Annotated in this window: 49 protein-coding genes, 2 pseudogenes and 1 riboswitch (1 of these 52 running past the window's edge); of the genes and pseudogenes, 30 read left to right on the top strand and 21 right to left on the bottom strand. The window is 73.0% G+C overall.

What is annotated here, in order from left to right; translation table 11 throughout:
- On the top strand, positions 1–303 hold the 3' portion of the coding sequence (locus KBX37_RS08385) for a GNAT family N-acetyltransferase (protein ID WP_210775340.1). It extends 213 nt beyond the left edge of the window; only the last 303 of its 516 coding nucleotides appear in the window; its start codon lies off the left edge, out of view; the stop codon is at positions 301–303.
- Between the two features lie 225 nt (positions 304–528).
- A complete protein-coding gene (locus KBX37_RS08380; protein WP_210775339.1) occupies positions 529–1,458 on the top strand; it encodes an NAD-dependent epimerase/dehydratase family protein in 930 nt (309 codons plus the stop codon).
- 282 nt (positions 1,459–1,740) lie between these two features.
- Here KBX37_RS08380 and KBX37_RS08375 read toward each other — a convergent pair whose 3' ends face one another.
- Together KBX37_RS08375 and KBX37_RS08370 are read right to left on the bottom strand one after the other, a co-directional pair.
- Positions 1,741–2,274 carry a DUF1062 domain-containing protein gene (locus KBX37_RS08375; RefSeq protein WP_247657430.1) on the bottom strand — a complete coding sequence of 178 codons (534 nt, stop codon included), beginning with the start codon at positions 2,272–2,274 and terminating at the stop codon, positions 1,741–1,743.
- Between the two features lie 396 nt (positions 2,275–2,670).
- The gene (locus tag KBX37_RS08370) at positions 2,671–3,198 is read right to left on the bottom strand and encodes a GNAT family N-acetyltransferase (protein WP_210775337.1); all 528 of its coding nucleotides are present in this window, start codon (positions 3,196–3,198) and stop codon (positions 2,671–2,673) included.
- Positions 3,199–3,418: 220 nt separating this feature from the next.
- Between KBX37_RS08370 and KBX37_RS08365 the strand changes: the two genes are divergently transcribed.
- Positions 3,419–3,769: a hypothetical protein gene (locus KBX37_RS08365; RefSeq protein ID WP_210775336.1), complete on the top strand. Its 351-nt coding sequence runs from the start codon at positions 3,419–3,421 to the stop codon at positions 3,767–3,769.
- 27 nt (positions 3,770–3,796) lie between these two features.
- Positions 3,797–3,958 (top strand): hypothetical protein, encoded by a 162-nt coding sequence (locus tag KBX37_RS08360; protein WP_210775335.1) that lies wholly within the window; start codon positions 3,797–3,799, stop codon positions 3,956–3,958.
- A 16-nt stretch (positions 3,959–3,974) separates the two neighbouring features.
- On the opposite strand, the gene KBX37_RS08355 is transcribed toward KBX37_RS08360, so the two are convergent.
- Positions 3,975–4,448 (bottom strand): nucleotidyltransferase domain-containing protein, encoded by a 474-nt coding sequence (locus KBX37_RS08355; protein WP_210775334.1) that lies wholly within the window; start codon positions 4,446–4,448, stop codon positions 3,975–3,977.
- Positions 4,430–5,827, bottom strand: coding sequence for a BTAD domain-containing putative transcriptional regulator (locus KBX37_RS08350; protein WP_210775333.1), 1,398 nt, complete (start codon positions 5,825–5,827; stop codon positions 4,430–4,432). Before KBX37_RS08350 ends, KBX37_RS08355 begins: the two co-directional genes overlap by 19 nt.
- 121 nt (positions 5,828–5,948) lie before the next feature.
- On the opposite strand from KBX37_RS08350, the gene KBX37_RS08345 reads away from it, so the two are divergent.
- A complete protein-coding gene (locus tag KBX37_RS08345) occupies positions 5,949–6,473 on the top strand; it encodes a hypothetical protein (protein WP_210775332.1) in 525 nt (174 codons plus the stop codon).
- A 41-nt stretch (positions 6,474–6,514) separates the two neighbouring features.
- On the opposite strand, the gene KBX37_RS08340 is transcribed toward KBX37_RS08345, so the two are convergent.
- The 3 genes and pseudogenes from KBX37_RS08340 to KBX37_RS35910 form a co-directional block, all read right to left on the bottom strand.
- A complete protein-coding gene (locus KBX37_RS08340) occupies positions 6,515–6,979 on the bottom strand; it encodes a hypothetical protein (protein ID WP_210775331.1) in 465 nt (154 codons plus the stop codon).
- Between the two features lie 57 nt (positions 6,980–7,036).
- Positions 7,037–15,463, bottom strand: coding sequence for a polymorphic toxin-type HINT domain-containing protein (locus tag KBX37_RS35190; protein ID WP_307848998.1), 8,427 nt, complete (start codon positions 15,461–15,463; stop codon positions 7,037–7,039).
- Between the two features lie 58 nt (positions 15,464–15,521).
- Positions 15,522–15,773: pseudogene (locus KBX37_RS35910) on the bottom strand (SpvB/TcaC N-terminal domain-containing protein); the annotation flags it as partial.
- Here KBX37_RS35910 and KBX37_RS08330 point away from each other — a divergent pair.
- Entirely contained in the window at positions 15,700–15,882 is a 183-nt protein-coding gene (locus KBX37_RS08330) for a hypothetical protein (RefSeq protein WP_210775369.1), read from the top strand. The pseudogene KBX37_RS35910 and the gene KBX37_RS08330 overlap by 74 nt on opposite strands.
- Positions 15,883–15,999: 117 nt before the next feature.
- The gene (locus KBX37_RS08325) at positions 16,000–16,167 is read left to right on the top strand and encodes a hypothetical protein (RefSeq protein WP_210775368.1); all 168 of its coding nucleotides are present in this window, start codon (positions 16,000–16,002) and stop codon (positions 16,165–16,167) included.
- 348 nt (positions 16,168–16,515) lie between these two features.
- Here KBX37_RS08325 and KBX37_RS08320 read toward each other — a convergent pair whose 3' ends face one another.
- Positions 16,516–17,790 (bottom strand): MFS transporter, encoded by a 1,275-nt coding sequence (locus tag KBX37_RS08320; RefSeq protein ID WP_210775329.1) that lies wholly within the window; start codon positions 17,788–17,790, stop codon positions 16,516–16,518.
- Positions 17,787–19,346: a class I adenylate-forming enzyme family protein gene (locus KBX37_RS08315; protein ID WP_210775328.1), complete on the bottom strand. Its 1,560-nt coding sequence runs from the start codon at positions 19,344–19,346 to the stop codon at positions 17,787–17,789. Before KBX37_RS08315 ends, KBX37_RS08320 begins: the two co-directional genes overlap by 4 nt.
- A 359-nt stretch (positions 19,347–19,705) precedes the next feature.
- Between KBX37_RS08315 and KBX37_RS08310 the strand changes: the two genes are divergently transcribed.
- The 7 genes from KBX37_RS08310 (at position 19,706) to araB (ending at position 27,732) form a co-directional block, all read left to right on the top strand.
- Complete coding sequence (locus KBX37_RS08310; RefSeq protein WP_210775364.1) at positions 19,706–20,989, top strand: SGNH/GDSL hydrolase family protein; 1,284 nt, start codon at positions 19,706–19,708, stop codon at positions 20,987–20,989.
- A gap of 62 nt (positions 20,990–21,051) precedes the next feature.
- Positions 21,052–22,269 carry a cytochrome P450 gene (locus KBX37_RS08305; protein WP_210775327.1) on the top strand — a complete coding sequence of 406 codons (1,218 nt, stop codon included), beginning with the start codon at positions 21,052–21,054 and terminating at the stop codon, positions 22,267–22,269.
- 8 nt (positions 22,270–22,277) lie between these two features.
- Positions 22,278–23,225 (top strand): alpha/beta hydrolase, encoded by a 948-nt coding sequence (locus KBX37_RS08300; protein ID WP_210775326.1) that lies wholly within the window; start codon positions 22,278–22,280, stop codon positions 23,223–23,225.
- Positions 23,218–24,366 carry an alpha-hydroxy acid oxidase gene (locus KBX37_RS08295; RefSeq protein ID WP_210775325.1) on the top strand — a complete coding sequence of 383 codons (1,149 nt, stop codon included), beginning with the start codon at positions 23,218–23,220 and terminating at the stop codon, positions 24,364–24,366. Before KBX37_RS08300 ends, KBX37_RS08295 begins: the two co-directional genes overlap by 8 nt.
- A gap of 3 nt (positions 24,367–24,369) precedes the next feature.
- Positions 24,370–25,689: a PLP-dependent aminotransferase family protein gene (locus KBX37_RS08290; RefSeq protein WP_307848997.1), complete on the top strand. Its 1,320-nt coding sequence runs from the start codon at positions 24,370–24,372 to the stop codon at positions 25,687–25,689.
- Positions 25,690–25,750: 61 nt separating this feature from the next.
- The gene (locus KBX37_RS08285) at positions 25,751–26,011 is read left to right on the top strand and encodes a hypothetical protein (RefSeq protein ID WP_210775324.1); all 261 of its coding nucleotides are present in this window, start codon (positions 25,751–25,753) and stop codon (positions 26,009–26,011) included.
- 68 nt (positions 26,012–26,079) lie between these two features.
- Complete coding sequence (gene araB / locus KBX37_RS08280; RefSeq protein ID WP_210775323.1) at positions 26,080–27,732, top strand: ribulokinase; 1,653 nt, start codon at positions 26,080–26,082, stop codon at positions 27,730–27,732.
- Positions 27,733–27,911: 179 nt separating this feature from the next.
- On the opposite strand, the pseudogene KBX37_RS08275 reads toward araB, so the two are convergent.
- A pseudogene (locus tag KBX37_RS08275) lies at positions 27,912–29,342 on the bottom strand (glycine hydroxymethyltransferase); the annotation flags it as partial.
- A gap of 18 nt (positions 29,343–29,360) precedes the next feature.
- Positions 29,361–29,450: riboswitch (ZMP/ZTP riboswitch) on the bottom strand.
- Between the two features lie 135 nt (positions 29,451–29,585).
- Here KBX37_RS08275 and KBX37_RS08270 point away from each other — a divergent pair.
- Together KBX37_RS08270 and KBX37_RS08265 are read left to right on the top strand one after the other, a co-directional pair.
- Complete coding sequence (locus KBX37_RS08270) at positions 29,586–30,203, top strand: SDR family oxidoreductase (RefSeq protein ID WP_210775322.1); 618 nt, start codon at positions 29,586–29,588, stop codon at positions 30,201–30,203.
- A gap of 56 nt (positions 30,204–30,259) precedes the next feature.
- Entirely contained in the window at positions 30,260–31,129 is an 870-nt protein-coding gene (locus KBX37_RS08265) for a metallophosphoesterase (protein WP_210775321.1), read from the top strand.
- 48 nt (positions 31,130–31,177) lie between these two features.
- Here KBX37_RS08265 and KBX37_RS08260 read toward each other — a convergent pair whose 3' ends face one another.
- The 4 genes from KBX37_RS08260 to KBX37_RS08245 all read right to left on the bottom strand — a co-directional run bounded on the left by KBX37_RS08260 (position 31,178) and on the right by KBX37_RS08245 (position 35,025).
- The gene (locus KBX37_RS08260) at positions 31,178–31,678 is read right to left on the bottom strand and encodes a hemerythrin domain-containing protein (RefSeq protein ID WP_210775320.1); all 501 of its coding nucleotides are present in this window, start codon (positions 31,676–31,678) and stop codon (positions 31,178–31,180) included.
- Between the two features lie 117 nt (positions 31,679–31,795).
- The gene (locus tag KBX37_RS08255) at positions 31,796–33,295 is read right to left on the bottom strand and encodes a S8 family serine peptidase (protein ID WP_210775319.1); all 1,500 of its coding nucleotides are present in this window, start codon (positions 33,293–33,295) and stop codon (positions 31,796–31,798) included.
- Between the two features lie 145 nt (positions 33,296–33,440).
- On the bottom strand, positions 33,441–34,310 hold the full coding sequence (locus KBX37_RS08250) for an NAD(P)H-hydrate dehydratase (protein ID WP_210775318.1): 870 nt from the start codon (positions 34,308–34,310) through the stop codon (positions 33,441–33,443).
- Positions 34,294–35,025, bottom strand: a complete 732-nt coding sequence (locus tag KBX37_RS08245; protein WP_210775317.1) for a histidine phosphatase family protein — start codon at positions 35,023–35,025, stop codon at positions 34,294–34,296. Before KBX37_RS08245 ends, KBX37_RS08250 begins: the two co-directional genes overlap by 17 nt.
- A 147-nt stretch (positions 35,026–35,172) precedes the next feature.
- Between KBX37_RS08245 and KBX37_RS08240 the strand changes: the two genes are divergently transcribed.
- Positions 35,173–35,403: a hypothetical protein gene (locus tag KBX37_RS08240; protein ID WP_210775362.1), complete on the top strand. Its 231-nt coding sequence runs from the start codon at positions 35,173–35,175 to the stop codon at positions 35,401–35,403.
- Positions 35,404–35,466: 63 nt separating this feature from the next.
- Here the strand turns inward: KBX37_RS08240 and KBX37_RS08235 are convergent, their stop codons facing one another.
- Positions 35,467–37,716 carry an exo-alpha-sialidase gene (locus KBX37_RS08235; RefSeq protein ID WP_210775316.1) on the bottom strand — a complete coding sequence of 750 codons (2,250 nt, stop codon included), beginning with the start codon at positions 37,714–37,716 and terminating at the stop codon, positions 35,467–35,469.
- A 179-nt stretch (positions 37,717–37,895) separates the two neighbouring features.
- On the opposite strand from KBX37_RS08235, the gene KBX37_RS08230 reads away from it, so the two are divergent.
- The 3 genes from KBX37_RS08230 (at position 37,896) to KBX37_RS08220 (ending at position 40,950) form a co-directional block, all read left to right on the top strand.
- The gene (locus KBX37_RS08230) at positions 37,896–39,857 is read left to right on the top strand and encodes a Xaa-Pro dipeptidyl-peptidase (protein ID WP_210775315.1); all 1,962 of its coding nucleotides are present in this window, start codon (positions 37,896–37,898) and stop codon (positions 39,855–39,857) included.
- A 100-nt stretch (positions 39,858–39,957) separates the two neighbouring features.
- Positions 39,958–40,284, top strand: a complete 327-nt coding sequence (locus KBX37_RS08225; protein WP_210775314.1) for a hypothetical protein — start codon at positions 39,958–39,960, stop codon at positions 40,282–40,284.
- Between the two features lie 120 nt (positions 40,285–40,404).
- Positions 40,405–40,950, top strand: coding sequence for a hypothetical protein (locus KBX37_RS08220; RefSeq protein ID WP_210775313.1), 546 nt, complete (start codon positions 40,405–40,407; stop codon positions 40,948–40,950).
- A gap of 36 nt (positions 40,951–40,986) precedes the next feature.
- On the opposite strand, the gene KBX37_RS08215 is transcribed toward KBX37_RS08220, so the two are convergent.
- Positions 40,987–41,607, bottom strand: a complete 621-nt coding sequence (locus KBX37_RS08215; protein ID WP_210775312.1) for an L-threonylcarbamoyladenylate synthase — start codon at positions 41,605–41,607, stop codon at positions 40,987–40,989.
- Between the two features lie 133 nt (positions 41,608–41,740).
- Here KBX37_RS08215 and KBX37_RS08210 point away from each other — a divergent pair, with 133 nt between their 5' ends.
- Complete coding sequence (locus tag KBX37_RS08210) at positions 41,741–42,712, top strand: DNA polymerase domain-containing protein (RefSeq protein ID WP_210775311.1); 972 nt, start codon at positions 41,741–41,743, stop codon at positions 42,710–42,712.
- Positions 42,713–42,738: 26 nt separating this feature from the next.
- Here KBX37_RS08210 and KBX37_RS08205 read toward each other — a convergent pair whose 3' ends face one another.
- On the bottom strand, positions 42,739–43,245 hold the full coding sequence (locus KBX37_RS08205; protein WP_374103697.1) for an Lrp/AsnC family transcriptional regulator: 507 nt from the start codon (positions 43,243–43,245) through the stop codon (positions 42,739–42,741).
- 72 nt (positions 43,246–43,317) lie between these two features.
- Between KBX37_RS08205 and pdhA the strand changes: the two genes are divergently transcribed.
- The 4 genes from pdhA to KBX37_RS08185 all read left to right on the top strand — a co-directional run bounded on the left by pdhA (position 43,318) and on the right by KBX37_RS08185 (position 48,611).
- Positions 43,318–44,523, top strand: a complete 1,206-nt coding sequence (gene pdhA / locus KBX37_RS08200; RefSeq protein ID WP_210775360.1) for a pyruvate dehydrogenase (acetyl-transferring) E1 component subunit alpha — start codon at positions 43,318–43,320, stop codon at positions 44,521–44,523.
- The gene (locus tag KBX37_RS08195; RefSeq protein ID WP_210775310.1) at positions 44,523–45,539 is read left to right on the top strand and encodes an alpha-ketoacid dehydrogenase subunit beta; all 1,017 of its coding nucleotides are present in this window, start codon (positions 44,523–44,525) and stop codon (positions 45,537–45,539) included. Before pdhA ends, KBX37_RS08195 begins: the two co-directional genes overlap by 1 nt.
- Positions 45,536–46,921, top strand: a complete 1,386-nt coding sequence (locus KBX37_RS08190; RefSeq protein ID WP_210775309.1) for a dihydrolipoamide acetyltransferase family protein — start codon at positions 45,536–45,538, stop codon at positions 46,919–46,921. Before KBX37_RS08195 ends, KBX37_RS08190 begins: the two co-directional genes overlap by 4 nt.
- Before the next feature lie 418 nt (positions 46,922–47,339).
- A complete protein-coding gene (locus KBX37_RS08185; protein ID WP_210775308.1) occupies positions 47,340–48,611 on the top strand; it encodes an Ig-like domain-containing protein in 1,272 nt (423 codons plus the stop codon).
- A gap of 283 nt (positions 48,612–48,894) precedes the next feature.
- On the opposite strand, the gene KBX37_RS08180 is transcribed toward KBX37_RS08185, so the two are convergent.
- Positions 48,895–49,920, bottom strand: a complete 1,026-nt coding sequence (locus KBX37_RS08180; RefSeq protein ID WP_210775307.1) for an SMP-30/gluconolactonase/LRE family protein — start codon at positions 49,918–49,920, stop codon at positions 48,895–48,897.
- A gap of 172 nt (positions 49,921–50,092) precedes the next feature.
- Between KBX37_RS08180 and KBX37_RS08175 the strand changes: the two genes are divergently transcribed.
- On the top strand, positions 50,093–50,461 hold the full coding sequence (locus tag KBX37_RS08175) for an STAS domain-containing protein (protein ID WP_210775306.1): 369 nt from the start codon (positions 50,093–50,095) through the stop codon (positions 50,459–50,461).
- A gap of 165 nt (positions 50,462–50,626) precedes the next feature.
- On the opposite strand, the gene KBX37_RS08170 is transcribed toward KBX37_RS08175, so the two are convergent.
- Together KBX37_RS08170 and KBX37_RS08165 are read right to left on the bottom strand one after the other, a co-directional pair.
- Positions 50,627–51,004: an FKBP-type peptidyl-prolyl cis-trans isomerase gene (locus tag KBX37_RS08170; RefSeq protein ID WP_210775359.1), complete on the bottom strand. Its 378-nt coding sequence runs from the start codon at positions 51,002–51,004 to the stop codon at positions 50,627–50,629.
- 181 nt (positions 51,005–51,185) lie between these two features.
- On the bottom strand, positions 51,186–51,737 hold the full coding sequence (locus KBX37_RS08165; protein WP_210775305.1) for a DoxX family membrane protein: 552 nt from the start codon (positions 51,735–51,737) through the stop codon (positions 51,186–51,188).
- Positions 51,738–51,970: 233 nt separating this feature from the next.
- On the opposite strand from KBX37_RS08165, the gene KBX37_RS08160 reads away from it, so the two are divergent.
- Complete coding sequence (locus KBX37_RS08160; protein WP_210775304.1) at positions 51,971–52,669, top strand: CBS domain-containing protein; 699 nt, start codon at positions 51,971–51,973, stop codon at positions 52,667–52,669.
- A 27-nt stretch (positions 52,670–52,696) separates the two neighbouring features.
- On the opposite strand, the gene KBX37_RS08155 is transcribed toward KBX37_RS08160, so the two are convergent.
- A complete protein-coding gene (locus tag KBX37_RS08155; RefSeq protein WP_210775303.1) occupies positions 52,697–53,428 on the bottom strand; it encodes a helical backbone metal receptor in 732 nt (243 codons plus the stop codon).
- Between the two features lie 139 nt (positions 53,429–53,567).
- Between KBX37_RS08155 and KBX37_RS08150 the strand changes: the two genes are divergently transcribed.
- The 3 genes from KBX37_RS08150 to KBX37_RS08140 all read left to right on the top strand — a co-directional run bounded on the left by KBX37_RS08150 (position 53,568) and on the right by KBX37_RS08140 (position 57,009).
- Complete coding sequence (locus tag KBX37_RS08150; protein ID WP_210775302.1) at positions 53,568–54,407, top strand: phytanoyl-CoA dioxygenase family protein; 840 nt, start codon at positions 53,568–53,570, stop codon at positions 54,405–54,407.
- A gap of 120 nt (positions 54,408–54,527) precedes the next feature.
- Positions 54,528–55,406, top strand: a complete 879-nt coding sequence (locus tag KBX37_RS08145) for a hypothetical protein (protein WP_210775301.1) — start codon at positions 54,528–54,530, stop codon at positions 55,404–55,406.
- A gap of 313 nt (positions 55,407–55,719) precedes the next feature.
- Positions 55,720–57,009 carry a hypothetical protein gene (locus tag KBX37_RS08140; RefSeq protein WP_210775300.1) on the top strand — a complete coding sequence of 430 codons (1,290 nt, stop codon included), beginning with the start codon at positions 55,720–55,722 and terminating at the stop codon, positions 57,007–57,009.
- The last annotated feature ends 38 nt before the right edge of the window (positions 57,010–57,047 follow it).

Below are 57,047 nucleotides of genomic sequence, written 5' to 3'. Positions count from 1 at the left end.
GACGGGAAGGCCATCGGTGGGATCGGTTTCAAGGGTCAGCCGGACGACGGATGTGTCGGGGTCGGCTACGGCCTCGCCCCATCAGCCCGTGGTCACGGCTATGCAGCGGAGGCACTCGTCGCCCTGCTGAACGTCGCGGCCGATCACGGATTGTCCCGAGTTGTCGCCGACACCACCGGGGACAACGTCGCTTCCCAGCGGACCCTCGAACGTGCCGGGTTCCGCCAAACAGGCACCAACGGTGACCTCTACCTATACGAGGTACTCCTCGACGCCCCTTCGCGGCCGGCGCAGACGCAGTAGCCCGATCGCCCGTTGGGGCAGCCCGTAGCTCCCGCGCGAACGGTGATCCTTCGGAACCGTCTATCGCTCATCGGCAAACCCCCGAGCGGCTGGCTATGTCTCGGAGGCCAGGTACGCGGCCAGGATGTAGTTGGGGTGCCGGTCGAGTTCTTGCGGGCCCGGTCGTAGCGCATGGTGGTTAGGGCTGACCGTGGGCACGGCGCCCGCCATTTTCAAGGAGTCACCATGCAGGTGATGGTGCTGGGCGGTACCCAGTTCATCGGCCGCGCCATCGTGACTGCGCTGCTCGACGACCACGAGGTCACCGTCCTTAACCGGGGTTCCAGGCCGCTGTGGGATCCGCGGATACGGCAGCTCGTCGCGGACCGCAACGATGCCGCCCAGCTGAAGGAACTAGGCCTGGAGGGCTTCGACGCGGTCGTCGACGTCTCGGGCACAGAACCGCACCACGTCACCAATGTGCTCGCGGCGTTGCCGGATCCTCAGGAGCTGCGCTACGTCTTCATCAGCTCGGCCGCCGTCTACAACCGGTCGGTGGCGTCCCCGCCGTTCCGAGAGGACGACCAGGCCGACGGCGACGCCATCTGGGGCGGTTACGGCGCGGCGAAGGCGGAGTGCGAGGCCGTGCTGCGCCGTGGGTGCCACACCGGTCTGACCGTCTTCCGGCCGCCGTACGTTTACGGTCCGCACAACCCGGACCCGCGCGAGCAGTTTCTGTGGGCTCGCATCCTGGCTGGCCAGCCGGTCTTCGTCCCCGGAGATGGCGACACCCGCATCCAGTTCTGCCATGCCCAAGTGCTCGCTCAGGTGGTGGCCGCCGCGTGCGCGGGCCAGCTGGCCGCGGGAACGTTCAATGTGGGCGAGCCGGCCAGCTACACCCTCCGCGAGTATCTCGCCATTCTCGGGGAGGTCGCCGGAGTGCCGCCGACGGTGGTCCCCGCCCCCGACCCCACCGTCCGTGCGCGTGACTATTTCCCGTTCCGCGACGCGGAACTGGTGCTCGACGTGACCCGGCTCGCCACGCACGGGGTGGCAAACCACGACGACCTAGCCAACGGTCTAGCCAAGACGCTGACCTGGTTCCGCAAGAACGGCGGCATCAGCGACGAACCGACCCCGCAGGAGTTGGCCTGGCGAGCCACGGCCCGGTGGTAGCGCTGGTCGTCAATGACGATTACCGGCTCGACCGGACCAAGCGGATCTCCTCGTCCGGCAGTCGTGTGGCCCGTGGATGGCCCTGCTGTCGGTCGGCGTCGAACACTGCCGCTGACCTGCTCGACTTGTCGGCTGCCGTCGCTCGTCACTCCTGTCCGTCGGCCGGCTTGGCTGTACGGATGGCTGTACAGCCCCCTCCTAATCCGTAGCCTGGGCCAGCCCGTCCGGGTTAGGGCCTGTCCGGCGGATCATGCCGGACAGGCCCGTGGTTCCGAGGAGGGTTCAGCGCTTGAGCGTGAAGGTGAAGTCGCCGGAGAGCTTGCCGCTCAGCCGGACTGCCGAAACGAGTTTCCCCTCCGTGATCAGTCTCTCGACCTCGGCCCGCGAAAGACCGCAGCCTTCAGCGATCAGTCGCACCGGCCGGACAGGGATCCGCGCCGCAGAGCGGACCGAGACGTCGATCACCTCGTGGTCCAGGTGATCCGATCCGCCGGTGTCGAGGCGCCAGGCGTTGTCCCAGTCGAGGGCGATGCGATTACGGCGCTGCACGACCGGATCCTGGAGCAGCTCAGCTGTCAGGCCAGGGTCGTTGTCATGCAGCCGGTCCAGCAGCTCAGGTCGTATGGAGCGCACAGTCATCCGTTCCAGGACCGTGAGCTTTGCAGTTTCCCCGCAAGCGGTACAGAGCGCGAGGAGCCAGGCGTCGATGAGCTTGTGGTTCGCGTTGACGCGAAATTTACCGCTTGCCCGGAAGCGCTCGGACGCGCACGCGTGGCAGCGGCGGCGAACGAGCGGCAGGCAGGTGGGCACGACCATCCAGTTTTTGAGCACAGAAGTACACCGGTTTCAGTGAGAAGTCCGCAGCAAAAAGGAGCGCGGCGCAGATGCGCGACGCGCGACAAATCAGCGCTCGGGAGGTCTCACAGGGTGTACAACGGCACGTCCTTGACTAGACGACTTGGTTCGGCGGCACGGTAATGGCGTACAGCGGCGCTGCGCCACTGGTTTTCGAGCGCCTCACCGCCAGGTTCTATCCGGCGGATCGAGGACGAAGCCAGAGCCAGATCGCTGCGACCACTGTTCGCAGCGGTTCAATCGCCTGCTGCTGCGTCCGTCCAGCGCCGTTGCTGTCATCCGCTGCTGTCACCAGGGGTGGGTTCGACCGTCGGGTCGACGGCGGGCACTGGAACCGCTGCCGGTGATGGGGCTCGGTCATTTCCGCGCGCTGCGGAAGTCCTGGTAGCCCATGATGTACACCGTCTGCGACGGGTTCAGGGCGTAGGGTATCGCCTTGCCGGTCTCGGCGAACCCGAGCTTGCGGTAGAACGCCCGGGCCCGGGGGTTGTCCTCGTGGACGCCCAGGGTCAGCCACGCGACGTCGGTGTGGTCGCGGGCGAAGCGGATCGCCGCAGCCATCAGGGCAGCGGCGGGTCCAGCCGGGCCACGGTGCGCCGGGGTGACGTAGACCGCGTAGACGTGGGCGTGGTCGGGAACTTCGGCAAGCGGCGCGACCGCAGCCGTCCCGACCCAATCGCCTGCCTCGCCGGTGGCGACGAATGTCGCTGACGAGGCGGAGTCGGCTTCGCGGGCCGCCTCCTGCTGCCAGACGGTGTCGCTGAAGGCGGTCGCCTCGGCAAGTGGCGTGCTGAACGCGGTCGGTGAGTCCTGGAGTGCCTCCAGCCGGATGGCCCTCAACTGCCGCCATTCCTCGGCGGCTATGCGGCGTATGTGGTAGATCATGAACGTCCATTCCCGCTGTGAGCTCAACTGTTCGGTGATGCAGTCTGCTGCAGAGCCCCCTTGCCGGCGCTCTTCAGGGGTGAAGCTAGACGCAGTGCGTGGTCAGCCGCGGCCATTCCTCGGCTCACCCCGGCCGGGCATCGCAAGGTGCAGAAACCTCGCGATCCGCCCTCAGTGGGGGCGAATGCGGGTGCGGTGGCGAAGAGGAGAAAATGGACGAATGAGGGAGCGGACCGGCCTGACCCAGGTGGAGTACTTCGTACTGCACGAGTCCGACGGCGACGCGCCCCTGCCCGAGATCGCCGACGCCTGGCTCGACAACGGGGCGAGGTCTCCGACGGTCGAGGAGGCCCTGCCGGCGCTCGCCGGGGCGCTGGTGAGCCTGACTGCCAACGGTCTGGTGGAGGTGCGCCGGTTCACCAGCTGGCCGGCACCGTGGAACGGCGGCGTGCGGGTCGAGGATGAGCACCTGCGCGCCGAGGTGGGTGGCGCCGACCCCTGGCTGCCCGGCCCCGCCCGGACCGGTCTGCTGGTCGCCCGCGTCACCGACCAGGGCGGGGCGTACCTCTGACTCCCGGCCCCGGGGCGTCGCCGCGCGGTGGCAGACTGCCCCTCCTTCACCTACTCGGGGCTCGCTCAGGCGTTCCAGCTGTTCGACGAGCCGGGCCACGGCGCGGAGGTCTACTCGCTGATGCGGGACAGCGACCTGCCGCCCGACCAGTACCTGACCCGGTTCTTTGACACCGGCGACGAGCGCTAGGGGACGGTGAGCTGACTCAGCCCACCGCGGCCCGGAGCAGGGCGATGTCGTGCTGGTCGACGGCGCGCGGCGGGTAGCCCTCCCGGAAGCGCAGCTGCTGGGCGACCGACAGGCAGGGCACCGGCCGCCCGCCGATGGTGCCCGCGGCGAAGCCGTCCGCGGCGTAGCCGAAGCTGGCGCCGTCCAGCCCCTCCTGCACCCCGCTGCCGTCCGGCCGGAACGCCACCGGGTGCAGGTCGACCCGCCGGCCGTCCGGCGCGGTCAGCTCGGCGCGGACCGGCAGCCAGTCCACGGTCACGGCGAAGTCGAGCCGGTGCAGCAGGGCGAGGACCTCGGCCTGCTGGGCGGCGTCGACGGCGAGGTCGAGATCGCCGTGCGGTCTGGTCTGCCGGCCGACCACCGCGTCGACCGCCCAGCCGCCGGCCACCCAGGCCCGCAGCCCGTGCGCGGCGAACTCCGTCAGCAGCGTGGTCACCTCGTCTGCGTCCACCCGGCCAGCCTGCCAGACGGTGCCGACGCGCCCTGGCAGGGTGCGTCTGTGGCGGACCGGCCGCAGGTGGCGAGGCTGCACCACCGCCGCAGGCCGCTCTCGTCCAGGAACAGCCACCCGCACCGCTCGTCGGGGCAGGCCCGCACGGTGAGCCGGCGCGGGTCGGCCAGCAGTTCGGCGGCGCTCCAGGCGACCGCGTGCACGGGCAGCCGCAGCCCGGCGGTCAGGTCTGGCCACCACCGACCCCGACCGTCGGCGTCGCGCCGGAAGACCAGCGTCTTCGCGGCCTCCTCGGCGTACCGGGCGACGGCGGCGAAGGCGCGCCGGTCCTCGGGGTCGGTCAGGCAGGCGTACAGCCGGGCGCGTAGCGCGCGGGCCTCGTCGAGGGCGGCGTTCGCCCCGACCGGATCCCGGCGGGCCAGGTCGAGCAGGCGGCCCACGGTCACCTCGTCGGCCAGCCCCACGTGGCCGGTCCAGACCGCCAGGGTGCGGTAGCCGCGCAGCCACTCCGCGCCCGGCATCGGCGGCTGGTGGCCCCAGCCGGCGAAGGTGTTGCAGAACTCCAGCGCCGGATGGCCGCCGACGCTCCACGGCAGGGACTCGCCGCGGACCCGTACCTCGTACACCGGTCGACCGGTCCGCTCCAGGCGGTGGTCGGCGCGCAGGATCCGCCGGTGCACCTCCCGCAGCCGGTCACCCGGCTCGACGCCCAGGTCGTCCACCAGCGTCCGGCGGGTGCGCCGGTACAGCCGCAGTGCGTCGGCCTGCCGGTCGCCCCGGTACAGCGCGGTCATCAGGGTGGCGACCAGATGCTCCCGGGTCGGGTGCCGGCCGACCACCGGGGTCAGCTCGGTCACCACGCGGGCGTGCTGGCCCAGCGCGAGCCGCGCCTCGGCGCGCAGCTCGACGCCGGTGAGCCGGCGTTCCTCCAGCGGCCCGTCGAGCCGTTCCCGCAGCACGTCATCGGCCGTGCCGGCGAGCAGGGGGCCCCGCCGCAGCGCCAGGGCCCGGTCCAGCAGCCGGACCCGCTCGGCCGGGTCCGTGGTGGCGGCCGCTCGGTCCACCAGTTGGACGAACTCCACCGCGTCCACCCGGTGCCCGTCCGGCTCCACCAGGTAGCCGTCGCCCCGGGTGGTGATCCGGACCTGGTACGGGGCCAGCGACGCCCGCAACCGCCCGATGTAGGTGTGCACGGCGCCCCGGGCCGAGGTCGGTGGGTCGCCGTTCCACAGCAGATCGATGAGCCGGTCGGTGCTGACCAGGTGGCCGACGTCCAGCAGCAGCACCGCGAGGACGCACCGCTCCTGCCGCCGGCTGCCCAACTCGACCGGCTCCCCGTCCCGCCGCGCCTCGAACGCCCCGAGCAGAAGAAACTCCATACCCGTCCTGACCCCCTGACCCCCCACCACGGTTGTCACCGCGGGGGGAGAGGCGTGGTCAGGGAGTGGTGAGGGGAGGGGGTGAGGGTGGGGGCGTTCTGACACCGATGGAGGAGCAGAGATGCGTAGGAGAACGAGTGTCGCCGTGGTGGCGGCCATGGTCGCGGTGGTCGCGGCCGGGGCGACCCCGGCGTCCGCGGAAACCACCGGGGGTACGGGGGGCTGGGTGCCCGCTCCGCAGGGATCCTTCGAACAGCCGGCCGGGGCCCGGTGCGACTTCGCCATCCGCAGCGAGCCGGTGCGCGACGAGGTTCGCAAGCTGGTGCTGGACACCAACCCGGACGGCTCGCCCCGCCGCGAGCTGTACGCGGGGGACCTGATCGTCAAGGTGACCAACACCGACAGCGGGGCGAGCACCCAGGTGGACGCCAGCGGCATGGCCCTGATCGAGTTCCACCCGGACGGGTCGCAGACCTGGTACGCCAACGGCCCGGCGCTCTTCGGCTTCCGGCCGGACGGCGGCACCCTGCCGCGCGGGTTCTGGCTCATCGACGGGCAGTACGTGATGGAGTTCAGCCCGACGTTCTACAAGACCCTCACCATGGTCCACGGCACGACGCACAACGTCTGCGAGGACCTGGACTGATCGTCCCGCCGCGCCCCCGGGTGGCCGCCCGGGGACGCGGCTCAGACGCTCTCCTGCCAGATCTCGAACCCGGTCGGCGGCGAGTGGGTGAAGCGGCCCCAGACCGGGTGGGCCGAGATCCGGACGAACCAGTCGTCGAACGGCTCCGGCCCGCCCCGGAACCACCAGTCCTCGTGGTGCCCGGTCCACTCCGGGTCCGGCCCGAACCGGTATTCGGCGCGCAGTTGGACGTACCCCTCGTGGTCGCCGTCGGCGTCGACCACCTCGAACTGGCGCACGACGCTCAGGACGAACGCGGCGTCGCCCGTCGCGCCGACCGTCGCGTACTGGAACAGCAGGCCGTCCTGGTCGGGCAGCTCGGTCGACACCTCGAACTCGACGGCGGCGAAGCGTCGCACGGCGTCCAGCAGCCGGGCCGGCGGCGGGACGGTGGAGTCTGGCGCGGCGAAGCCACCGAGGTCGCGGAAGGCGGCCTCGGCGGCTTCGATCGGCAGTCGTCGGGTCATGCCGTCATCCTGCCCGCCCGGGCCCGGCGGCGCGGGCCCGGGCGTCGGCGGGTCGGCCTACGGCCACGGCCCCGCCGCCAACTGCTTACCGATGTACGCCAGCACGTTGCGTGCCTCGGCCGCGGTCTTCGTCTGCAGGATCAACCGGTTGACCTCGGCGTAGTAGGCCGGACTGTGGGTGGTGGAGTGCACGGCCGCGCCGAGCGGGTTGGCCGAGCTGACGAACCGGGGCAGGTAGACGCCGTTCGCCGCCTCGTTGATGCCCACCCCGAGGCTGGTCAGGTGCGCGCGGGCCGGTGCCGCCGCCTTGGCGCCGCTGGCCACGATGTGGTGCGCGGCGGTCTCCGCCGGGCGGACCACGTTCGCCGCGGTGAGGCTCCCCGCCAGGGCCTTCGCGTTCACCGAACACGGACCCGAGTTGTGCACGAGTACCGCGTCGGCCGCCCGGCCGTCGCCGGTCACCACGTAGAAGGTGTGGATGCCCGCGACGGTCAGGTTGTGCACCCGGTCGACCCGGGTGTAGGGCGCGACCCCGTCCACCATGGCGGTGCGGCCGTCGGCCAGCCGGACGACGTCCCCGAGCGCGAGATCACCGGCGTCGACCCAGGCCCCGGCCCCCACCACCCAGAACGGGTGCTTGTCGGTGGCGGTGATGACCTCGCCGTTGACCTCGACGTCGACCAGGTGCTTCACGCCCTGGCCGATGATCAGGTGGGTCACCTCGCGGGGTCCGCGCTCACCGGTCTCCGGGTCCTCGGCGAGGACCAGGTCGCCGGTGCGGACGTCCTCGATCGGCTTGGTGCTGCCGTCGGCCATCACCACCCGGGTGCCGGCGGCGAAGCTGTTGCCGACACAGGGGATCTTGGCGGCCGTCTCGACCACCTTCTCCGCGGTGCTGGGCACCGCGCGGGCGGCGACGTCGTCCGCGGCGGCCGCCGCCACCTTCGGCGCCGCGGTGGCCGCTCCCTTGATCGCCGAGGTGGCCATGCTCGCGCCGGCGCTGCCGACGATCGAGATGCCCGCGTCGATCAGTTCCGCGTTGGACTTGCTGACCCCGGCCGCCTGCAGGCCCGAACTGGTGAAGGAACTGGTCTCCTCGCCGCTGAACAACTGCCGGGCACCGCTGATGGCGACGTCGACGCCGTGCACCGCCACCGCGCCACCGGCGACCGCGCCCACACCCGTCCAGCTCGTCGCGGCCCCGAGTGCCACGCCCGCGGCGGCCTCGGCGACACCGCCGACGAGTTTCACCCCGCCGAGCACCCTGTTCCAGGGGAACCTGCCGTCGGGATCACCCAGGCGTATCGGGTTGTTGTAGGCGTACGTGTAGAGCGCCAGGTTCATCGACGCGTACACGCCGCCGTTCGGGGTGCCCTCCAGGTAGTTCTCCAGCACCGGGTCGGGCGTCTGCCAGACCTGGGTACGCGGGTCGTAGTAGCGGGCGCCGTAGTAGTAGAGGTTGGTCTCCTGGTCGTACTCCTTGCCGGTGTACTGGTGCGGCACCGGCTGCGAGGAGTGCTCGCTGACCCAGGTCTCGCCACCGGGGAAGTACTGCAGGTGCTCGCTCATGCCGCCCTGGTCGTCGGTGACGAACCCGGTCGACCCGAGGTGGTCGCTGTGCGAGTAGTACTGCCGGTCCTCGCGGCGGAAGTCCGGCTCGACCAGCTTGGTGATCAGCTTGTCCTGGCCGATGTAGACGTGCTTGAACTCCTGGTTGCCCCGGGTGGAGTAGTTCTGGTTCGGGTAGATGTGGAACTGCGCCCCGTCCTTGACCACCCGGCTGCCCTGGTCGTCGTAGTGGTAGCGGGCGCTGTTCGGGGTGCCGCCGGCGTTGTCGCAGGACGCCGGGGTCTGCGGCAGCGTCTTGCTCTGCACGTTCTCGTGGCTGCAGGCGAGGCGGTTCTCCTCGTCCCAGATCATCTGCCGGCGCGGTCGGGGCTGCTGCTCCCGGCTGATCTGGTTGCCGTTCTCGTCGTACTGGAAGGTGTAGATGCCGATGCTGGTCGGCGCGTGCGGCTTCCCGCTGCCGTAGGCGTACCCGTAGTTGTAGCTGAGCTTGCCCTCGACGATCGTGTTGCCGTTGCTGACCAGCTCGTGGGTCTGGCTCTTGCTGGTGATGTTGTGCAGGCTGTCGTACTTCAGGTCGACCCGGTAACGGTCGGTCTGCGGGGTACGCGGCTGGTAGCTGCCCTCCGCGTGGGTGAGCTGGTAGAGGTCGTCGTAGGTGTAGCTCTGCTTGCTCGGGCCGCCGACCTGCATGCCGACCTCGGGGCCGCTGGGCGCGACCGTGTCGTTGGCGATCGACATGATGTTGCCGACGTTGTCGTAGCTGTAGTCCAGGTTGTGGAAGACGTAGCCGTTGGAGAGCTTCGCCTGGATGTTGCTCAGCCGCCGGTCCTCGGTGTTGTACGAGTAGCGGGTGCGGGTGCCGTTGCCGGTGTCCAGCAGGATCCGCTGCTCGAACTTGTCGTAGTCCAGCCGCTTCAGGTAGTCGTAGCTGAACTCGCCCTTGACGCCCCGGGCCGAGTCGACCTGGCCGCCGCTGTTGTAGTGGTAGGAGAGCTTCTCCCCGTCCGGCCAGGTCATCGAGAGCATCCGGTTGAACGAGTCGTACCGGTACTCGGTGGTGAAGGTCTGGATGTGGCTGCCCTGGGCCGGGGTGGTGCGGGACTCCTTGATCAGCTCGCCGAGCGGGCCGTACCGGCGGTTGACCTTGCCGGCGCCGTCGACCACGTCGGTGATCCGGTTGGCCGCGTTCTCCGGCGCCCCGGGAGCCCCGTAGGTGTAGCTCACGTTGTTCGCCGGGAAGACCGGGTACCGGATCGCCTTGAGCCGGGTGTAGTCGTAGTCGTACTCGATCGCCTTCGACACCGCCGCCAGCTTGCTGGTGACCTTGCGGACCAGGTTGTTGGCCAGGTCGAAGGTGGAGCTGACGGTGCCGGAGTCGGGGCTGGTCAGCGACGTCCGCCGGCCGAAGTTGTCGTACGTCGAGCGGGTGACGTTGCCCTTGTCGTCGGTCGCGGCGACCAGCTCACCGATCGGGTTGTAGCGGTAGCTGGTCCAGATGACCGGCTGGCCGCCGGCCGGGTTGAACTCCTTGACCGCCGTGGTGATCTGTCGGGCGTCGGTGTAGGTGCGCTTGGACTTGCCGTTGGCGTCGGTGACCACCGTCTCGAACTGGGTCACCCCGTCCCGGTCCGGGCCGAAGCCGTACTCCATGGTGGTGGCGGTGCCGTCCGGGAAGGTGGTGCGGGTGGTCCGGTCCAGCACGTCGTAGCGCACCTCGGTCGGGGTGACCGGGTCGTACGCCGGGTTGAAGGTGAGGTTGCCGGCGCCCTTCGGCTCGGTCACCGGGTACCAGCTCTTCACCGCCCGGCCCAGGAAGTCGTACGTCACCCGCCCGGAGACCACCATCACGTCCTCGGGCGCGCCGTCCGGGGCGGCCGGCACCGCGGCGTCCTTCTTGGTCTGGGTGGTGCGGTTCAGGCCGTCGACGAAGGTGATCGTGTCGATGGTGTCGTCGCGGACACCGCCGTCGGCCTCGCGGTCCACGTGCCGGGTGACCGCGTACGGGTACGCCGCCTCCGGGTGGTACTCGAAGTCGATGGTGAACCGGTTCTCCGGGATCTCGTACGGCCCGGAGACCTGGTCGAGCCGCCCGACCGCGTCGTAGGTGTTGCGGATCTGCTGGTTGTTGAAGTCGGTGGTGGTCTCCACCAGGCCGAACTTCAGGTTGTGGGTGGCCGTCGACCGGTAGCCGAAGCTGTCGCTGATCGACTCGACGTGGGTGTCGACCACGTCGTCGTAGGTGTAGTCCAGCCGGTACCGCTGGCCGGCCTGGTTGGCCGGGCCGGTCACCGACTTCAGGTTGCCGTCGCCGAAGTACTCCAGGTCGGTGGTGGCCGTGGCGCCGTCGGCGAGGGCGACCCGCACCTGGGTGAGATCGCCGGTGGTGCAGTTGATCGTCGACTCGCGGTGCCGCATCAGCGTGCCGTCACCGCGTACGTCGATCTGCTTCGGCATGCCGATCAGGTACGCCGCCTGGCAGGCCGGGTCCTGCGCGGTGTAGACGATTCGCGCGTCGAGGTCGTCGGCGGCGCCCGCGTCGGCGGCGTCGAACTGCCGGGTCAGGTTGCCGACGTCGTCGTACTCCCGGGTGACGTAGGTGGTCTTGCCCGGGCTGGCCGCGCCCTCGTGGTAGTTCACGTCGGTTCGGGAGTTCTGCGGGAACAGCGTCGCGGTGGTGCTGGCCAGGTCGGCCGGGGAGCCCGGCGACGAGACGTTGCGGGCGGTGTAGGTCTGCACCGTCTCCTGGTACGGCCTGCGGGCGCCGTCGGCGGTCAGCTCCTGCTCCAGCAGCCCCTTGGTGTAGAAGCTGTCGGTGCGGAAGGTGCGGGTGACGCTGCGGCCCACGGCGTCGCCGTTGGCGTGGTCGCGGTGCTTCTCCACCACCGTGCCGTAGCCGCGGAACTCCCGCTCCCGCCGGTCGTAGACGCCGCCGTCGTAGTCGTAGGTGACCAGCTGCACGTCCTGGCCGTCACCGGGCCGGCCGTCGTCCACCGAGACCTTCGCCAGCACCCAGCGCGACTGGGGCTGGCCGTAGGTGTTGCCGTCGCGGCTGTAGTCGAACTCCATCCGGCCGCCCAACGGACGGTCGACGGAGGCGAGCAGGTTGGTCCGGCCGGTCCGGTTCTCGGCCACCACGAGCTGGTTGTCCCGGGTGGAGGAGAGGTGGTCGGCGTACCCGTCGCCGTTGATGTCCCGCAGCGCCTGCTCGGTACGGCTGGCGCCGGTGGCGATGTCCGCGCCCGGGTTGATCACGACGCAGACCACGGTGAAGCAGATGCCGAAGGTGAAGTAGACGCCGCCGCCCAGCTTGGCGTTGCGGTCGCCGTTGACGTCGGTGAGGCTGCCGTGGAACGGCACCGGCGGCTCGAACCCGTTGCCGGTGTTGAAGCCGACCCGGATCGGGCTGCCGGAGAGGACCTGGTCCAGCAGGCCGTCGCCGTTCATGTCGGCGAGCGTGCCGGCCGAGGAGGACCGGCCCTGGCTGAACGAGGCGCCACCGGCGAAGCCGTAGAAGTCGGTGTTGAAGCCGATGTTCAGCCCGGCGTTGGTGCCGCTGCCCTTGTTCAGGCCGGCGGGGTTGCGCCACTGCTCGGCGGCGGCGAAGGCGTACCCGAGGTTGAGCGCGACCTTGCCGTTCTCGTACACCCGGTCGGGCAGGCTGTCGCCGTTGACGTCGAGCAGGTCGAACGCCCCGTCGGAGCGGGTGCCGCCGAAGCTGCCGCCCACGCCCAGCGGCGGCATGTCGTTGCCGGACTGGGCGCTGGTGGCCGCGGAGGTGCCGGGCGGGCTGTCGTACCCGCGGCCGGTGGAGATGGTCCGGGCCGCGCTGCCGGCGCTGGCGTTGCCGGAGACGTTGGTGCTGCGCCGCACCGCCCCGTCGGGCAGCGTGCCCCGGGTGTCGCCGAGCGCGCCGTCCGGGTCGGTGTACTGCACGGCGCCGGCCCCGACCACGTCGGGGAACTGGTCGCCGTTGAGGTCGAGGAAGTCGACCTGCCCGGTGCTGTCGCCGGTGGCCAGGCTGCCACCGATCGACCCGATGCCGCCGCCGACGCTGCCGGTCAGCGACACCTGCTGCGACCGGGACAGCCGGGGCACCGCGGTCGCCCCGGCGAAGTCCTGCGGCCGGGGCAGGTTGATCGAGTCCACGCCCAGCCGGGAGCTGCTGACGCTGCTCCGGGCGATCCAGGAGTGCTCACCGGCGCCCCACCGACCGTCCTGCGGCGACGGGGTGAACGGGGTGACCTTCGGCGGGTCGACCCGGGGGTCGGCGGCGAAGTCGTCCTTCTGCGCCTGCGGGTCGACGCTGTCCGGCAGCTGGTCGCCGTAGTGCTCGTCGACCACCAGGTCGTCCTGGTTGATCGGCTGGGTCGCCCGGTCCTTGTTGCCGTTGTAGCCGACCGCGCCCCAACCCCGGTACGGCTGCGGGAACGCGCCCTCCTCGGCGGCGCTGTGGAAGGCGCTCGGCGCGCTCGACCCGCCCACGGTGACCGACTGGCCGGTGAGGAACGCGCGCAGCTTCGGGTCGGTGGTGCTGAAGTCGAACCACAGCTCGTCACCGGTGTCGGCGGTGATGTCGAAGGCCCCCGGCGAGGTCAGCACCCCGTTGGTGACCTGGAAGTGCCGCTTGGCCACCAGCTCGCCGCGGCGCTTGACGGTGAACGCCACCCGGGCGGTGGGATGCTCGGCGCCGAAGGCGAAGCTCAACGTCGGCTCCACGCTCAGCGTCCCGCCGCTGGTGACGGTGTACGCCGACTGCGGCGCGGTCAGCCCGTCGACCGGGTACAGGTCGAGGGTGTACGGCGGGTGCACGTCGATGAAGGGCTTGCCGTTGGCGTCGGTGAGCCGGTCGACCCCCGGCGCGGCGGTGTAGTAGGCCCGCGGCGTCCAGGTCAGCTTGTCCACGTCGACCGGGGAGTCGACCCGGATCCGCCACTGCAGCGTCTGTCCCTGCTGGACGTCCAGGTCCAGGTTGACCGGCACGCTGCCGGTGGTGCCGGCGGCCAACGTCTGCTCCAGCACCGGCGTGCCGTTGCGGGTGATCAGCACGGTCACGTCGTCGGAGGTGGCGCCGGCCTTCACCAGGTCGCCGGAGAGGTGCATGGTGCCGGTCAGCGGCACCTTCACCGTGGCGGCCCGGCCGCCCAGGGTGAAGTCGCGCGAGGCCTGGAACCGGTACGACGGCAGCCCGTTGACATCCAGCGGGTCGCCCACGCCGACGTAGCTGACCTTCGGGTCCCAGGTCACCTCGTCCAGTCCGCCGTCGGCGGCCGAGCCGACCCGGAAGTAGAGCCGGTCGCCGCGCGCCACGGTGACCGCGTCCACGCCGGTCGGCGTCTTCGCGCCGTCGTCGTCGGCCTCGATCCGGGCCGACCAGAGTTCGGTGCTCTCCTTCTGCACCGCGACCCGGACCCCGTCGGCGGTACGCGACTCGGCGCGCGCGGCGGCGGTGCCGGGGGCCAGCTGCACCGCGCCCTCGACCTGCACCGTGCCGTCGTACGGCGCCACCCAGCGGCGGACGCTGTCCAGCAGCGGGAACGAGTCGGTCAGCCGGTCCCGGTCGGCGTTGAACGAGTCGAACAGGCCGGTCGCGTCGACCTCGCCATGGCCGATCGGGACGGGGGTGTCAACGCTGACCCCGTAGACCGGGACGCCGTTGGCGCCCACCCGGCCGAACAGCACGCTGGCGCCGTTGACCAGGTCCTGGATGCCGTCGCCGTTGACGTCGCTGAAGTACTGCTCGGTGGTGGCGAACGAGTTGACGTAGTCGAGCTGGGCGGCGGCCGCGCCCAGGTAGCCCTCGACGCCCAGGGTCAGGGTGTTGCTGGACTCGCCCATGATCCCCGGCAGGTTCAGCGGCTGCGCCTGGGCGGCGAACGTCGCCTCACCGGTCGGGCCGGAGAGGTTCTTGCGGTACTTCACCGACCCGCCGTCGCGGAAGACCTTGTCGGGCAGCGAGTCGCCGTCGACGTCCACCAGCGCCAGCAGCCCCTTGTCGCTGCCGTGGCTGAAGCCGACCTTCACGCCGACCGAGCCGGACTTGCTGGGCGAGCTGCCCACGCCGACGTACAGGTGGCCGCCGCCGCTGGTGTTGGTGTTGGCGTTCAGCGCGCTGGCGTTGCCGGCCTGCTCCGGGGTGAGGTTCAGCGCCGCGCTGCTGAGCCCGTCACCGGGCGAGGTCCACGGCTGCGCCCGGAACGCCTGGTACTGCCCGGCGGAGTCGCGGATGTCGTCGTGGTAGCTGAACCGGTGCCGGTTGAACTCGTGGCCGTCGGCGTCGTACTGGATCACCGCGTCGAGCAGCGTCTTGGCGAACGCGCCCCGCTGGTAGGTGAACTCGTAGCGGCGGATCAGGTTGTCGTCGAGGGTGACCTTCACCTCGCGGAGCAGGTCCGCGGTGACCCGCTTGAAGCCACCCCGGGCGTCGATGGAGGTGTCGACGCGCAGCGCCTCGCCCCGCTCGCGGTCCCGGTCGAAGCTGACCGCGTACCGGCCCTCGCTGGTGCCCTGGCCGGTGTAGGTGATCTTGTCGACGTAGAGGTTGCGGCCGGGCACGCTGCCGCCGGCCAGGCCGGTGTCGTCCACCTTGGCGTAGTGGTAGCGCATGAAGTTCCCGCGCGGGTCGCGCACCTCGCGGACCGACCAGAGGAAGACGTTGCCCGCGTCGTCGGCCAGGCTGGCGTCGGTGGCCGGCCCGTCGGCACCCGCCACCGCGCCGTAGTGCCAGTGGATGCCGTTCTTGTCGGTGACCTCCCAGGTGTAGTTCTTCGGGTTCGTGCCGTGCCGGACGATCCGCGCGAAGCTGCCCTCGATCCGGGTGTGGAAGACCTTCTCGGCGCTGCGGGCCACCGGCGCGCCCCGGTGCGCCACGGGGGTGAGCTGTTCGCCGTTGAGCAGGTACGTCTCGCTCGGTCGCACCGGCGTACCGGGGCACGCCCCACCGGGTGTCCACCGAGATGCTGGGCACCGAGAGGTCCCAGCCCACGCCGGTCCAGCCGTTGCCGGAGGAGGAGCTGTAGGAGAGCCCGAGCTGCGGGGTCAGGCCCTGCCGGCCCGGCGGCACCTGGATCGGGTACGCCAGGTGGTTCTCGCCCTGGTTGTTCGCCGACGGCGGGGCGATCAGGTTGATCCCGGAGCCGGGGTCGGCGGCCTGGATGCCCTTGATCTGGTTGGGGTTGAACTGCACGCCCTCCGGGTGCTCCGGCACCGTCACGGTCGCGTTGATCATGTCGGTGAAGTGGTCGGTCAGCGAGGTGACGGTGTGGTTGACCTCGTCCACCGACACCCGCTCCAGGACCTGCCAGCAGGTCTGCACGTCGTCGAAGAAGTACGTGTAGATGTCCTGCGCGGTGAACTCCTCGGTGAGCAGCGCCGGGTCGTACGGCAGCGTGACCTGGATCGAGGCGGCGAACTGCTGCGGGTGCGGGGTGAACCGGTAGCCACCCCCCTTCGTCTTGCCCGTCACGTTGGTCATGCCGCTGTCCAGCTTCGGGGTCAGCCCCTTCGGCAGGACGGTGACGCCGATCCCGGTCGGCAGCCGGACCGCCTTCGGCCCGATGGCCAGCTTCGCCCCGCCGTACGAGACGGTGGCGGCGATCCCGGGCGCGACCACCTGCTGGTAGTCCGGCAGGGTCGCCGCGACGTTGGTCATCGCCGCGGTGCCGGCGCTCTCGCCGCAGGCCGGGCCGGGCGTGGTCGCCGACTGGGTGCTGGTGCGGTCCGGTCTGGGGCGCGCCACCGAGGCGGACAGTCCGGAGGTGACGAGGGCGAGTACCGCGAGGACGGCCAGCAGCCTGGTCCATCGGCTCGTCAGAGCGTGGAGGCGGAACCCGGGGAGGGGAGGATGCCACATGGTCGAGACCCCTTCGGCGGCACACGTGGGACGAGGGCTCACGCAGTATCGACAGGTCTCAGCGCCGGGCGACATTGGCCATCGCAGTATTTAAACTGTCGGATAGTAGATGTAACGCCTACTCAGCGTGAGGCGCTGCGGCTTCCCTCGCCGGCACGTCCACCCCGGATTCAGCTCCGCGCGGCACCGCCGGCCGGGGTTCCCGGGCCCCCGGGCGCAGCCCGCCGACCAGCAGCGGGGCCACCGTCAGCACCAGGCAGGCCGCCGACATCACCCACAGCGCCGGGATCAGCCCGAGCGCCGCCGCCGACCAGCCGCCCAGCAGCGCGCCGACGGGCAGCCCCAGGAAGGCCAGCGAGCCGGAGATGCCGATCACCCGGGTCTGCAACGCCTCCGGCACCCGCTCGTAGAGCGCCGCGCCCAGCAGCGGGTTCACCGTCGCGATCGCCATCCCGGACAGGAACGTCACGGTGAGCACCACCACCAGCTCGTCGCTGAGCGCGAGCGCCAGCAGCCGGGGCGTACCGCTGGCCGCCGCGCCCACCGCGAAGGTCAGCTGGCGGGGCAGCCGCGGCCCGGCGGCGGTGAAGAGCACGTTGCCCAGCAGCGCGCCGCCGGAGAAGACCCCCAGCACCAGGCCGAAGCCGGCCGGGTCGCCGAACACCTCGGCCACCCAGAGCGGGATGTAGACCGCCACGCTGGCGTTGGCGAACATGTTCAGCGCGGAGACCACCACCAGCATCGTCAGCAGCATCCGGTCGGTGCGCAGGTAGCGGAAGCCGCCGCGCAGCGCCCGCAGGTAGCGCTCCCGGGGCGCCGGCTCGGTGGGTGCCGGCGGGTGCACGAGGACGCCGATCAGCAGCGCGCAGACCGCGAAGGTCGCCGCGTCGATCCAGATCGCCCGGGTCACCCCGACCCAGGCGATGAGCAGCCCGCCGAGCACCGCGCCGAAGAGCGTCACCCCGCGCACCAGCCCGTCGTAGGCCGAGGTGAGCCGGATGAGCGGCACCCCGGCGCGCTGCGCGGCCGGACGGAACATCACGTGCTTGACCCGGTCGCCGATGCCGCGCAGGCCGCCGGCGACCGCGACCAGCGCGACCAGCGCGCCGAACCCCAGCCAGGGCGCCAGCGCCACCACGGCCATCGCCACCGCGCTCGCGGCGTCCGCGACGATCGAGGTACGGCGCACCCCGAACCGGTCGGCCCAGGGCGTGGCCAGCGCGCTGGAGAGCATGTAGGGCAAGGTCTCCGCCGCCGCGACGAGGCCCATCTTCGTCGGGCTGCCGGTGGTCTCCAGCACCAGCCAGGGGATCGCCACCACCGAGATCCGGCTGCCCAGGTTGGAGATCAGGTCGGCGGCGACCAGGACGGTCAGCTCCCGCCGCGGCTTCACGCCGGGCTGCCGATCCCCGCTCCGGTGGCCTCCGGCGCCGGTGGCTGCGTGGCGGCGTGCCGGGCCCGCAGGGCCAGCTTGTCCACCTTGGCCGAGCGGTTGAGCGGCAGCGCGTCGAGGAACTCCACCCCGCCGGGCGCCCAGGTCTCGCTCAGCTCGGCGGTCACCAGCGCGATCAACTCGTCGCCGGTCACCGTGGCCCGCGGCGCGCGCACCACGTACGCGTGGGGCAGCTCGCCGGCGACCGGGTCGGGAACGCCGACCACCGCGGCGGCGCGTACCTCGGGGTGGCCGGCGAGGACGTCCTCGATCGGGCGGGAGTAGATCGGCCAGCTGCGCTGCCGGGTGAGGATCCGGTCCTGCAACCGGTCGACCAGGTAGAGGTAGCCCTCGTCGTCGAGGTGGCCGATGTCGCGGGTCCGGACCCAGCCGTCGACCAGCGTCTCGGCGGTCAGCTCCGGCTGGCCGTGGTAGCCGGCGAAGCTGAGGTTGGTGCGTACCCACACCTCGCCGTCGGCGCCCGGGGGGAGCACCCGTCCGTCGGCGTCGCGGATCTCGATCGCCACGTCCCCGTACGGCTTGCCGCAGGAGCGCAGCCGCTCCGGGTGGGCCGGGTCCTCGGCCAGGCCGGGCAGCGCGGTGATCACGACGGCCTCGCTGAGGCCGTACACGATGCGCAGGACCGGGCCGAAGCGCGCGATCGCCTGCCGCAGCCGGGCCGGCGCGGCGGGCCCGGCGCCCACGTTGAACATGAACATCGCGGAGAAGTCGGCGCCGTCCAGGGCCGGGTGGTCGAGCACCTGGTAGAGCATCGGCGGGGTGACGAAGGTGGAGTTGATCCCCTCCTGCTCCACGGTGCCGATGAACGCCACCGGGTCCCACTGCTGGCGCAGGAAGAGCACGCCGCCGGTGAAGAGGTTGAACAGCGTGGTGATCTGCCCGCTGGCCAGCCACATCGGCGAGTGCGACAGGTGCCGCAGCAGCGGGAACCCGGCGGCGCGGAAGTCGGCGGCCAGGGCGAGGATCTGCCGGTAGAAGCTCTCCCGGTGGTGCACCAGCTTGGGCGTGCCGGTGGTGCCGCTGGTCTGCAGGAACGACTCCGGCGTGGGTGGGGCGTCGGGCAGCTCGACCGGGGCGCCGGGGGCGAGTTCCGCGCCGAGGCGCAGCACCGGCACCCCGGGCAGCGAGGCGGCGATCTCCGCGCCGAGGCCGTCGGTGGCCCGGGCGTCGGGTACGAAGGCGTCGGGACGAGCCAGCCGGACGAACTCGTCGATCTCCCGGCGCGAGGTGACCGGGGCGATCCACATCGTCCGGCAGCCCAGCAGGTGCAGCGCGAGCTGGAGCAGCGGCCCCTCGACCGCGTTGCCGAGCATCACCAGCACCGCCGCGCCGGGCCGTACGCCGTGCGCGGCGAGCGCTCCGGCCAGCCCGCGCACCTCGTCGGCGACCTCGGTGTAGGTGAGCCGCCGGCCGTCGCCGACCAGCGCCTCCCGGTCGCCGAAACCGGCGAACAACTCCAACGCCTGGTGCACGTAGCTGGTCGGTCGATCGGTCATCGCACAGCCCCCAGTCGATGCGTGGCGGCCGGCGCGACCTGCCCGGTGGGACGCGTCGCGGCGACCGGCAGACAATGGCATCCGGGCAGGTCAGAGCCCGGGACGCGACGGGTGCGCGGCATGGCGACCGCACCGCCGCCGGTTTACGAGCCTAGGGGCGGGACGTCCTGACCGGACAGAGTCGAACGGTGTCCGGCGGCTCCCGCCGGACATTTGATCACGTCGATCGGGTTGATTGACGCCCGTCAGCGCCAGCCGCTAGGTTTCTGGACCATCGTCCGGGCGGTGCCGATCATGGACGCCGACTCCGGGCTGCCAACGATGGAGGTTCCATGTCGACCCCGAAGAGATGGCACGTCATAGCTTCCGCGGCCACCCTGCTGGTCGTGGCCACCCCGGCGGTGGTGGCCAGCGCCGGCCCGTCCGACACCGACACCGCCCGGCACGGGCGGGCCGAGTGGGCGGGCAGCTGGGCCGCGGCGGTCACCCGCGGCAACACCGTAGGCCTGACCAACACCGGCCTCAACAACCAGAGCATCCGGATGATCGTGCACACCAGCGTCGGCGGCGACCGGCTGCGCGTGCGACTGACCAACCTCTACGGCGACCAGGCCGTCAAGGTCGGCCACGCGACCGTCGCCCGGCCGAACACCGGCACCCCCGACGACCGGTCCGACATCGACGCGGCCACCCTGCGCGAGCTGACCTTCGGCGGAGCCACCTCGGCCACCATCAACAAGGGCGCCGAGCTGCTCAGCGACCCGCTCGACTTCGCCGTGCGGGAGCAGGAGGACCTCGTCGTCACCCTGCACTTCCCGGTGCTCACCGGGCCGGTCACCTTCCACGGCCAGTCCAAGGTCACCAACTTCATCGGCGCCACCGACCTGACCACCGCGGCCGACGGCGCCGGCTTCACCATCCGGCCCAACTGCTGCTGGATGTTCCTCTCCGGGCTGGACGTCGAGCGCCGGCACACCCCGGGCTCGATCGTCGTCCTCGGCGACTCCATCGGCGACGGCAACGGCAGCACGGTCAACGCCAACAAGCGCTGGCCCGACCTGCTCGCCGACCGGCTCGTCGACGCCCGGCCCGAGGTGCGCACCCCCGGCGTGCTCAACCTCAGCCTCGCCGGCAACCGGCTCAACCACGAGGGCCCCGAGCCGGGCGCCGGTGGCTTCCCCGGCTACAACGAGCTGGGCCCGAACGCCCTGGCCCGGCTCAACGAGGACGTCTTCCCGCAGACCGGGGTGAAGACCGTCGTCACCCACCTGGGCATCAACGACATCTGGATGTCCGGCGACTCCGCGGAGCAGATCATCGCCGCGCTGCGGCAGGTCAACCAGCAGGTCAAGGCGCGCGGCCTGCGCAGCCTGGCGGCCACCCTCACCCCGTACGAGGGGCACGGGAACCCGGGGGTGTGGACGCCCGAGAAGGATGCCACCCGGCAGGCGGTCAACAGTTGGCTGCGCGGCGCGGGCGCCCACGAGTTCGACGGGGTGCTCGACTTCGACGCGGTGCTCCGCGACCCGGCGCAGCCGGGCCGGCTGCTGCCCGCGTACGACTCGGGTGACCACATCCACCCGAACGACGCCGGCAACCAGGCGATGGCGCACGCCGTACCACTACGACTGCTCGGACTGTGACACCGGTGGGGCGGCGGGGTGACCCGCCGCCCCACCGTCCATCCTGGGGAGAAAGCAGCAGCGTGGACGTCGACGAGATCCTGACCGGCCTCTACAGCGAGCCGGGTCGGCAGCACCCCTATCCGTGGTACGCGGCCCTGCACGGGCACGGTCCGATCAGCACCGTGCCGACCCGCGCCGAACACCGCACCATCACTACGGTCGCCGTCGGTTACGACCTGGTCAGCCAGGTGCTGCGCGACCCGGAGTGGTACAAGCAGGCCCCGCCCGGCTGGCAGGAGCAGGAGATCCTGCGCACCTTCAACTCCTCGATGATGTTCGTCAACCCGCCGGACCACACCCGGATGCGCTCGGTCTTCGCCAAGACGTTCACCCCGCGCCGGCTGGGCGCCCTCGAACCGGTGATCGTCCGGGTCGTAGACACGCTGCTGGACCGGATGGCGGAGGCGGGCGCCGACGGCACCGAGACCGACTTGGTGGCCGACTTCGCGTACCCGGTGCCGGCGCTGGTGATGGCCGAGTTCATCGGCCTGCCCGAGTCCGACCTGTCCTGGTACCGGCAGCGGGTCGACTGGATCGACGAGTTCCTGGACGTGGCCGGGAAGACCCCGCAGCGCCTCGCCCAGGCCAACCAGGCCGCCGAGGAGCTGCGCGACTACTACCGGGACCTGATCGCGCACCGCCGCGCGCGGCCCAGCGAGGACCTGATCAGCGGGCTGGTCGAGGCGGTGGACGCCGGCGACGTGGCGCTGACCGAGGCGGAGCTGATCAGCAACCTGATCGTGCTCTTCAACGCCAGCTTCGTGACCACCGTCTACATGTTCAGCAACGGCCTGCCGCTGCTGCTCGCGCATCCCGACGTGGTCGCGGCGCTGCCCGGCGACGACGCGCTCGCCCGGGGGTGCGTGGACGAGGTGCTGCGGCTGGAGAGCCCGGTGCACTTCCTGGCCCGGGCCGCGCCCCGCGACACCGAACTCGGCGGCGTACCGGTCCGGCGGGACGAGAACGTCCTGCTGATGATCGCCGGCGCCAACCGCGACCCGGCCCGCTTCCCCGACCCCGACCGGTTCGACTCGCGCCGGGACGGGCCGCCCTCGCTCGCCTTCGGCGTCGGCCCGCACTTCTGCCTCGGCGCCGCGGTGTCCCGGCTGGAGGGCCGGCTCGCCCTGCCCCGGCTGCTGGCCCGCTTCCCGCGGCTGACGGTCACCCGGACACCGACCTACAGCGGGAGCCTCTTCCTGCGTGGCATCGACAAGCTCTTCGTCTCGACCGGCGGATAGGAGACGACATGCCCCTCGACCCCCAGGTCGTGGCGTACCGGGCCGCGCGGGCCGCGGCCGGCACGCCGCCGCTCTACACCCAGAGCCTCGCCGAGGCCCGCGCCGCCGACCTCGCCGCGATCCGCGCCGGCGGCGGCGACGTCGAGCCGGTCCACCAGGTACGCGACACCCACGTTCCCGGCCCCGCCGGCGACCTTCCGGTACGGGTGTACCGGCCGGCCGGCGACGGCCCGCTGCCCACCCTGCTGTACTTCTTCGGCGGCGGCTGGACGCTGGGCAGCGTGGACACCGCCGACGGCATCTGCCGCCGGCTGGCCAACGCCTCCGGCGGCCAGGTCGTCACGGTCGGCTACCGGCTCGCCCCCGAGCACCCGTTCCCCGCCGCGGTGCACGACTGCCACGCCGCGACCGCGTGGATCGCCGCGCACGCCGAGGAGTTCGGGGCGGACCCGGAACGCCTCGTGGTCGGCGGCGACAGCGCCGGCGGGAACCTGGCGGCGGCGGTGACCCTGCTGGCCCGTGCCACCGGCCCCCGGCTCGCCGGGCAGCTGCTGGTCTATCCGAACACCGACCAGCGGGCTGACCGCGCCCCGGCCGGCGACGAGGACCCGCTGCTGTTCAACCGGCACTCCGTCGACTGGTACCGGCGGCACTATCTGCCGGACCCGGCCGACGCGGCGGACCCGCAAGCCTCCCCGCTGCTCGCCGCCGACCTCGCCGGCCTTCCGCCGGCCCTGGTCGTCACCGCCGAGTACGACCCGTTGCGCGAGGAGGGGGAGCGGTACGCCGAGCGGCTGCGCGAGGCGGGCGTGCCGGTCACGCTCAGCCGGTATCCCGGGATGATCCACGGGTTCTTCGCGATGCCCGGCGTCTTCGACGCCGGCCGGCGCGCGCAGGACGAGGCCGCCGCGTTCCTGCGGGACCGCTTCGCGCTGGCCGGGCCGGCCGATGGCTGACCCGGTGCGCTCCGACCTGCCGGCGCCCCGGCCCGCCCCGGCCGGCCGCACCGACGACCGGCCGCCGGTCTGCCTGGGGGACTTCGCCGAGCTGGCCCGGGCGGCGGTGCCGCCGGGAGTCTGGGACTACGTCGACGGCGGCAGCGGCGCCGAGACCACCCTCGCCGCCAACCGGGCCGCCCTCGACCGGGTCGCCGTGCTGCCCCGGATGCTCACCGGGGTGGACGATCCCCGCACGGCGGCGATGCTGCTGGGCCGGGAGCAGGCGATGCCGGTGGCGGTCGCGCCGATGGCGTACCAGCGGCTGCTGCACCCCGACGGCGAGTCGGCGCTGGCGGCGGCCGCCGGCGCGGCCGGGGTGCCCTACGCGCTCAGCACGCTGAGCAGCACCACCATCGAGGAGGTGACCGCCGCCGGGGACGGGCCAATCTGGTTCCAGCTGTACTGGCTGCGCGACCGGGGGCTGGTCGCCGACCTGCTGGACCGGGCCCACACCGCAGGCTGCGCCGCGCTGATGGTGACCGTCGACGTGCCGGTGCTCGGCCGGCGGCGGCGCGACGTGCGCAACGGCTTCGCGCTGCCGCCGGACGTCACCGCGGCGAACCTGCCCGGCGGCCGGGACGACCTCGCCCACACCGGCACGCCCGGGGTGTCGGCGATCGCCGCGCACACCGGCGCGGTCTTCGCCCCCGCGCTGACCTGGGCCGACCTCGACTGGCTGCGGGACCGTACTCCGCTGCCCCTGCTGGTCAAGGGCCTCCTCGACCCGCGCGACGCGGTGCGGGCGGTGCAGGTCGGCGCGGACGCCGTGGTGGTCTCCAACCACGGCGGCCGGCAGCTCGACGGCGCCCCCGCCACCGCCACCGTGCTGCCCGAGGTGGTCGCCGCCGTCGACGGCCGCGCCGAGGTGCTGCTCGACAGCGGCGTACGCAGCGGCACCGACGTGCTGCGCGCGCTCGCCCTCGGCGCGACCGGGGTGCTGCTGGGCCGGCCGATGCTCTGGGCCCTGGCGGCCGGCGGGCGGGCCGGCGCGGAGACGGCGCTGGCGTTGCTCGCCACCGAACTGCGCGACGCGCTCACCCTCACCGGCTGCGCCGACCCGGCGGCGGCGCGCGACCTGCGTACCCTGACCGGAGGTTGAGCCGTGGACGAGCCAGTGGACCTGGACCTCGCCTCGTTGCACCCGGCCGTCGACGACCCGGCGTTGACCTCGATGAACTTCCTCAACGAGGTGGCCCAGCACTGGCCGGACGCGGTGTCGCTGGCCGCCGGCCGCCCGTGCGAGGAGTTCTTCGACGACGACGCGCCGGGCCGCTGGCTGGACCGGTTCCGCCGGCACCTCGTCGAGGATCTCGGGCAGCGCCCCGAGCAGGCGCGGCGCACCTTGTTCCAGTACGGCCGGACCAAGGGCGTCGTCCATCAGCTCGTCGCCCGCAACCTCGCCGTCGACGAGGGCGTCCACGTCGACCCCGAGGCGGTCGTCGTCACGGTGGGCTGCCAGGAGGCGATGTTCCTGGTGCTGCGCGCGCTGCGCGCCGGACCCCGGGACGTGCTGCTCGCGGTGGCCCCGACGTACGTCGGGCTGACCGGCGCGGCCCGCCTGCTGGACCTGCCGGTGCGGCCGGTGGCCGGCGGCCCGGCCGGGGTGGACCTGACCGACCTGCGCGACCAGGTGCGCCGGGCCCGCGCCGAGGGACTGCGGCCCCGGGCCTGCTACGTGATGCCGGACTTCGCCAACCCCTCCGGCGCCAGCGTCAGCCTGGCGGATCGGCGGCGCCTGCTCGACCTGGCCGCCGAGGAGGAGCTGCTGCTGATCGAGGACAACCCGTACGGCCTCTTCCCGGCCGGCGAGCAGGGCCGGCTGCCCACCCTCAAGGCACTGGACACCCGGCGTCGGGTGGTCTACCTCGGCTCGTTCGCCAAGACGGTGCTGCCCGGCGCGCGGGTCGGGTACGTGGTCGCCGACCAGCGGGTCGCCGGCCGCGACGGTGCCGTCGGGCTCCTCGCCGACCAGCTCGCCAAGATCAAGAGCATGGTCACCGTGAACACCTCGCCGCTGGCCCAGGCGATCATCGGCGGGGCGCTGCTGGAACACGACTGCTCGCTGGTCACCGCCAACGTGCGCCCACGGGCGGCGTACGGCCGCAACCTGCGTCACCTGCTCGCCGGCCTGGCCCGACGGTTCCCGGCCCCCTCGCCGGTGCGCTGGAACGCGCCGGCCGGCGGGTTCTTCGCGGTGGTCACCGTGCCGTTCCCGGTCGACGACGCGCTGCTGCGCCGCTCGGCGGAGCGCTACGGCGTGCTGTGGACCCCGATGGCGCACTTCTACGACGACGGCGCGCCGGTCAATGCGCTGCGCCTGTCGGTCAGCGCGGTCTCCCCGGACCAGATCGACCTCGGCCTGGACCGGCTCGCCGCGCTGGTCGCCGACGAGCTCGACCGCGCGCCGCTGCCCGCCGGATGACACCGCACCGTCGCCGATCCGCCACCCCCGGTGGCCGTCGGCTCCCCACCGAACGGCCATAATGGACGCCATGGTCGCTTGGGAGTACGCCCTGCTGGTCCGTCGCTACCAGGGGCAGGGACGCAATTTCCACGTCTCGTTCGTCTGGTACGGCCCGGACGGGTCGCGCACCGACATCACGGCGTACGGCGACACCGCGATCGCGCACCTCAACCGCGCCGGCCGGGACGGCTGGGAGCTGGTCTCCGCCGTCGAGGACGTGAACAACGTGCAGGGCAGCACCGAGGTGCACCGCTACCACCTGAAGCGTCCGATCGCCTGATTCCGCGCGGTTGCTAGCGTGACCTTCCGGCGCGGGAGGGTCCGCCGGCGGGGACGGGAGGGCGAGGGGTGCGGCAGCGGTACGCCGTCGGCGTGGACTTCGGCACACTGTCCGGCCGGGCGGTGGTGGTCGCCGTCGACGGCGGCGCCGAGCTGGGCAGCGCGGTACACCCGTACCGGCACGGAGTGCTCACCGACCGGCTGCCCGACGGCCCGCCGCTGCCCCCGGACTGGGCCCTGCAGGACCCGACCGACCACCTGGCGGTGCTGCGGATCGCGGTGCCCGCCGCGCTGGCCGCCGCCGGGGTCGACCCGTGCGACGTGGTCGGCATCGGCGTGGACGCCACCTCCTGCACCGTGCTGCCGACGCTCGCCGACGGCACCCCGCTCTGCACGCTGCCCGGGCTGCGGGACCGGCCGCACGCCTGGCCCAAGCTGTGGAAGCACCACGCCGCCCAGTCCCAGGCCGACCGGATCAACGCCGTCGCCCGGGAGCGCGGCGAGACCTGGCTGGGCCGCTACGGCGGCCGGGTCTCGGCCGAGTGGCAGCTGGCCAAGGCGCTGGAGCTGCTGGAGGCCGACCCGGAGGTCTTCGACGCCGCGGAGCGCTGGATCGAGGCCGCCGACTGGATCGTGTGGCGGCTCTGCGGGCGGGAAACCCGCAACGTCTCCGCCGCCGGCTTCAAGGGGCTGCGCCAGGACGGCCGCGAGCCGTCCCCGGAGTTCCTCGCCGCGCTGCACCCGGCGCTGCCCGGGCTGCTGGCCAAGGTCGACGGGCCGCTGGCCGCGCTGGGCGCCCGGGCGGGGACGCTCACCGTCGAGGCGGCCGGCTGGACCGGCCTGCCGGAGGGAACGCCGGTGGCGGTCGGCACCATCGACGCGCACGTCACCGCGGCGGCCGCCCGCTGCGTCGCGCCCGGGCGGATGCTCGCGGTGCTGGGCACCTCCACCTGCCTGATCATGAACGCGGACGACTGCCACGAGGTGCCCGGCGTGTGCGGGGTGGTCGACGGCGGGGTGAGCGCCGGCAGTTGGGGGTACGAGGCCGGGCAGAGCGGGGTGGGCGACATCTTCGCCTGGTACGTCGACCGGGCGCTGCCCGCGTCGTACGCCGACCAGGCGCGGCGGCGCGGCGTCAGCCCGTACGAGCTGCTGGACTCGCTCGCCGCCGAGCAGCCGGTCGGCGGGCACGGGCTGCTCGCGCTGGACTGGCACAGCGGCAACCGCTCGGTGCTGATGGACCACGAGCTGAGCGGGGTGCTGGTCGGGCTGACCCTGGCCACCCGGCCGGAGGAGATCTGGCGGGCGCTGCTGGAGGCGACCGCGTTCGGGGCGCGGACCGTGGTCGAGGCATTCACCGCCGCCGGGGTGCCGGTGCGCGAGCTGACCGCCGCCGGTGGCCTCACCGCCAACCGGCTGCTGCTGCGGATCTACGCCGACGTGCTCGGCCGGCCGCTGCACGTGCTGGACGCGGCGCAGCCGGCGGCGCTGGGCGCGGCCATCCACGCGGCGGTGGCCGGCGGGGCGTACCCGGACGTGCCGACCGCGTCGGAGGCGATGGGTGCGCCGCACCGCGAGACGTTCCACCCGGACCCGGCCCGCGCCGCCGCCTACGACGAGCTGTACGCCGAGTACCGGGCCCTGCACGACCACTTCGGCCGGGGCGGCACCGACGTCCTGCACCGCCTCCGCGCCCTCCGCAACCGCGCCCTGCGCGACTGACCCGCCCGGCCCGCCGCCCACCCCGCGGCGACCTCGGTGATCAAGAGGTTTGCGTCGGGGAGAGCGCATTCCCGTGACCGAAACTTCTTGATCACCGGGGGCGCGGGGGAGGGGGAGGGACGGCGACGCCCCCCCGGGCGGGGCCGGGGCGGGCGTCGGGGGGGGGGGGGGGGGCAGGGCAGGGGGACGGCGGGGTAGAGGGGGAAGGCGGTGAGCAGCTCGGTGGCCTGCTTGCTGATCTTGTCGGCCAGCGCCGGGTCGAGGACGTACTTGGCCTTCGACGGGGTGCCGTCGGGGTTGCTGCCGGCCTGCGTCTGGCTGAGCACGGTGTGGATCAGCTCGGCGGTGGCGTCCATCTCGGCGACGCCGAGGCCCCGGGTGGTCAGCGCCGGGGTGCCGATCCGGATGCCCGAGGTGTACCAGGCGCCGTTCGGGTCCTGCGGGACCGCGTTGCGGTTGGTGACGATGCCCGAGTCCAGCAGCGCCTGCTCGGCCTGCCGGCCGGTCAGCCCGTAGCCGGAGACGTCGAGCAGCACCAGGTGATTGTCGGTGCCGCCGGTGACCAGCTTCGTACCCCGGCGCACCAGGCCCTCGGCGAGCGCCTGGGCGTTGTCGACGATGCGCTGGGCGTAGTCGGCGAAGTCGGGGCGGCGGGCCTCGGCCAGGGCGACGGCCTTGGCCGCCATCACGTGCGGCAGCGGACCGCCGAGCACCATCGGGCAGCCCCGGTCCACCTGGTCGGCCAGCTCCGGACCGCAGAGCACCATGCCGCCGCGCGGGCCGCGCAGCGACTTGTGGGTGGTGGTGGTGACGATGTGCGCGTGCGGCACCGGGTCGAAGTCGCCGGTGAAGACCTTGCCCGCGACCAGGCCGGCGAAGTGCGCCATGTCGACCATGAAGGTGGCGCCGACCGAGTCGGCGATCTCCCGCATGATCCGGAAGTTCACCTTCCGCGGGTACGCCGAGTAGCCGGCCACCAGGATCAGCGGCTTGAACTCCCGGGCCGCCGCGGCCACCCGGTCGTAGTCGATCAGACCGGTGGTCGGGTCGGTGCCGTAGCTGCGCTGGTCGAACATCTTGCCGGAGATGTTCGGCCGGAAGCCGTGGGTGAGGTGGCCGCCGGCGTCCAGCGACATGCCGAGCATCCGCTGGTTGCCCAGCTCCCGGCGCAGCGCGAACCAGTCCGCCTCGGTGAGGTCGTTGACCTGGCGTACCTGGGCCTTCTTCAACGCCGGGGACTCCACCCGGTCGGCCAGGATCGCCCAGAACGCCACCAGGTTGGCGTCGATGCCGGAGTGCGGCTGCACGTACGCGTGCGCGGCGCCGAACAGCTCCCGCGCGTGCTCGGCGGCGAGCGCCTCGACCGTGTCCACGTTCTGGCAGCCGGCGTAGAAGCGGCGGCCGACGGTGCCCTCGGCGTACTTGTCGCTGAACCAGTTGCCCATGGCCAGCAGGGTGGCCGGGGAGGCGTAGTTCTCGCTGGCGATGAGCTTGAGCGACTCGCGCTGGTCGGCCAGCTCGGCGCCGATGGCGTCGGCCACCCGGGGCTCGACGGCGCGGATCACCTCGAGCGCGCTGCGGAATGCGGTGGATTCGGCGTTCAGCGACATGCGACCTCCTACAGACGTGCGGAAGGCCCAGGCGCTCGGCGTGCGTCCTCATGACGGGACCGCTTCCCGATGGTGCTCCATCCCCACGCGCCAGTCACGGCCCGCGCCGATCCTACCGGGTCGCCCCGGCGGGGCCCGCCCGACCTCGCCGGGACGCCGGTGGTTGGGCGGGCCGGTGGTGGGCACAGCACCGGGTGGGGCCGCGACGGCACGCGCGGTCCGCGGACGAGAGGAGACAGGCAGATGAGCGCACCGACCACCGGACGGCCGCTGGCCGTGGTCACCGGGGCCTCCAGCGGCATCGGGTACGAGCTGGCCGGCCAGTTCGTCGTCCACGGGTACGACGTGGTGATCGCCGCCGAGGACCCGGGCATCGAGGAGGCGGCGGAGCACCTGCGCCGCGACGGACGCGCCCAGGTCCGGCCGGTCCGGGTGGACCTGGCCACCTTCGACGGGGTGGTGGCGCTGGCCGAGGCGGTCGACGCGACCGGGCGGCCGATCGACGCCCTGGCGGTCGCGGTCAACGCCGGGCGCGGCGCCGGCGGGGCGTTCGTGGGCGACACCGACCTGCACGACGAGTTGAACATCATCGACGTGAACGTCACCTCGCTGATGCCCGGCCCGACCGACACGAAGTTCTTCGAACGCGCCGACATGACGGACACCCGGGTCGGCGCCGGCAGCAAGGACGACCCGGCCACGGTCGCCGCGCAGGGCTTCGAGGCGATGATGAAGGGGGAGGAGAAGGTCGTCGCCGGCTCGCTGAAGAACAACGTGCAGACGGCCGCGGCCCGGTTCACCCCGGACCGGCTCAAGTCCGAGCAGCACCGGAAGATGGCCGAGCCGGGCTCGGCCGACTGACCCGCCGCCGCCGCGCGGCCCCCACGCCCGCGGCGCGCTCTGCGTACGATCGGCGGATGCCATCCGAGGACGCCGGCGGCAGCCTGGTCGCCATCAGCGACCTGCACGTCGGGTACGCGGAGAACCGGGCGCTGGTCGAGGCGTTGCGTCCGTCCTCGCCCCGGGACTGGCTGATCGTCGCCGGGGACGTGGGCGACACCGCCGCCGACGTCGAGTGGGCGCTGGGTCTGCTGGCCGAGCGGTTCGACACGGTGGTGTGGGCGCCCGGCAACCACGAGCTGTGGACCCCGCAGGGCGACCCGGTCACCCTGCGGGGCGTGGCGCGCTACCAGCACCTGGTGCGACGGTGCCGGGAGCTGGGCGTGCTCACCCCGGAGGACCCGTACCCGGTGTGGCGGGGGCCCGGCGGGCCGGTGCTGGTGGCGCCGCTGTTCCTGCTCTACGACTACAGCTGGCGGCCGGCGGGCTTCGACACCCGCGAGGCGGCCCTGGCCGAGGCGTACCGGACGGGAATCGTCTGCACCGACGAGTTCCTGCTACACCCCGACCCGTACCCGAGCCGCCACGAGTGGTGCGCGGCCCGGGTGGCCGAGACCGCCCGCCGCCTCGCCGAGCGTGATCCGGCCCTGCCGACCGTGCTGGTCAACCACTGGCCGCTGGTGCGCGAGTCGACCCGGGTGCTGCGCTACCCGATCTTCGCCCAGTGGTGCGGCACCGAGGCCACCGCCGACTGGCACCGCCGCTTCGGCGCCACCGCCGTGGTCTACGGGCACCTGCACATCCCCCGGACCACGTGGCACGACGGGGTCCGCTTCGAGGAGGTCTCGGTGGGTTACCCCCGGGAGTGGCGGCGCCGGGGCGTACCCCCGGGGCGGGTGCGGCAGATCCTGCCGGCGCCGGACGGCGTGCCGCCGACCGCCTGGTGACGCGCGCCGGGGCCCGGCCGACGGCCGGGCCCCGTGCGGGGGAAGCGCTCAGGCGGTCACCGCGTGGACGGCCTTCTTGATCGCCTTGGGGGCGGTGGGGGTACGCGGCGCGTCCTTGCGCATCGCGATCATCCGCTCACCGATCTCCTGGAGCTGGTTGCGGCCGAGGGCCTCGCGCACCTTCGGGAACCACTCCTGCTCCTCCTCCTCGACGTGGTGCTCGACGTTCTCGATCAGCACCGTGGTCTTGGCGACGAAGCGCTCGTCGGAGGCGTCCATCGCGGCCAGCTCCGCGCAGAGCAGGTCGGCGACGTGGTGCTCCTCGTACGACTCGAGGATGTCGTTCTCGAGGTCGGGCAGGAGCTTGCGGACCTCCGGGTACATCACCTCGTTCTCCAGGTAGGTGTGCACCGTCAGGGCTTCGAGGATCTGGTTCACCAGCTGCTGGCGCTTGCTGGCCGGGCCCTCCTCGGCCTTCTGGAACTCCTTGAAGAGTCGGCGCATCTCCTTGTGGTCCTCTTTGAGCAGGACGATGGCATCGGTGGACACCGGCAGACCTCCTTGTCTCGGCTGACGTCTGCCCCGGTACCCCGAGGGTGAGCTGCGAAAACGGATGGGGCCCGGCGTGTTCCGCCGGGCCCCACCACTGGTCGTGCCGTGCTGCTGCTACTTCACCGCGTTGTACGCGTTGACCATGCCGGCGCCGTAGAACGAGTTACGCGCGCCGCCGGAGCAGGTCGCGTCGTACAGGTTCGGGTCGGTCGGGTCGATCAACGGCACCGGGTTGTAGACGCCCTCCGGACAGGACTTCGCCTCGGCGGTGCCCTCCAGGAACGCCGCCAGCTGGCCCGGGGTGATGCCCGGGTGCGCCGAGGCGGCCAGGGCGGCGACGCCGGTCGCGTGCGGACCGGACATCGAGGTGCCCTGCTTGAAGCCCCAACCGTTGGTGACGACGCCGTTCGAGTCCTTCGACCAGGTGGTCGACAGGATGCCGTCGCTCAACGTGCGCGCCGTACCCTGCGTCCGGTACCGGGTGTCGCCACCCGGGGCCGTCACGTCCACCACGCCCTGGCCGTACGAGGAGTAGTAGCTCTTCGCCCCGGTCGGGCCGACCGCCGAGACGGTCACCACGCCCGGCGCCTCGGCCGGCAGGTCGAGGCAGGCGTTGGTGAGGTCCTCGCGGATCTCCGGCTCCGGCTCGTTGTTCGGGCTGTGGATGTCGGTGATCTTGTGCGCGAGGTCGAAGTTCGAGTTACCCGCGGACGCCACGTTGAGCACGCCCTTGCTCGACGAGTAACGGATGGCCCGCTGGACCGCCTGCCACACCGGACGCTGGCGTGCGTCGTTGCGGCAGTTCAGCTCCCACGGGTCGATGAAGTAGCTGTTGTTGGTCAGCTGCATGCCGTGCTCGGCGGCCCAGATGAAGCCACAGAGCGCGGCCTCCGGGTAGATGAACAGGTCGTCGTTGACCACCTTGACGGCGGCCACCTTGACGCCCGGCGCCACACCGGTCACCCCGACGCCGTTGACGGCGGCGGCGATGGTGCCGGCCACGTGTGTGCCGTGGTCGGAGGTGGTCGGGTTCCAGGCCGCCTCGTTGGTGTCCGCGACACCGCCGATGCAGGACGCGCTCTTGTCCTTGGCGATCTGGGTGGCCAGGTCGGGGTGGCTGCTGGAGATGCCGCTGTCCAGCACGCCCACCACCACGTCGGCGCTGCCGGCGTTGACGGCGTGGGCCTGCGGGACGTCGATCATAGGCATGTCCCACTGCTGACCGAAGAGGGGCTCCATGGTCGGGTCGGCGGTGCTGCTCGCCGCCTCGGCCGTGGAAACCTCCACGGTCTCGCTCTCTTCGAGAGCGGTGCCCAGGCCGGCGGTGGACGCCACCGACTCGACGCCCGCGCCCGCCACGTCGGTGACGAAGTCGGGGTTGGTCGAGCGGACGACGAGCACGCCGATCTGGTCGTACGTGGCCACCACGGTGCCGTTGGCGGAAGCCACGCGGGCCGCCGCCTTGTCGGTCGTGGCCCCCTGCGGGGCCAGGATCAGGAACGTGGTGTCCGGCCCGGTGGCCGCCGCCGGGGCCAGGCCGCCGGTGACGGCGAGGCCGACACCGAGGGTAACGGCGGACGCGGCAGCCAGTGTCTTGCGACGGAGGTTCTTCACACAGACTCCCAGGGGCTGTCTCCAGCCGGGTGCGCTCCCTGGTGGGGGGCGGCCGGCGGGAAGGGGGCGGGGTGCCCGCTTCCGAACCAACAGCGTAGGAGCGGGGTGTGTCGTTACACACATCCGTTCGGTCGGTCGCTGACCGTCATACGGTGGCCAGGGTGTGCGGGATCTCGTCCAGCAGCTCCCGGGCGAGGAAACCGATCCGCCCGAACCGGGGGACCAGCCGCTGGCCGCTGACCGCGTGCGCCCAGGCGGCCCAGCAGGCGCCCTGCGCCGGCGTCGCCCCCCGGGACAGCAGCCCGGCCAGCAGCCCGGAGCGGACGTCGCCGCTGCCCGAGGTGCCCAGGCCCGCGTCGCCGCTCTCCTCCCGCCAGCACTCGCCGGCCGGGGTGGCGATGTGGCCGTAGAGCGAGACCACCGCGTCGTACCGGCGGGCCAGCTCGCGCGCCTCGGCGTCCAGGTCGTGGCCGGGCTCGCGGCCCAGCAGATGCCGCGCCTCGGTCACGTTGGGGGTGAGCACCACCGGCCGGCCCGCGCCGACCAGCAGGTCCGGCTGGTGGCTGAGCGCGCCGAGCGCGTACGCGTCCAGCACCAGCGGCGTCTCCGGCGCGGCGGCGTCCAGCACCAGGCGCAGCAGCTCCCGGGTCTCGTCGATGTCGTTGAGGCCGGGACCGACCGCCACCACGTCGGCCTGCCCGACCAGCTCCCGGAGTCGGTCGCCCGGATCGCCGGCGACCGCCCCGTCCCCGGTCTCGGGCAGGCCGATCACCAGCGCCTCCGGCACCTGGATGCTCAGCGCGGCGGCGGTCGACTCGGCGGCGGCCAGCTGGAGCACTCCGGCGCCGGCGCGCAGCGCGGCCACGCCGGCCAGCAGCACCGCGCCGGGGGTGAAGCGGGAACCCCCGACCACCAGCACGATGCCCCGGTGCTCCTTGCCGCCGGTGGGCACCGGCAGCGCCCAGTCGCGCAGCAGCGCCGGGGTGATCACCCGCGTCTCAGACCGGTTCGGCATGGACCTCGTCCTCCCTGGTCGGTCGGGCGCCCTGCCGGCGCAGGTGCGTCACGTCGTTGAAGGTGTCCAGGACGAGGCGGCCCCCGGGGTCGGCCGACCAGCCGGTCACCGAGCAGTTGGCGATCACGTGCTCCCGGGTGAGCGCCATCAGCTCCGCCTCGGTCAGCCCGTCCACGAGGTAGCGGAGCATGAAGACCAGCGCGTCGTGGCCGAACAGCAGCACCCGCTGTCCCTCGTGGTCGCGACGCAGGTCGCCCAGGAGCGCCCGCAGCCGCAGCGCCAGGTCGGTCCAGGACTCGCCGCCCGGTGGGCGGTAGTAGAACTTGCCGAGCCGGCGGCGGCGGGCGGCCTCCTCGGGGAAGCGGCGCTGCACGCCGTGCCCGGTCAGGCCGTCGAGGATGCCCAGTTCCCGGTCGCGAAGCCGCTCGTCCCGACTGGCCGGGATGCCGGTGCCGGCCAGCGCCAGCTCGGCCGTGCGCACCGCCCGCAGGTACGGCGAGACCACCGCCACGTCGGGCCGGCGTTCGGCCGGCAGGCCGGCGAGCCAGCGGGCGGTGGCCCGGGCCTGCTCCTCGCCGGTGTCCGACAGCGGCACGTCGGCGTCCCGGTGGGTCAGGTCGATCAGCTCGGCGCCGGACGTCTCCGCGGCCGTCGCGGCGACGTTCGCCGTGCTCTCGCCGTGCCGCACGATCCAGAGGGCTGCCAGTTCCGCCATGCGGCCACCCGTACCCGAGCGGGCCGCCCGGTAACCGTTCCGGCCGACGGGCAGCTCCCGGCCGGGCCGCCGGCGTGAACGGACCGAAGCCGGGTAAGCGCTGGCTCCAGCGGAAGACGAGACATGGGGAGGTACGCCGTGGCGACCATGGTAAAGGAACAGAAGAGCCCGGTGCGGGACAAGAACTACGACCTGATCCACACGCTGCAGTTGTCGCTGGAGAACATCTACCGGATGGAGACCTACATCGCGGACGCGGAGCAGCGGGGCGATTCGGAGCTGGCCACCTGGTTCAGCAAGATTCAGGAGAACAACCGCAAGGCGGGTGACCAGGCCAAGCAGATGCTCATGCAGCGCTTGCAGCAGGAAGGGCGCTGACACCCGCGCTGCCGGGGCCGGACGCGGCGGTCTCGTCGCGTCCGGCTCCGGCAGCCGCGACACTCAGGGCACCCGGACGGCGTAGATGCCCCGGCCGAAGGTCCCCGCCACGAGGCGGTGGTTGGTGCCGTCGTACTCGATGTCGTCGACCGGGACCAACGGCAGGCCCCGGCCCTGGCGCAGCCAGACCCCGCCGCCGGTCGGGCTGACGAACACGCCCTGGTCGGTGCCGACGTAGAGGCTCAGCCCCTTGCCGATGGCCAGGTCGTTGACCGGCGCCTTCGGCAGGGTGCCGCTGAGGTCGTGGAAGTGCCGGCCCCCGTCGAGCGAGCCGAGCACGTACGGCCGCTGGGAGCCCGACCGGTAGGCGGACAGCGTCACGTACACCCGGTCGGCCCGCCCTGGGTCGACCACGACGCGGGTGACCCACGGCTGCCCGGAGAGCAGCAGCTGCCAGGAGCCGCCCAGGTCCCGGGTCACCCAGACCCGCCCGTCGTCGGTGCCGACGTAGACGGTCCGGCCGTCCCCGGCCGGGGCGACGGTGGTGATGGTGCCGTAGTTGGTGTAGATCGGGTCGCGGCCCGGTCCACCGGTCAGGTCGCCGCTGATCGCCGTCCAGGTCCGGCCGCCGTCGGTCGACCGGTTGAGCACGTTGGCGCCGTAGTACATCACCGCCGGGTCGCGCGGGTCGAAGACCACGGGGGTGAACCAGTTGCGCCGGGCGGCGGTGACCCGGTTGCCGAAGTACGTCATCGTCTCGCCGCCGTCGGTCGACCAGAAACAGTTGCCGTACTGGTAGCAGGCGTAGACGTTCTCCTTGTCGGTCGGGTTGATCAGGTTCTCCTCGCCGTCGCCGCCCAGGTACTCGTTGAAGGCGGGCCCGCCCCACGAGCGCAGCGAGCCGTTGTCCTGGGCGCCGCCGGAGATCCGGCTGACGTCCTGTGGCGTGATCGCCACGCTGTAGAACTGGGTGTACGGCTCGTGGGTGGCCTTCACCCAGCCGCCGTCCCCGTCGGCGTCCGAGCGGTACGTCCCACCGTCGTTGCCGAGGTAGACCCGCTGCGGACGGCGCGGATCCCAGATCATGGCGTGGTGGTCGACGTGGGTGGAACTGCTGTCCGCCGTCCAGGTCCGCCCGCCGTCCTTGGTGGTCAGCAGCGGCACGCCCGCGACGTGCACGTGCTGCGGCTCGTCCGGGTCGACCCAGACCTTGCCGAACCACCAGCCGAAGGTGGACTGCGAGGTGGTCAGCTCCGGCGTGTCCGGCAGCCGGGTCCAGGCGTCGCCGCCGTCGCTGCTGCCGTAGAACCCGGCGAACGGGCCGGCGGTGGAGTTGACGATCGCGTAGAGCCGATCCGGGTCCGAGACGGACTGGCCCAGGCCGATCCGGCCCACCTCCGGCCCGGCCGCCGGCAGCCCACCCGCCAGGCGCGCCCAGGTCGCTCCGCCGTCGACGGAGCGGTAGACCCCTGAGCCGACACCGCCGTAGGTGCGCAGGTCCGGGGTGCGGCGGTGGTCCCAGAGCACGGCGTAGAGCCAATCGGCGTCGCGCGGGTCGATCAGCACCTCGGTCGCGCCGGTGAACTCGTTGGCCCCGGCGAGGATCCGCTGCCAGGTCGCACCGCCGTCGGTGGAACGGTAGACGCCCCGGTCGCCGCCGCCGTTGTAGAGCGAACCGGCCGCGGCCACGAAGATCCGCTTCGGGTCGGCCGGGTCGACGGTGATCGCGCCGATCGCGCCCGAGTCGCGCAGGCCCAGCGACCGCCAGCTCCGGCCGCCGTCGCGGGAGGCGTACAGGCCGGTGCCCTCGTAGGTGACGCTGCCACCACCCGGATTGACCTCGCCGGTGCCGGCGTACAGGGTGCCGTCCGGACCGGTCGCCACCGCGCCCATCGCCTGGGTCCAGCCGTCCGGCCAGGCCGGCTCGAAGCGGTTGCCGGCGTCCCGGCTCACCCAGACCCCGCCGCTGGCCGCGGCGGCGTAGACGGTGTCGGGGCGGTGCGGGTCCAGCGCGAGCGAGGTGATCCGGCCGCCGATGTTGGTCGGCCCGACCGAGGTCCACCGCCCGCCGACCGTGGGCAGCCGCGCCCCGGCCTTCGCCGCCGTGTCGTAGGCGTGCCGGGGTAGCGCCTCGCCGCGCACGGTCTTCTGCAGGTAGCGGTACTCGGCGGGGGCGGAGGGTCCGCGCACCGGCCGGTACTCGTCCTCGGGACGCGGCGGTGAGGCGCCGGCGCCGGTGGGGGAGAGGGCAGCGGTGCCGCCGGTGAGCAGCGTCGCGGTCAGGATCAGGGAAAGAGTGCGTCGTCGTGCCACGGAGATCCCTTCGCCGGTGGAGGGAGGGTCGACGGTCCCGCCGAACGTTACGAAGACGGATGTCGATGGTCAACCCTCCGGCGTCGCCGAAAGTGACCGGGTCGACACCGGACACTAGGCAGGAGTCATATCGATGAGGTGGAATGGCTTGACCTGCCGTACCCGTCGGAAGGACCCCGATGACGCCTGCCCGCCGCCGGGCGCTGGCCGCCGCCACCCTCACGGCGCTGCTGCTCACGGCCGCCCCCGCCGCCCCCACCCACGCCGCGCCCAGCCGGCCGGCCGCCCCACCGCACATCGCCGGCGACCACACGGTGCCGGTCTACTCCTACGCCGACGCCGTCCGGGAGAGCGTCCAGGTCGAGACGCCGACCGACGCCGACGGCGACGGCGTGCGGGACCGGGTCATGGTCGACCTGGTCCGGCCCCGGGAGGCGGCGCAGGCCGGCGTCCGGGTGCCGGTCATCATGGACGCCTCGCCGTACTACCACTGCTGCGGCCGGGGCAACGAGAGCGAACGCAAGACGTACGACGCGAACGGCGTGATCGCCAAGGCCCCGCTCTTCTACGACAACTGGTTCGTCCCCCGCGGGTACGCCTTCGCCGCGGTCGACCTCAGCGGCACCGCCCGCGCCACCGGCTGCGAGGACGTCGGCGGCCGGGCCGAGGTGGCCGGGGCGAAGGCGGTGGTGGACTGGCTGAACGGCCGGGCCCGCGGCTTCACGCTGGACGGCGAGCCGGCCACCGCGTCGTGGAGCACCGGCCGGGTCGGCATGATCGGCAAGTCGTGGGACGGCTCGGTCGCCAACGGCGTGGCGGCCACCGGCGTCCGGGGCCTGGAGACCATCGTGCCGATCTCCGCGATCTCCAGTTGGTACGACTACCAGCGTTACCAGGGCCTGCTGCGGGCGTCGGACTATCCCGCCTACCTGCACCAGGTGGTCAACGGTCGGCCCGCCGCGGCGTGCGCCACCATGCTCGCCCGGCTGCGCGCGGACAGCGCGGAGGACACCGGCGACTACAACGCGTACTGGGCGGAGCGGGACTACCGCCGCTCGGTCGAGCAGGTCCGGGCGAGCGTGCTGGTCGCGCACGGCGTCAACGACCTGAACGTCACCACCGGCCAGTTCGCCCGTTGGTGGGACGCGCTCGCCGACCGGCAGGTGCCCCGCAAGCTCTGGCTCTACCAGGCCGGGCACGAGGATCCGTTCGACGTGCGCCGGGCCGAGTGGGTGGCTACCCTGCACCGCTGGTTCGACTACTGGCTGCAGGGCCTGCCCAACGGGGTCATGCGGGAGCCCCGGGCCACCCTGGAGACCGCCCCCGGGGTGTGGACCGAGCAGCGGGACTGGCCGGCCCCGGGCACCCGGAACGTCCCGGTGGCCCTGGGCGCCGGTGACGGCACGACCGGCACGCTCGGCGGTCCTGGCGCCCGTCCGGGCGTGGTGCGGGCGTACACCGACGAGTCGCTGACCGAGCCGCAGGTGGTCACCGAGCCGACGAGCGCCCGCGCCGGACGGCTGGTGTTCCTCTCCGGCGCGCTGACCGCGCCGCTGCGGATCTCCGGGACGCCGTCGGTGCGGCTGCGGATCAGGGTCGACCGGCCGACCACCGCGCTGAGCGCGCGGCTCGTCGACTACGGCGCCGCAAAACGGATCCAGTACCGCAGCTCGGAGGGGGTCCGGACGCTGACCACCGAGTCGGGCTGGGGGGAGTCCACCGTGGCCGACGACGCCTGCTACCGGGACACGGCCGAGATCATCGCGGTCACCGACCACGGCGTCCTCACCCGCGGCTGGCTCGACGCGGCGCACCATCGGTCCCTGCGGTTCACCAGCCCGCTGCGCCCGGACCGCTGGTACACGGTCACCCTGCCGCTCAATGCGTACGACGCGGTGCTGCCGGCCGGCCACGTGCTCGGTCTCGTCCTCGCCCAGAGCGACCCGGGCTTCACCGAGACCGACGACCGGGACGCCATTGTCTCGGTGGACCTCGGGCGCAGCAAGCTGACCCTGCCCGTCACCGGCCGCGCCACCCTGCCGTCGGCCCTGGTCGCGCCGGACGTGGTCACCGCTCCCGCCGCCCCGTCGGACAGCCGCGCCGCCCCGCTCGACACCCGTCGACTGCCGGACCGCTCCTGACGGCGGCTGTCGACCGGCCCGCCGCCTCGCGGGGCAGCGGCGGGCCGGTCGACCGGGAAGGATGCCAATCGATCGACCACGACGGGAAGGGTGACGCCGGATGACAGTGGTCAAGGGTCTGGGCGAGGCGCTGGTGCTCTTCGTGATCGCGGTGGCGGTCGCCGCGGTCGGGGTGGGGATCTGGGTGGCGGTCAGCGGTGGGGACTTCCTCCACCGGCTGGGCATCGCGCTGGTGGTGGTCGGCCTCCTGCTGGCGGTCACCGGAGACCTCACCCTGAGCCGGATCGGCATGCTGGACGCCCGGTCGACGTTCGGGCTCGCGCCGGAGCGGGAGGACGCCGGCGGTGGGCGGGTGCTCACCGGGGTCGGCATCTTCCTGTTCGTCTCGGTTCCGCTCGTCGTGGTGGGCATCCTGCTGATCGTCTGACCGCTCCGGCCGCTGTCGCCGGGCGCGGTCATGGTGCCGGCACAACGCGCCGACGCGGCGGACCGCACTGCTACGGTCGCCGGTCACGGCGGCGGCCCGGCGAGCCGCTACCCTGCGCTGATGGACGGCGTGGCGGACGGCGAACGGCTGGCGGCGTCGCTCGGGCGCGCGCTGGCCCGGCTCACCTTCGTCGACCTGACCACGGACGCGGTGACGGCGCGGATCATCGAATCCGTGGTCGCCTGGGCGGGTGACCAGGGCTGGCGGGTCTATCGCCGGGCGCCGAGCGTGCTGCCCCTACCGCCGCCGCTGTCCCGTCAGCAGTCGGTACTCGACGTCGCGTGTGCCCGGCCGGACGGGCCGCCCGTGGCCATCGAGGTCGACCACACGGACCGGCGTCGTACCTGGGACAAGCTGGCGGCGGAGGCGGCGGCCGGCCGCGTCGCGATCTGGGTGCGCTGGGGACCGGGGCGGTTCGGCACCGCGCCCGCGCCGATCCATCAGGTGAGGTGCGAGGTCTCCCGCCGCGCCGGGCCGGCCGGGACGGGCCGGCGGCACAGCCGGGCACCGGGCGGCGACCTGCCGCCACCCGCGCACTCCGAGCGGGGCGCCGGCAGCACCGCCGTGCTGCTGCCGCTGCCGTCGTTGGACGACGAGACGCCCTGACCCACCCCGTCCGTCGCCGCGCCGCAGGACCCGGCGCTACTCGAAGCGAGACGGGTCGCCGGCGCCGCGACGGAGGATCTCCGCCTCGCCCCCCGAGAAGTCGATCACCGTCGTGGGCAGGGTGCCGCACTCGCCGGAGTCGATCACCGCGTCGACCACGTGGTCGAGCCGCTCCTTGATCTCCCAGCCCTGCGTCATCGGTTCGGTGTCGCCGGGCATCAGCAGGGTGCTCGACACCAGCGGCTCGCCCAGCTCGGCCAGCAACGCCTGCGTCACGATGTGATCGGGGATGCGGACCCCCACCGTCTTCTTCTTCGGGTGCAGCAGCCGGCGCGGCACCTCCTTCGTCGCCGGCAGGATGAAGGTGTAGCTGCCCGGGGTCGCCGCCTTCAGCGACCGGAACAGGGCGTTGTTGATCTGGACGAACTGGCCGAGCTGCGCGAAGTCCCGGCACACCAGGGTGAAGTGGTGCCGGCTGTCGAGCTGGCGGATGTCCCGGATGCGGTCGATGCCCTCCCGGTTGCCCAGCTGGCAGCCGAGGGCGAAGCACGAGTCCGTCGGGTAGGCGATCAGTCCGTTGCCGCGGACGATGTCCACCACCCGGCTGATCGTCCGTGGTTGCGGGTTGTCCGGGTGCACGTCGAGGTACGTCGCCATGGCGGCAGCCTAGGCCGGGGCCCCGCCACCCGGAACCGCCGGTCGCCATCGCCGGCCTCTCGGCGGGTCTCCTTCCACCGGCGGTGCCGGTGAGCCGGGCGCGGGAGTCGGCCGCTGCCGTTACCGTGTGAGCGTGGCGACGGCGGCGGAGGAGATCCGGGTCGGGGAGCGGGTGGTCCGGGTCTCCAGCCCGGACAAGCCCTACTTCCCGGAGCGAGGCCTGACCAAGCTGGACGTGGTGCGCTACTTCCTCGCCGTCGGCGACGGCATCCTGCGCGCGCTGCGGGACCGGCCGACCATGCTGGAACGCTGGCCGCGCGGTGTCTTCGAGGGCGCGAAGATCGCCACCCGGCAGGACAACCGCGGCGACGCCTTCTACCAGAAGCGGCTGCCGGCCGGCGCGCCCGACTGGGTCCGCACCGCGCACATCACCTTCCCCAGCGGGCGGACGGCCGACGAGGTCGCGCCGAGCGAGCTGGCCGTGGTCATCTGGGCGGCCAACCTGGGGACGCTGCGGTTCCACCCCTGGCCGGTCTCGGCGGCGGACGTGGAACGCCCCGACCAGCTCCGCATCGACCTCGACCCGATGCCGGGCGTCGGCTTCGACCAGGTGGTGCCGGTGGCGCACGAGGTCCGTGCCTTCCTCGACGAGCTGGGTCTGGTGGGTTACCCGAAGACCACCGGCGGGCGGGGCCTGCACGTCTATCTGTCGATCGAGCCGAGGTGGAGCTTCGGCGAGTGCCGGCGCGCGGTGTTGGCGCTGGGCCAGGAAATGCAACGCCGCCGCCCCGACCTGGTCACCACCACCTGGTGGCGCGAGCAGCGGGACCGGCCGGTCTTCGTCGACTACAACCAGATGGCCCGCGACCACACCATGACCTCGGCGTACTCGATCCGGCCGACGCCGGCGGCGCTGGTCTCCGCGCCGCTGGACTGGTCGGAGCTGGACGACGCCCGGCCCGAGGACTTCGACGTGGTGAGCATGCCGGCCCGGTTCGCCGGGCGCGGCGACCCGCACGCCGGCCTGGACGAGCGGCGCTTCTCGCTGGAGCCGCTGCTGGAGCTGGCCGACCGGGAGGGGTTGGCGGCCCCGCCGGAGCGCTGAGGGTCACCGCCCGGGGCGCTGAGGGGTCACGGCCAGGGGCTCTGCGCGCCGGTGAACTCCTCGAAGACCAGCCAGCTGCGGGTGGACAGCACCCCGGCGATGCCCTGCACCCGCTCCAGCACCACGTCGCGCAGGGTGGCGTTGTCCGGCGCGCGGACCAGCGCGAGCACGTCGTGTTCGCCGCTGAGCAGCGCCACGTGCTCGACGTAGCGCACCCGGGCCAGCTCCGCCGACACCTCCCGCCAGGTGTTCTGCTGGATCGTCAGGGCGATGTACGCCGAGGTGCCCAGCCCGGCCGGCTCGGGGGCCACCTGCGCCCGGAACCCGGTGATCACCCCGTCGCGCAGCAGCCGCTCCACCCGGGCGTACGCGTTGGTGCGGGAGACGTGCACGCGTTCGGCCAGCGTACGGACGGAGAGCCGGCCGTCGCGGACCAGCTCGTCGAGGATGCGCCGGTCCACCTCGTCCAGCGGACCGGCCGAACGTCCCGTTACACCGGGCAGGCCCGCCTCCGGACTGGTCTCCTGGCTCACATCAGCCCCCTCGGGATGCCATTCATCCCACGTTCACCGCGCATCTTGAGTCAATCATCCGACAGCAGGAGCATAAGGCCACCACACGTCCAGGAGGTCCCCGCCGTGACGACCACACCCCAGGCGGTCCGCAGGGCATCCCCGCGCACCCGCCGGCCGGCCACCCCGGCCGCGCCCGAGAAGTCCGCCGGCCTGCTCCCGCAGGCCGAGCCGGTCCGACTGCTCGACCCGGACGGCACGCCGCTGCCGTCCCGCGCCGACTACCCCGAGCCGCCCGTCGAGGCGCTGCGCGAGATGTACCGCCGGATGGTGGTCGGTCGCCGCTTCGACACCCAGGCCACCGCCCTGACCAAGCAGGGCCGGCTCGCCGTCTACCCGTCCTCGCGCGGCCAGGAGGCCTGCCAGGTCGGGGCGACCCTCGCCGTGCGTGACACCGACTGGGTCTTCCCCACCTACCGCGAGTCGATGGCGCTGGTCAGCCGGGGCATCGACCCGGTCGAGGTGCTCACCCTGCTGCGCGGCGACTGGCACTGCGGGTACGACCCGACGCGGGTGCACACCGCGCCGCAGTGCACCCCGCTGGCGACCCAGTGCGTGCACGCGGCCGGGCTGGCCTACGGCGAGTCGTACCAGGGCCGGGACACCGTGGCGCTGGCCTTCATCGGCGACGGCGCCACCAGCGAGGGCGACTTCCACGAGGGGGTCAACTTCGCCGCCGTGTTCAAGGCCCCGGTCGTCTACTTCGTGCAGAACAACAAGTACGCGATCAGCGTGCCGCTGTCCCGGCAGACCGCCGCGCCGAGCCTGGCGTACAAGGGTGTCGGCTACGGCGTGCCCAGCGAGCAGGTCGACGGCAACGACCCGGTGGCGGTGCTGGCGGTGCTCACCCGCGCGGTGGCGCACGCCCGGGCCGGTCACGGGCCGTTCCTGGTCGAGGCGCACACCTACCGGATGGAGCCGCACACCAACGCCGACGACGCCAGCCGGTACCGCGACGCCGACGAGGTCGAGGCCTGGCGCGACCGCGACCCGGTGGCCCGGCTGGAGACGTACCTGCGCAACCGGGGCGCGCTCGACGACGCGGCGGTGGCCGCGATCGCCGAGGAGGCCGAGGCGTACGCCGCCGACCTGCGCGACCGGATGAACGCCCAGCCCACGGTCGACCCGCTCAGCCTCTTCGACCACGTCTACGCCGAGCCGACCCCGCAGCTGGTCGAGCAGCGCGAGCAGGTCCGCGCCGAGCTGGCCGCCGCCCGCGACGAGGAGGGGGACGCCTGATGGCCACCATGACCATGGCGAAGGCGCTCAACGCCGCGCTCGCCGACGCGATGCTCGACGACGACCGGGTGGTCGTCTTCGGCGAGGACGTCGGGCAGCTCGGCGGCGTCTTCCGGATCACCGACGGGCTCCAGGCCCGCTTCGGCGACAAGCGCTGCTTCGACACCCCGCTGGCCGAGGCCGGGATCGTCGGCTTCGCCGTCGGGCTGGCCATGTCCGGGCTGCGCCCGGTGGTGGAGATGCAGTTCGACGCGTTCGCCTACCCGGCCTTCGAGCAGATCGCCTCGCACGTGGCGAAGCTGCGCAACCGCACCCGCGGCGCGCTGAGCGTGCCGATCGTGATCCGGGTGCCCTACGCCGGCGGCATCGGCGGGGTGGAGCACCACTGCGATTCGTCCGAGGCGTACTACGCGCACACCCCGGGCCTGAAGGTGGTCACCCCGGCCACCGTCGAGGACGCGTACTCGCTGCTGCGCCAGGCGATCGACGACCCCGACCCGGTCGTGTTCATGGAGCCCAAGAAGCTCTACTTCGCCAGCGCCGAGGCGGAACTGCCCGCGACCACCGCGCCGTTCGGCCGGGCGGTCGTGCGCCGGCCCGGCACCGACGCCACCCTGGTCGCGTACGGCCCCGCGGTGCCGGTCGCGTTGGAGGCCGCCGAGGCCGCCCGCGAGGAGGGCTGGGACCTGGAGGTCGTCGACGTGCGCACCATCGTGCCGTTCGACGACGAGACGGTCGCCGCCTCGGTCCGCCGGACCGGCCGGTGCGTGGTGATCCAGGAGGCGCAGGGCTTCGCCGGTGTCGGCGCGGAGATCGCCGCCCGGGTGCAGGAGCGCTGCTTCCACGCCCTGCACGCCCCGGTGCTGCGGGTGTCCGGCCTGGACATCCCGTACCCGGCGCCGATGCTGGAGCACACCCACCTGCCCTCGGTGGACCGGGTGCTGGACACGGTGGCCCGCCTCCAGTGGGACGACCAGCCCGACCCGCGCTGGCTGCCCCAGGGGAGTGCGGCGTGACCACGGTGGAGCGGACGCAGGTCTTCCTCCTGCCCGACCTGGGCGAGGGGCTGAGCGAGGCCGAGATCGTGGAGTGGCGGGTCGCCGTGGGCGACGTGGTCACGGTGGACCAGAGCGTGGTCGAGGTGGAGACCGCCAAGGCGGTCGTCGACGTGCCCTGCCCGTACGCCGGCCGGGTGGTCGCCCTGCACGGCGCGGCGGGTGAGGTGCGCCCGGTCGGCCAACCCCTGATCACCATCGCGCCGCTCGACGGTGACGGCGGCGGCGAGCCGGCCGGGCACGCCACCTACCGCGAGGAGGAGCGGGCCGGCTCCGGCAACGTGCTGATCGGGTACGGCACCGGGCACGCCGGCGCCGGCCGGCGTCGGCGCCGGCCCCGGTTGGCGCTGGCCCCCGAGCCCACCGCCGCCGCGACCGACGCCCCCGAGCGGAAGGACACGCCGGAGCCGGCCGCGGCACCGACCGACCTCGCGGCCGGGCGGACGCCGTCGGCGGCGCTGGTCATCTCGCCGAGCGTGCGTCGGCTGGCGAGGGAACGCGGGGTGGCCCGGGCCGCGGGGCGGGCCACCGGCACCGGCGGCGTGATCCGCCGCGCCGACGTGGTGGCGGCCGCCGCCGCGTCGGCCAGCCGGCTCGCGGCGGTGCCGGAGCAGCCCGCCGCGCACGTCGGGCTCGCCCCGGCCGAGGGGCAGGACGTGGTCATCCCGCTCACCGGCATCCGCAAGGTGATCGCCGACAAGCTCTCCCGCAGCCGGCGGGAGATCCCCGAGGTGACCATCTGGGTGGACGTGGACGCCACCGGGCTGCTGGCGACCCGGGCGGCCATCAACGCCGCCACCCCGGACGCGCCGGTGAGCATCCTGGCCCTGCTGGCCCGGATCTGCCTCAGCGGGCTGCGGCGGTTCCCGCAGCTCAACGCGCGCGTCGACACCGAGGGGCAGCGGATCGTCCAGTCGGCCGGGGTGCACCTGGGCATCGCCGCGCAGACCGACCGGGGCCTGGTCGTCCCGGTGCTGCGCGACGCCCAGCGGCTCACCACCCGGGAGCTGGCCGCCGCGCTGGCGGAGACCACCGCCGCGGCCCGGGCCGGCACGCTGCCGCCGGCCCGGCTGACCGGCGGCACCTTCACCCTCAACAACTACGGGGTGTTCGGCGTGGACGGCTCGACGCCGATCATCAACCACCCGGAGGCGGCGCTGCTCGGGGTGGGCCGGATCGTGGACAAGCCCTGGGTGGTCGACGGGCAGCTCGCGGTGCGCAAGGTGACCCAGCTCAGCCTCACCTTCGACCACCGGGTCTGCGACGGTGGCGTGGCGGGCGGCTTCCTGCGGCACGTCGCCGACTGCGTCGAGCAGCCGGCGCTGCTGGTCGCCAACGTCTGAGCGGTACGGGCGGAGCCGGCCGCGCTGGCCGGCTCCGCCGCCGGGGGGGGAACGACCACGACCCGAGCACTTAGACCCACGGGCTGTGGATCACGGAGCGGGGCAGTTGCGTGGCCTGCCGGGTCGAGGACAACGACCTCGCCGGCAACGCCGAGAGCGCCACCCGGTTGGACACCCCGCCGGTCGGCGGTCCGCAACCACGGCGACCAGGACTGGGACTGAACGACCCGAGTCGGTACGCCGGGGACACCGACCACCCAGGCTTCCTGTTCCAGGACGGCCGGGCCGCGAATTCGCGGCCGAGCACACCGGCGACCAAAAGCCCCGCCGTTTCCGAGCATTTCCCGCGAAAGTGCGTCGCAGCCCGAGAAGCGCCGTACAGAATGTGGCCAAGGGAAATGGAAACGGGGGGCTGAATATGGATGTGAGGCGGCGACTGACGCTATTGGCGGTGACCATCGCAGCCACACCGTTGATACTCGGCGGGTGCACGGCGGACCGGAAGGAGGCCACCGGCTCGGCGCCGGGCAGGGCCGCGGACCCCGCGGTCACGGTGACCCCCGCCGACCGGGCGAAGGACGTGCCGGTCAGCGCGGAGGTCGGGACGAGCGTGAGCCATGGGAAGGTCACCGGCGTCAAGCTCACCGACGACAAGGGGAAGCAGGTTGCGGGGGAGCCGCGCGAGGACGGGTCGAGCTGGGTGCCGAGCACCCCGCTGGAGAACGGCCGGACCTACACCGCGGAGGTGACCGCCACCGGGAAGAAGGGGCGGACCGCCGTCGGGCGGACGACCTTCACCACGTCGCCCAAATCGACCAGACAGGCGATAAAGAGCACGTTGTATTTCGCCGGAAATCAGACGTACGGCACCGCGATGCCGGTGACCGTCGCATTCGATCCGCCAATTCCCAAGGAGGACCGGGCGGCCGTGCAACGGCGATTGTTCGTGAAGACCGACCCGCCGCAGCCGGGTACCTGGTCATGGGTGGGGGACGGCAAGCAGGTCGAATACCGGGCGCCGGATTTCTGGAAGCCCGGCACGAAGATCAGCGTGCGGTCGGGACTGGCGGGACTCCCGATCGGCAAGGAGTTCGTCGGTGACGACGACCGCCGGTCCACCTCGAAGATCGGCCGGCAGGTGGCCCTCGAGATCGACAACGCCACCAAGCAGATGTCGGTCCTCCAGGACGGCAAGCTGGTCCGCAAGATCCCGGTGAGTATGGGCAAACCGAGCACCCCGACCTCGAGCGGCAAGATGGTGATCATGGAGAAGCACGACTTCACCACGTTCGACACCCGGGGTTCGGCCGACCCTTACGTGGTCGACGTGGAGGACGCCCAGCGGCTCACCTGGGGCGGCGAGTTCATCCACGCCGCGCCGTGGTCAGAGGGGGATCAGGGCAACATCAACGTCTCGCACGGCTGCACCAACGTGTCGGTGACGGCGGCGGACTGGCTGATGGGCATCACGAAGGTCGGCGACCTGGTGACCATCAAGGGCACCGAGGTGCGGTTGGACCAGGGCAACGGCTTCACCGCCTGGAACGTCAGCTGGGACGAGTTCGCCAAGGGCAGCGCGCTGCCCGTGCCGCCCGGCCTGAAGCCGGCGCCCGTGACCCACCCGGGGCACCCGGGGGCGGTGGCGGGGGGATCGTCGCCCGCACCCGGGCCGTCCGCCAGCGGCGGCTGAGACCAGGGGGAGGAACGACCGGGGTACGACCGGCCCGCCGCGCGGCGGGCCGGCCGTGCGTCGGCCCGGGCAGGCTCGGGGCCGGTGCCCGGTCGAGGTGGGCACCCGGCAGTTTCGGTGGCCTCCCCGAAGGGCTCCCGAGAGACGCTACGAATCTGATGTCGTCACCGACTCACCGGTGCGCCCGTGAGTCATCGACGTCATCAGATCAGTAGCGTTTCCGAGCCCCCTGCCCTGTGCGGGCCGCCACGGCCGGCGACGGTCGGGGCCGGTGACGTGGACGTCAGGTGAGGTCGACGTGGGCGATGGCGGTGCCGATCAGGCTGCCCAGCCAGAGCCGGTCGCCGTGCTGCCGGACCCCGGTGATCATCCAGTAGGCGCCGCCGGGGCCGTGCAGCGTGCGCAGCACCGTCCCCTCGCCGTCGACGAGGGCGACCAGGCCGTACTTCTGCGGCTGCGGTCGTACCGCGTCGGGCAGCAGCGCCACCAGCTGGCGCAGCCGGGGGTGCGGCAGCAGCCGCTCGACGACCGGCAGCCGGGGGCTGGGCAACGCGATCCAGTATGTCCCATCGCCGACCGCCGTGAGGTTGTCCGGGTACGCCGGCAGGTCGGTGAGGACGGTGACCGCCCCGTCGGGCAGGGTCACCCGCACCAGCCGGTGGGTGCTGGTCTCCACCAGCATCAGCGCCGACTCGTCGGGGGTCAGCGCGATCCCGTTGGGGAAGTAGAGCCCGTCGGTCACCACCTCGGTGCGCCCCGAGCGCGGGTCGTACGCCAGCACCCGCCCGTTGGGGCGGTGTTCCAGCAGGTCGTGCTTCCAGTGCGAGAGCGGGTACCGGTCGGAGGAGTCGGTGAAGTAGACCGTGCCGTCGCGGGCCACCGTGGCGTTGTCGGCCAGGTGCACCGGCGGCCCGGTGCCGGTCAGCTCGTGCACCGCGCCGTCGGGGGTGACCCGCAGCAACCCCCGGTACGCGTCGCAGACCACCAGGCTGCCGTCGCGCGGGTCGAGCTCGATGCCGAGCGGTCGTCCGCCGGTCTCGGCGAGCGGCCGGGGCGCGGTGCCGGCGGGCGCGTCGGCGGGCCACCACCAGAGCCGGCCGTCCTCGTCGCCGCTGACCACCCGCCCGTCCGGGTCCACCAGCACGTCCTCCGGCCCGTGCGCGCCGGGCGGCAGGGGCAGCAGCTCGACGGCGTCGAGCCGCCGGTCGGTGGCCGCCCACACCCCGGTCAGCGGGGGCGGGACGGTGGCCGGCTCGCGGACGGGCCGGATGAGGCGGGGCGGGTGGGGGCGCTGGCGCGGGACGACCATCGGGTCATTGTCACCCGCCGATCCCGGTCCCGTCCCCCCGCCGGGCGTGTCGCGCCGGCGGCGCATCGCCCCTGAGACGGATCGGGGACTCCCCCGGGGGCGACCCTGGGCGTACCCGGATTCGGTCCGTCGGACGGCGGAAATGTCGGTGGCCGGGGCTAGATTCGTCCGTATGGGACAGCGGGGTGAACGGCTTCACGTGCAGCTCAGCGTGGGTGACGACGTGGTCGGGGTGCGAGTGGTCGGCGAGGTCGACGTCGCCTCGGTCGGTGTGCTGCGTGCCGCGCTGTGGGCCGCGCCGGCGCGTCCGGTGCTGCGGGTCGACCTCTCCGGGGTCCGGCTGCTCTCCGCCGCCGGGGTCCGCGCGCTGGTCGCCGCGCACCTGCGGGTGCGGGCCCGGGGCGGAGAACTCGTGCTGGCCGACCCGGATCCGGTGGTCTCCCGGGTGCTGCGGGCCACCGGCCTGCACCGGGTCGTCCCCGTCGTGCAGAGCCTGCCCACTCCGCCCTGCCCCCGCGGCGAGCTGGTCGCCTGCGCCTGAGACGCGACCCCGCCGGGGCGGCGCCGACCCCGCACCCGATGGCCGCGGGGCCGCCGCCACGACACCGACCGTGCAATCCCGATGGCGCGGGGCCGTCGGCGCGGCGCCGATCGTGCAATCCCGGCGCCGGGGCCGTCGGCGCGGCGCCCACGGCCCCGCCTCCGGTCAGCGGACGCCGAGCAGGTCGACGACGAAGACCAGGGTCTCGTTCGGCTTGATGACGCCGCCGGCACCACGGCTGCCGTAGCCCAGGTGCGGCGGGATGGTCAGCCGACGACGACCGCCGACCTTCATCCCCACCACGCCCTGGTCCCAGCCGGCGATGACCTGGCCACCGCCGAGCGGAAACTCGAACGCCTCGCCCCGGTTCCAGGACGCGTCGAACTCGCGCCCGGTGGAGTGCGACACCCCGACGTAGTGGACGTTGGCGAGCTGGCCGGGCCGGGCCTCCGGGCCGTCGCCCACGGTGATGTCCTCGACGACGAGGTCGGCCGGGGGCGCGCCCTCGATCGGGCCGATCTCGGGCTTGCCTGCCTGGGGCATGTTCATCTGCTGATCTCCTGCCGTTCTGGCTCGATCGTCCGGTCGGTTCCGATCCTGCCGGATCGCGACTCACCGATCCCCGGCAGTCCCGGAGACGGCGCCGGCGCATCGGCGCGACGGTGGACCCGGACACGCCGGAGGGGCGCCACCGGTCGGTGGCGCCCCTCCGGGGTCGGTGCGGTCACTTCAGCCAGCCGTACTTCCGGACGACGGGCAGGTTCGCCCAGACCCGACCGAGGCCGAGGGTGTTGCCCGCGCCGACCAGGGCCAGACCGGCGAGCACCGCGGCGTAGATCAGGTGGTCGTCCATGAAGAGGTTGTTCTCGGGAGGCAGGACGGCGGTCCACATGAGCACCATCAGCAGCGCGCCGGTCGTGGCGGCGAGTCGCATCCCGATGCCGAGCAGCAGCGCCACGCCGATCCCCGCGAGACCGGCCATGAACAGCCAGTCGGCCCAGGTCGCGCCGGCGATGTCCTGGTAGATGCCCTTGAACGGGCCGGCCGCGCCGAAGGTGAGGAACCCCTTGGTCGGGCTGCCACCGTTGATCCAGGCGTTCTTCGCCTCGGTCTCGTGGCCGAGGCCGAAGGCCTTGTCCAGGAACGCCCAGAGGAAGATCCATCCGAGCGCGATCCGGGTGCCGGCCCAGACGAACCGGGCGGCGCGCTCACGGGGGGTCTCGGCCGCCGGAGCGATGGTGGTGGCGGTGGTGTTCCGCTCGATCGTCGCGGTCATGGTGTCCACGTCCCTTCTCTGCCTGGCACCGCGTTTCCGGTGGCACATTCATTGCACCGCCGCGCGGCGGTCCCGGGCAGGGCCGGTAGGGCCCTCCCGCAGCGGGACCTTGGACCCCGAACGCGGCCCCGCCGGCGGGACCTTCGGCCCCCGTCCGACCCGGTCCACCGCCTCTGCCCCCGCTGGTCGGCGCCGTCCTACCGTGCGGATGAAGAACAGCCGAGGAGGTCGTGATGAGGACGTGGCAGGTGGGCGACGTGATGACCCGGGACGTCGCGACGGTGGGGGAGGAGACCCCGTACCGGGACATCGTCGACGTGCTGATCCGACGAGGAGTCAGCGCGGTGCCGGTGGTGGACGGGTTCCGGCGGGTGTTGGGCGTGGTGTCCGAGGCCGACCTGCTGCACAAGGTGGAGCGGGCGGGCAACCCGGACCAGCGCCGGGTCTTCGAGGGCCGGCGCCGGCGGGTGGCGCGGGAGAAGGCCGACGCGCTGGTGGCGAAGGAGCTGATGACCGCCCCGGCGGTCACCACGTACCCGGAGTCGCCGTTGCCGGCCGCGGCCCGGCTGATGGACCAGGAGGTCGTCAAGCGGCTGCCCGTGCTCGACGACCTCGGCCGGCTGGTCGGCATCGTGACCCGCAGCGACCTGCTCCGGGTGCACCTGCGCAGCGACGCGGAGATCCGCGAGGACGTGGTGCAGGAGGTGTTGCGGCGGGTGCTCGCCGTGCGGGACGGGCTGGTCACCGTGCAGGTCCGCGACGGTGAGGTGACCCTGGACGGCCGGCTCGACCGGCGCAGCGCCGCCGACCTCGCGGTCCGGCTCGCCGGGCAGGTCAGCGGCGTGGTCCGGGTTGTCGACACCATCGGGTACGACGTGGACGACACCGTCCTGGTCGAGCTGCCGCCGGGTCGGGTCACCCCGGTCGCCTGAACCGCCGCCCCGGGGCTGCGCCCGGGTCTAGGCCCGGTGGGTCACCGGGTCGGCGAGCTGGGCGGCCAGCAACCTGGGCGCCTCCGCCAGCGACGGGCCGTACCAGGTGAGGTGGCGGCCGGAGACCAGCGCGCAGGGCGTGCCGGGGAACGCCTCCGGGCCGTCGGCGGCGGTGAACGCGTACGGCTCGTCGGGGAGCACGACCAGGTCGGGTTCCCGGGCGCGCAGCGCGTCGAGGTCCGGGCGCGGGTACCGCTCGGCGTCGTCGGCGTACAGGTTCGCCACGCCGAGCCGGCGCAGCACGTCCCCGGCGAAGGTGTCGCCGCCGAGCACCACCCAGGGCCGGCGCCACACCGGTACGACGGCCCGGCGCGGCACCGGCGGCGGCGTGGCCGGGGTGGCCCAGGCGCGGCGGGCGGCGGCGAGCCAGTCCGGTTCGGCGGTCACGCCGAGCGCGGCGAGCAGGTCGGCCAGCTCGGTCAGCGCCTGCGGCACGGTACGCGGGTAGGTGACCCGGACCGGCACCCCGGCCGCGACCAGCGCCTCGGCGTCGGCGCGCCGGTTCTCCTCCACGTTGAGCAGCACCAGGTCCGGGCGCAGGGCGAGCACCCGGTCCAGGTCCGGGTACTTGCTGCCGCCCACCCGCGCCACGTCGAGCCCGGCGGGGTGCGTGCACCAGTCGGTCGCGCCGACCAGCACCTCCGGCGCGGTCACCGCCACCGCCTCGGTCAGCGACGGCACCAGCGAGACCACCCGCACGGCGTACCTCCCTCCCCGGCGCGGACCGCGCCGGTCCGACCCATCGTCCCCGCGGTCGTCGGTCCCGTCCGGCCGGCCCCCTTGCCGCTCTTCTACAACGTTGTAATACTCGGGTGGCCCGGCATCCCGAGGAGGACCGATGACCGCCCGCCCCACCCCGACCGTCCAGGACGAGACCCCGGTGGAGGCGCTCGGCGACCTCTACCGCGACGGCATCACCGCCTGCCGGGGCGCGTTCGCCGTCGACTGGGTCGACCAGGTCGGCGAGGACATCGACGCGGCCTTCCGGGAGGCCCGCTCCCGCCCGGACGGCGCGGTCGGCCGCGGCCCTCACCGCTGGTACGTCGAGATCCACCCCGAACAGCTGCGCGGCTTCGCCGACCTGGTCACCCACCCCTGGGTGGTGGCGGTCTGCCGCGCGGTGCTCGGCCCCGACTACGAGATCGTCGAGCTCGGCTTCGACATCCCGTTCCCGGGCGCCGTCATGCAGCCCTGGCACCGGGACTTCCCGATGCCCGAGGAGACCCGACGCCAACGGCGACTCACCTCGCTCGCGTTCAACCTGACCACCGTGGACACGGTCGAGGAGATGGGCCCGTTCCAGATCGCCCCCGGCACCCAGTGGGACGACGGCGCCGACTTCGACCACGGGATGTTCCCGCCGAAGGAGCGTTACCCCCGCTACGCGCAGCGGGCGGTGCGCAAGTACCCGCGGCGCGGCGACATCTCGGCCCGCTCGGCGCTGACCGTGCACCGGGGCACCCCGAACGTCTCGACGCTGGCCCGGCCGGTGCTGGTGCTCGGCGTGGACGCCCCCGGCGCCGGCAACGCCGAGCGGCACGACATGGCGGTCACCCGGGAGTACCGGGACCAGCTGCCCGAGCTGGCCCGCGCCCACCTGCCGTGCCCGGTGGTGGAGCGGCTGACCCCGATCCGGCAGAAGCACACCATCGAGGGCCTGGTGATGGGGGCCGCCTGAGCCACCGGCCCGGACCCGACGGGGCGGGGGCCCGGATCCGACCGCACCGGCGAGGCGACGAGCAGGGTCGACGCCCTAGACTCGGCCGGTCGACCGACCACGTGAGGATCCGGCACCACCATGACGCGTACCGCCACCGACGACGGTTCCCGGCTGCGGCCGCTGCCGCTCGACGGTGGCGCGCTGCCCGTCCGGGCCGGTCAGGTGGTGCACGCCGGTTGCCGGCTCGGCGACCTGGTGACCCGGCGCCCGGAGGGCATCACCGGGCACCAGTGGAGTTCGGCGACCCGCGAGGAGTTCGACCACGTGGTCTGCGCCGCCGACACCGGTCGGCCGCTCTTCGCCGTCGTGTTCGGCGCGCCGGCGCCGCCCGGCTCGGCCCGGCAGCGCGCCGAGCGGATGCGCGACGCCGTCTGCGCCGCGGTCGACCTGCCCGTGCTGCGGATCGAGTCGCCGACGTTGCGGTCCGCCGCCCACGGCCCGCGGATCGTCGGGTACGTCATCGACGCCCGCGCGTACGCCGGCCCGTCCGCCGGCCAGGACGGCGACGGGTACGACAGCGCGGTGGCCTTCCGCGACATCGTCGGTCGGCTGCCCGACGGCCGCACCGGCCCGGTCAACGACCTGGGGGCGCTGACCCGCGCCGCCGCCGTCGACGCGTACGTCTCCCGGCGGCTGGCCGACCCCATCGTGCGCGGGCTGCACGTGCGGTGGCGGGACGGGGCGGCCGAGGGCTGGAGCTGGGTCGAGGTGCGGCCCGGTCGCTGCCTGGTCGAGCGGGTGACCCTCCGCGAGCACCGCTTCTGGTGCGGGGTGGACGCCGCCCGGCTGGCCGAGGATCTGGCCACCGTCGCGGTCGGGGAGCGGCTGCGGGCGCTGGAGACCGACGAACCGTCGCTGGTGGACCGGGCCGAGCTGCGGCGGGAGATCCGGGGGCTGCGCGCCCGCCGGGACGAGCTGGTCGGCGGCTTCGCCTTCGACCACCTCTGCGTCGACTGACATCCCACCGCAGCGTCGCCGCGCGGTGACTCCGCGTCTTTCGCAGAACCCCGATCGGGCCGTCGTCACCGTCCCGTGCCGAATTCCTCGATCCGCGTTGAACCATCGCCCGCGGCGCTCCGTACCTAAGCGGGAATGGACACAGATCTTCCCAGCCGCGCCACCCGACGCGGCGGACGGTGCGGAAAGGGCATCGTCGGCCATCGACGCGCGACCGGAACGTCGCAGTGCTCCCGACGGGCGTCCCACCCCGAATTCCGTTCGCCCGACGGGGTCACGAGTCAGGTACCGGATCGAGAAGGAGAGCAATTCGATGCGCAGGTCCACAGGGGCGCGCCGGTCATCCGGTAACGCGCGGAGCAAGCGGCTGCTGGCGGCGGTCGGCGCGCTCGCGGTCTTCGGCGGTATCGCCGCGGTGACCCAGATCTCGTCGGCCCAGGAGAATCGGCGGACGACGACCCGCAACGTCTCGTCCGCCTGCGTGGCGCCGAGTCCCGGCGCCACCTCGCCGAGCGGTCGCGGCAGCACCACGCAGACGTGGCAGAACGGGCGCTGGGTGCGCAACCACTGGGGCGACGGCCAGATGTCCGTCGCCGAGTGCCAGGCCGTCAAGGACGGCAACGCGCCGGTGAACACCGTCGCCTCCGGCGTGGTCTGCCCGGACGTCGCCGGCAAACTTCCCCGCGTCCCGGACCGCGCCCGGGCCGAGGTCGACCGGAACCTCGCGCTGTTGCAGACCCAGATCGCCGAGGCCGACCGGCGGCTGGCCGCCGAGGGCCGCAACGGGCAGGACTTCATCAACAACGCCATCCTGCGTCCGCTGGAGGACAAGCGGCGCGCGACGTTGAACCGGATCACGACCGCCATCGACCGGGTGGGTCCGCGCCCGCAGGGTCTGGACCAGCTCGCGAAATGCACCGTCGCCGCGAACAACAACAATGGCGGCGCCAATGGCGGTCAGACCGGCGCCCCGACCGCCGCCCCGACCAATGGTGGTCAGAACGGCGGCCAGAACGGCGGACAGAACGGCGGCGGAAACAACAACGGCGGAAACAATCTCGGCGTGCTGGCCAAGGACTGCACCAACAGCGACCTCCAGCCGCACGACGGTTTCCAGAACGGCAACCGGTGCGTCAGCACGGCCTTCGGTGAGGTCGGCGCCGCCGCCAACAACCCGTCCCTGCTGATCACCGAGTTCCCGGAGCAGGTGCAGCGCAACCAGCCGTTCGCGCTGCAGGTCTCCACCCGGAACCTGATCCGCGACCGGTTCCTCGCCGCCGGCCAGGGCGGCTACTACCTGGAGAGCTCGGTCCTCAACGACCAGGGGCTGACTCGCGGTCACTTCCACACCGCCTGCCGGATGCTGCAGAGCACCAATGAGGCGCCGTCGAACCCGCAGGACGTGCCGGCGTTCTTCGTCGCCACCGAGGACGGTCGCGGCGGTGGCCAGGCCGACGAAGTGACCATCCAGATCCCGGGCCTGCCGCAGTCGGGCACGGCGCAGTGCGCGGTCTGGGCCGGTGACGGCTCGCACCGGGTGCCGATGATGGAGCGGGCCAACCAGACCCCCGCCTTCGACGTGGTGCGGATCGAGGTCGACTGACCCGTCGTACGACACCGTCGCGGGGGGGCCGGGGGGTT

The organism is Micromonospora sp. U56 (assembly GCF_018070095.1).
Taxonomy (GTDB): domain Bacteria; phylum Actinomycetota; class Actinomycetes; order Mycobacteriales; family Micromonosporaceae; genus Micromonospora; species Micromonospora purpureochromogenes.
Note: the sequence above shows the minus strand (reverse complement) of the source record. Positions and strands in the feature narration are given on the sequence as shown.

Coding starts and splice junctions, on each gene's coding strand:
- KBX37_RS08270 (WP_210775322.1), top strand. CDS start 29,586: ATGAGCGCACCGACCACCGGACGGCCGCTGGCCGTGGTCACCGGGGCC.
- KBX37_RS08150 (WP_210775302.1), top strand. CDS start 53,568: ATGACCGCCCGCCCCACCCCGACCGTCCAGGACGAGACCCCGGTGGAG.
- KBX37_RS08245 (WP_210775317.1), bottom strand. CDS start 35,025: ATGGCGGAACTGGCAGCCCTCTGGATCGTGCGGCACGGCGAGAGCACG.
- KBX37_RS08300 (WP_210775326.1), top strand. CDS start 22,278: ATGCCCCTCGACCCCCAGGTCGTGGCGTACCGGGCCGCGCGGGCCGCG.
- KBX37_RS08240 (WP_210775362.1), top strand. CDS start 35,173: ATGGTAAAGGAACAGAAGAGCCCGGTGCGGGACAAGAACTACGACCTG.
- KBX37_RS08175 (WP_210775306.1), top strand. CDS start 50,093: ATGGGACAGCGGGGTGAACGGCTTCACGTGCAGCTCAGCGTGGGTGAC.
- KBX37_RS08140 (WP_210775300.1), top strand. CDS start 55,720: ATGCGCAGGTCCACAGGGGCGCGCCGGTCATCCGGTAACGCGCGGAGC.
- KBX37_RS08220 (WP_210775313.1), top strand. CDS start 40,405: ATGGACGGCGTGGCGGACGGCGAACGGCTGGCGGCGTCGCTCGGGCGC.
- KBX37_RS08365 (WP_210775336.1), top strand. CDS start 3,419: ATGAGGGAGCGGACCGGCCTGACCCAGGTGGAGTACTTCGTACTGCAC.
- KBX37_RS08165 (WP_210775305.1), bottom strand. CDS start 51,737: ATGACCGCGACGATCGAGCGGAACACCACCGCCACCACCATCGCTCCG.
- KBX37_RS08195 (WP_210775310.1), top strand. CDS start 44,523: ATGGCCACCATGACCATGGCGAAGGCGCTCAACGCCGCGCTCGCCGAC.
- KBX37_RS08225 (WP_210775314.1), top strand. CDS start 39,958: ATGACAGTGGTCAAGGGTCTGGGCGAGGCGCTGGTGCTCTTCGTGATC.
- KBX37_RS08380 (WP_210775339.1), top strand. CDS start 529: ATGCAGGTGATGGTGCTGGGCGGTACCCAGTTCATCGGCCGCGCCATC.
- KBX37_RS08350 (WP_210775333.1), bottom strand. CDS start 5,827: ATGGAGTTTCTTCTGCTCGGGGCGTTCGAGGCGCGGCGGGACGGGGAG.
- KBX37_RS08185 (WP_210775308.1), top strand. CDS start 47,340: ATGGATGTGAGGCGGCGACTGACGCTATTGGCGGTGACCATCGCAGCC.
- KBX37_RS08230 (WP_210775315.1), top strand. CDS start 37,896: ATGACGCCTGCCCGCCGCCGGGCGCTGGCCGCCGCCACCCTCACGGCG.
- KBX37_RS08315 (WP_210775328.1), bottom strand. CDS start 19,346: ATGACCGATCGACCGACCAGCTACGTGCACCAGGCGTTGGAGTTGTTC.
- KBX37_RS08265 (WP_210775321.1), top strand. CDS start 30,260: ATGCCATCCGAGGACGCCGGCGGCAGCCTGGTCGCCATCAGCGACCTG.
- KBX37_RS08215 (WP_210775312.1), bottom strand. CDS start 41,607: ATGGCGACGTACCTCGACGTGCACCCGGACAACCCGCAACCACGGACG.
- KBX37_RS08145 (WP_210775301.1), top strand. CDS start 54,528: ATGACGCGTACCGCCACCGACGACGGTTCCCGGCTGCGGCCGCTGCCG.
- KBX37_RS08340 (WP_210775331.1), bottom strand. CDS start 6,979: ATGACCCGACGACTGCCGATCGAAGCCGCCGAGGCCGCCTTCCGCGAC.
- KBX37_RS08250 (WP_210775318.1), bottom strand. CDS start 34,310: ATGCCGAACCGGTCTGAGACGCGGGTGATCACCCCGGCGCTGCTGCGC.
- KBX37_RS08330 (WP_210775369.1), top strand. CDS start 15,700: ATGCCCTTGATCTGGTTGGGGTTGAACTGCACGCCCTCCGGGTGCTCC.
- KBX37_RS08375 (WP_247657430.1), bottom strand. CDS start 2,274: ATGGTCGTGCCCACCTGCCTGCCGCTCGTTCGCCGCCGCTGCCACGCG.
- KBX37_RS08180 (WP_210775307.1), bottom strand. CDS start 49,920: ATGGTCGTCCCGCGCCAGCGCCCCCACCCGCCCCGCCTCATCCGGCCC.
- KBX37_RS08170 (WP_210775359.1), bottom strand. CDS start 51,004: ATGCCCCAGGCAGGCAAGCCCGAGATCGGCCCGATCGAGGGCGCGCCC.
- KBX37_RS08370 (WP_210775337.1), bottom strand. CDS start 3,198: ATGATCTACCACATACGCCGCATAGCCGCCGAGGAATGGCGGCAGTTG.
- KBX37_RS08285 (WP_210775324.1), top strand. CDS start 25,751: ATGGACGCCATGGTCGCTTGGGAGTACGCCCTGCTGGTCCGTCGCTAC.
- KBX37_RS08295 (WP_210775325.1), top strand. CDS start 23,218: ATGGCTGACCCGGTGCGCTCCGACCTGCCGGCGCCCCGGCCCGCCCCG.
- KBX37_RS08160 (WP_210775304.1), top strand. CDS start 51,971: ATGAGGACGTGGCAGGTGGGCGACGTGATGACCCGGGACGTCGCGACG.
- KBX37_RS08345 (WP_210775332.1), top strand. CDS start 5,949: ATGCGTAGGAGAACGAGTGTCGCCGTGGTGGCGGCCATGGTCGCGGTG.